Genomic DNA, 54,862 nt, shown 5'->3' with positions numbered 1-54,862 from the left:
AACGCTGCTTGTAATATAATTAAGTACAGGTTATAAAAATATGGGAAAAACCATTTCTGAAATTAATTAGTTGATCTAATGAATGATATATCGTATTAAAAGAAAGATCAAACCTATTTTCTTGAGTCTTGGCTCATTAACCAATAGCTGGAATATAGCCAAAAAAATTAGTTTTGGTTATATTGTAACACTTAGCCTAGTTGCTACAGGAACGATAAGCGGTTTACTGATTGCCAACCACTATGAAGAAACAGCCCAAAAGCAATTGTTCTTATCTTATCAGCAACAGTTACTGGTAAAAGATTTAAAAAATTCCATTAGCACGGTAAGGATGTATCCACAAAGATTAGTGAATGTAGTAGAGAATTATGTTTTGTTAGAGTATGAAAAAAATAGATTTACAAATGATATTAATCAAGTAAATAAACATTTATCTCAGCTAGAAAAATTTATCAAAGATAATCCTGATGCTTTAGTAGTAGATGATAAAGATTTTCTTCATTTGGTACAAAAATATAAAAATACTACACAATCATATACTGAAATAATCAAAACTTTTTGGCGTTCCATAGAAGTAAATAGTTTACAATATCAAACAAATAATGCTACTCAGTCACTGCTGATCATTTTGCTGAATGAACAAGAATATCTCAAGCTCAATATAAAATTTGAGGAACTGGCAAATGAGCTAAATATTATTATCAAAAGTGCTGATATTCAAAGATACGAGGCAAATGTTGGCTTTGATAAAGCAAGAAGGTTACGAGTGAAAATTATTACTATTAGTATATTAATTTCGTCTGTAATAGCAGCTATTCTTGCATTTTTGACTACTAAATTAATTACTCGTCCCCTACAAGCAGTGACTAATACTGCAAGAAAAATTACTCAAGAATCAGATTTTCAACTGAGAACTAATGTTAATAGTAATGACGAAGTAGGGACATTAGCAACATCTCTAAATTGCTTGGTGGAATGGGTGGGAGATTATACCCAAGAACTAGAATTAGCTCGCAAAAATTTAGAACAACGAGTAGAAGAAAGAACTCAAGAACTGCGACAAGCACAACGATCTTTAGAAAAAAGAGTAAAAGCAAGAACTCAAGAACTACAACAAGCATTGCAAGATTTAAAAAATACCCAAGCGCAATTAATTCAAACGGAAAAAATGTCTTCTCTGGGTGAAATGGTAGCTGGGATAGCTCATGAAATTAACAATCCTGTAAATTTTATTTATGGCAATGTTCAATACGCAGAAAAATATTTACAAGATTTGGTTGATTTATTAAAGTTGTATCAAGAACAATACACTGACCAAAATGAAATAATTGAAGAGAAAATTACAGAAATTGACTTACCATTTCTGACTGAAGATTTGGCAAAAATGTTGTTATCTATGAAAGTAGGCGCTCAACGGATCAGGGAAATTGTGTTGTCTTTGCGTAACTTCTCCCGGTTAGATGAAGCGGAAATGAAGGATGTAGATATTCATGAAGGAATTGATAACACCTTATTGATTTTAAATCATCGACTCACTCCAGAAATTAAAGTTACGAAAAAATATGGATATTTGCCTTTAATTGATTGTTATCCAGCCCAACTGAATCAAGTGTTTATGAATATAATTAGTAATGCGATAGATGCTTTACTAGAATGCAAAGATAAAGCTAATCAAGAAATAGTTATAGAGACATCAAAAGTTGATGATCACTGTATTAAAGTAGGAATTAAAGATAATGGTTTAGGAATTATACCCGAAATTATCAATAAGTTGTTTGATCCTTTTTTCACAACTAAGCCTGTAGGTCAAGGTACTGGTTTAGGGTTGAGTATTTGTTATCAAATAATTGAAAAACATGAGGGGAAAATAGAGGTAAATTCGGAAGTTGGGCAGGGAACAGAGTTTACAATTAAGCTACCCATAAAACAGCAAAGTATTAGCAGTCAGGATTTGGTGGTTAGCAGTCAGCAGTCAGTGATATAGCAGGTGATAGATGAAAGTATGGAAAGTATTTTGGTGTATGTGTTTTAGTCTGCAAAAAGCTGCTGCTGAATGCTGAATGCTAATAATTGAATGGTTAGAAACTACCTACTATCATTCCGGCTAAAATTAAAAATCCAATCCAGACATTTTTACGAAACATTTCACCATAAGCAGGGTTAGGTAGTTCTGGGTTTCTTAAGCGGATAAATTGCCAAATCCATCCACAAGCAGAAATGATTAAGGCAATCCAAAAAAATCCATTAAGATTAACTAAGACACCTTCTCCAACTAAGAGAATGATAGTTCCAGCGAAGAAAATACCAATGGCTGTAGGAGCATATTTACCAAAGAAGAGGGCGCTAGAATTCACACCGATGCGTTGGTCATCTTGGCGATCGCTCATGGCATAAATTGTATCAAATCCCAATGTCCAGAGAACAGTTGCACCCCAAAGTAACCAAGTAGGTGCAGAAATGTTTTGAGTCACAGCACTCCAGCTAATCAAAACCGCAAACCCCCAAGCGATGGAAAGCACCAATTGAGGTATAGGAAATACCCGTTTTGCCCCTGGATACAGTAAAATTACGGGTACTGCGGCTACGGATAACCAGAAGCTCAAGGGGTTAAGATAGAAGGCAAGAACTGCTGCACAGGCTAAGGCAACTATACCAACCACAATACCAACTTTCAGGGAAAGGGCGCGGGAAGCAAGGGGACGATCGCGTGTTCTCTCTACTTGTGGATCTATGTCCCGATCCCATAAATCATTAACTACACAACCTGCGGCACTGGTGGCCAGAGTACCTAAGATAATGACTCCCACTAGGGGTAAAGGTGGTTTACCAGCAGCTGCCAAAAATACAGCCCATAGTGCAGGAATCATCAAAATTAATCTACCTTCTGGTTTATGCCAGCGTAAAAGGCGGATAATTACCAGCCATAATGGTTCTTGCTTGCTTTCTGGTGTATTGAGCATTTTTAAGGAATTCACATATCTTCACATATATAGAATATCGTTATTTGCTAACTGTACATACAGGGAGCAACCAAATTTTGTAAACACACTCAGTAATGAAGCAAAAACTCTTTTTAACTATTGTTTAGTTGATGCTGCTTACACATCGACGAAGGTGATAGTTTTGGATACAAATCATTGACTTTAATAGTTAATGGTTAATTAACCTGAGAACTCCATAGATTGCAAGTAACAGGTATTAAGTGCCGATCAAACCGACACACCAGCTTTGACCATCCATTGTTAAGAGAGAGAAACGTAAATGCTTAATTTAGTTTCAGCTGACTGGGAGAAGATACCAACTCAACCAGTTCAGCAAAATCGGATTATTGCTTCCATTGATATCGGTACTAATTCTTTGCACATGGTAGTAGTCAAAATTGAAGCGACCCTACCAGCATTTACAATGATCGCTAGAGAAAAAGAAACGGTAAGATTAGGCGATCGCAATGTGGAAACAGGGGAATTAAAACCAGAAATCATCAAAAAAGCGATCGCTTGTTTGGGACGTTTTCAAGAACTTGCTAAAAGCCTAGAAGCAGAAAGCATTATCGCCGTAGCAACTAGCGCCGTCCGCGAAGCCCCTAATGGTCTGGAATTTCTACACAGAGTTGAAACAGAAATTGGCTTAAGCGTAGACTTAATTTCTGGTCAAGAAGAAGCGCGACGCATTTATTTGGGTGTGTTATCGGGGATGGAATTTCATAACCAACCCCACATCATTATTGACATTGGTGGTGGTTCTACCGAATTAATTTTAGGTGACTCTCAAGAACCCCGCAGTCTTACTAGTACGAAGGTAGGTGCAGTGCGACTGACTGGAGAATTTATTACCACTGATCCTATCAGTAATACTGAATTTCAATACTTGCAAGCTTATGCACGGGGGATGTTAGAACGTTCTGTAGAAGATGTGCTTTCTAAACTCCAAACCAGTGAATCTCCCAAGTTAGTAGGAACATCTGGAACTATTGAAACCATCGCCACTATTCATGCTAAGGAAAAAATGGGTTTTGTTCCTTCTACCCTCAATGGTTATCAATTTACTCTTCAAGACCTGCGGACATGGGTAACTCGGTTGCGACGCATGAACAATATAGAACGGGCGGCCATTTCCGGAATGCCAGAGAAGCGGTCAGAAGTAATACTATCGGGGGCAGTGATATTACAGGAAGCTATGACCCTGTTGGGTGTGGAGACAATTACGCTTTGTGAACGGTCTTTGCGGGAAGGTGTAATTGTAGATTGGATGCTGACACATGGTTTAATTGACAACAGACTGCGCTACCAAAGTTCAATTAGAGAACGTAATGTTCTTAAAATTGCCAAGAAATACCACATTAACTTAGAACATAGTGATCGCGTGGCAGCATTTGCACTGAGTTTATTTGATCAAACCCAAGGAAAACTACATCATTGGGGTCAACAGGAAAGACAATTACTGTGGGCTGCTGCCATTTTACACAACTGTGGTCACTACGTCAGTCATTCTGCACACCACAAGCATTCATACTATTTAATTAGAAATGGGGAATTACTTGGTTATAACGAAACCGAGATTGAAATCATTGCGAATTTAGCCCGTTATCACCGCAAATCACCACCTAAGAAAAAACACGAAAACTATCGCAATTTATTGCATAAAGAACATCGACAAATGGTATGTCAACTGAGTGCAATTTTAAGATTAGCAGTAGCTTTAGATAGAAGGCAAATCGGGGCAGTATCTTGTGTACAGTGTGAATATCTTCCCCAGGTGCGTGAATTTAAGATGTTAATTTTTGCTGCTAATCTAGGTGATGATTGTGCTTTAGAATTGTGGAATTTAGATTATAAAAAAGGAGTGTTTGAAGAAGAATTGGGAGTGAAAGTGATAGTAAAGTTAGTCAATACTGGCAGCGTAGATTTTTCTTAGTTGTTAGGGTGCGTTAAATCAGTTAGCGCACCTTGCTTTTACCTTATTTAATCAAATATTGTTAATTATCATGTTATAATTAGTATAGAATTAAAAGAGTAAAAATATCATGATTTTAGATGTAAAAAATGCTCTTTCCAGAATTGCACCCAAATTAACTTATGATGTCCTGATTGAAAATCAAGAAGATGGCACGATTAAAGCTACATTATTAAGTTTACCAGAATGTCAAGGTTTAGGTGCTACTAAAGAAGAAGCCTTAAATAATCTGATTCAACTTTTCCAAGCGAGAAAACCAGAAATAGTAACTTTAGAAATCGAACCACCTCAAACAGAACATCCTTGGATGAGATTTGCAGGAATGCACAAGAATAATCCTCTTGTTGATGAAGTAATTGCTTCTATGGAAGAAGAACGCAATGCACTTGATTTGCAAATTCAGGAAAGTCATACAAAACTTATTAATGAAATAGAGGAAGAACTTGGAGAACTAAGTACCGAGCCACTAATGTGTTTGATTCATTTAAGACATCGTAATCAATCCATTAAATCAAATGATGCGGAGAATAATTTATAGTGGCGAAATTATATATTCTAGATACAGATCATGTCTCACTTTTCCAAAATGGCAACCCAAGAGTAGCACAGCGTATAAGCCAAAAGAAACCGGAAAATTTAGCCGTAACTGTGATTACATTCGAGGAGAAAATAAAAGGATGGCTGAATGAAATCAATAAGAGCAATAATGAACCTTTTAAACCTAACAGCAAATTGATATGGGGCTATAAAGGTTTGATAGATGAAATAGAGTTTTTTAAGAATATTCAATTATTAGCTTTTGATAATGATGCCTATGAAACGTATCAATTGTTAGTTTTTCAAAAACTTAAACGTATAGGTGCGCGGGATTTACGTATTGCAGCTATTACAAAATCTGTTAAGGGAATTTTAGTAACTCGTAACTGGAAAGATTTTGAAAATGTTCCAGGGTTATTGCTAGAAGATTGGACTATATGATACTTTGTGCAAAGTCTAAATAGGCTTATTGGTTTATAGTTAAAAACTTGAAAGAAATATTATTACCTTCCCAGTATTCCTTTGCTGAATTTAAAATATCTAATGCTATTTGGTATTGCGTCGGTTCTGCTTGAGCAAAGATATCAGCATGATCATATAATATCACATATCTTTGAGCCGGACACCATGTTAAATCGGTGATACATTCATCAAAAGCATCCCAGTTATTGCCGAAGTATGCAGGAAATTCCATTGCTTCAGCAGCTTGTGTTAAAAATGTTTGTTTGTTGTTGATTTTTTTACCATTCAGATAGAAAACTTTTGTTCTTGGTTCTGCGGCTATTTGGTCCACTGTTTGATGGTTGTTTTGTTTATTGTCTGTTGATAAAACATTAAAAAAATTATTCATAATATTCCTCTATTGATTTTTTCTGAGTATTTCCTTAGCTTTTTCGTTTCCTAACCTAGCAGATTCTCGTAAATCTTCCATTCCTTGATTCCTGTTTCCCAATTTAAAATGAACTCTACTCCTTGTAAAATAGGCTGTGTTATTACTTGAATTTATTTCAATTGCCTGATTACAGTCACCTAATGCCTGACTATAAAATTTTAGTTTTAAATTTGCATAACAACGAATTCTGTACTCTTGATCAATCTTGAGATTGATAAAAGTTTGCCTAATTAACATTTTACTTATACTTCCATAGCCTGATCTACGAATAGCCAAAAATACAATAGTATCTGCATTTCCACGTATTAAGTTAGACACTTCTGTAGAAGTCATCCTTGATGTTGATTTACCATCCACTTCCAATATTTGATCACCGATTTGAAGATTTTCTGATGCTGCTGGAGAGTTATCAACTATATCAGTAATTGTTGGTATTTTAGTTTTTTCATTAATTTCAAATGAAATACCAATACCTGTTATATATTTCTCAATTTGACTATTTGCTATCTCTCTTAATTCAGATTGAGTCAATTCCTGGGAATCATTTTGAGTTAATTTTGTCATTTCGTGTGGTACAGAATTAAAATTGTTAGAGTTATAAAATAGATAGACTACAAACAGAATTAGTAAAAGAACTAATATCATAGTTTCTCTATAGCGAAGAATAGCTCTATTTATGTAAGCTTCCCTATATTTAGGATTAATCTTGAGAGCTTGGTTGTAATCATCTATTGCCCCTTGTCTATCTCGTAATACAGAACGTGCAATCGCTCGGTTGTGATAGGCAAAAGCAAGATTCGGATCAATATGTAAAGCTTGGTTGTAATCATCTACTGCCCCTCGCTTATCTCCCAAATGATAACGGGCAAGCCCACGGTTATTGTATGCAGCAACATTGTTGGGATCAATACGCAAAGCTTGGGTATAATCATCTATCGCGCCTTGGTTGTCATCCAAATCATAACGGGCAAGCCCTCGATTTATGTAAGCAAGAACATACTTGGGATCAATATTGATGGCTTGGTTGTAATCATTTATTGCCTTTCGCTTATCTCCCAAGTCATAATAGGCAAGTCCCCTTCCGTTGTAAGCATGGACATGGTGAGGATCAATTTTGAGAGCTTTATTATAATCATCTATTGCCCCTTTTTTGTCTCCTAAATCATGGCGAACACGCCCCCTTCCGTAGTAAGCATAGATATAATTAGGATCAATTTTGAGAGCTTGGTTGTAATCATCTATTGCCCCTTTTTTGTCTCCTAAATCATAACGAGCATTTCCCCTGTTGTGGTAAGCATGGACAAAGTTAGGATTAATCTTGAGAGCTTGGTTATAGTAATCTATAGCTCCTTGCTTATCTACCGAATTATAACGGGCTACTCCTGAATTGATATAGTAATCAGCATCTTTATTTTTGTAAGAGGTCTGGTTTCCAGGAAAAATATCAACACCCAACTTTGTAAAGCGATCGCACCAATAACAACTACCATAAGTTCTACTATAAAAATGACCATCTACCCTATCACATACAGTTAAGCTATCATTTCCTATTCTTAAAGCCTCCAACCACTCCTTAGCAGTCGGGCGTAAATAAGGATTTTTATGTCCATCATTAAAACATCTGAGAAAACATTTCTGAATTTCTGGATGAACAATAGCCAGAGGAATTGTTGTATTTTCTACTGGTTGAATTAGATTATTTGGTGAATACAACCATATACCGCGCTGAATAAGTTCATTAACTTCTGGAGTTTCCCCCGCACCATTCCATTTTCCCTGAAAAGGACTATTACCACTAAACAATAATTGATAAATAATTACTGCTAACCGAAATCTATCATGTACTTCTGTTTGATCAATTTTCTTAAAATCTTTACCAATTAATTCTGGTGGTGTATATCCTGTAAAACCAACTAAACAACGATAAACTTTACTATTTTTCGGATTTTTAACCTGAAAAGAATCTGTATCAATAATAGAAGGTAACGCCCGATTATTAACTAAAATATTTTTCGGGTTAATATCACCCAATACATAACCAGTTTCATGTAATGCAGCAATAATTGAGGCAATATTTAAAGCGGTTGTATGCAGAAAACGCCAATCAATCTCAAGTTTTGATTTCTTGCGACGTTGGGGATTATAAACATCAATAAGTTCTTTTCCACCTTTAACTTCTGGCATTAAAAAACCCACATAATCACCTTGAGCATTTCTTAATGATGAATTAGGCCAAGCAAAAGAAATATGATTAAGATGGGAATTTGGCTCTTTTGGTGGGTGCGCTATCATCACCGCTAATTTTTCCATCCGTTCAGGTGTTGGTTCATGGTAAATTTTAGCCAAATAACCATGATGATTAGTTCGCCAAACTTTAGCTTCCCCACTATCAGCTATTTCACTTAATAGAGTAATTCTTTCACTTGTACTACCACAAATTAGAAACGTCATATAATTTGAAAATGTCTTGTTTGTTTCTGCACCCGCCATGAAATGAATTTCATGGCTAATAGTCAAAGTTTACTAAAGTAAACTACAGATTTATGGGTATTTTTAGTCATCTTCAGATGACTTTTGCTATGAGACTGGGAATGAATTCCCAGTCGGGTTATGGATTTTACTGCTAAAACATCCTTGAACAGATAATTTATTTGAATTTCATAAATATTTTATGCTATTCAAACAAACACAAAACCAAAGTTTTATCATCATCAGTACGCGCATTTAACCTATCAGAATCAAGAAATTCCATAATATAATTATCCCCATCACATCCAGGCTTTTCTGTTTCTCGCAAATATTCCTCTAAAGGTTTAAAAAATGGCGGGAAAGGTTGCCAGTCACTAAATCTAATCGCTACTTTTTCTAATCCATCAGTAGCAGCACAAATAAATTCTTGCTTTCCTGAAAATACCTCTACCTGCATTTCCTCCAGTGCATTAACTGAAGTCACAAAAGTTGTTTCATTAAAAAATTCTCCCTTATCAGGTTTAAACAACATTTGATATTCTGTATCTTGAGAACCCATGACAATAAACCCATCACCAATTTGCATAGCTGCAACCCATTCAGGAGTTGCTATAAAAACCAATAATGTACAAGCTAAATCATTAACAGAATAATCTTTATTTTCAGCTTGTTTTTTTAACTCTGCAATTACATGATTAACAATTTCCGTAAAAACTTTTTTGGCTTCTTCTTTATCAAGTGGTTGAGATAAACCTTGCTTGTCAGGATATTGATTAATTTCAGTGAAACATTGAATAACAGTTTCTACCGCAACTTTAGAACCAATATGAGAATATTTAGCACTTCCAGCACCATCAGCAACCGCGCCCACAATCACATCATTAAAAATGCGATAATTTCCGTAGTCTTGACAAGGAATTTTTTGATCTTTATGACTCGTTCCTGTTGCAGAACGCGCTATAGCTTTCCAACCCACAATAAATAAATCCTCTGTAATCTTTAAATTTAAGAACTTGTTTGAACAATTCTTGCTTGTAGTATCACACTGATTGATCCCCCCAACCCCCCTTAAAAAGGGGGGCTAAATTCTTCAAAGTCCCCCTTTTTAAGGGGGATTTAGGGGGATCTAAAAGTCTTGGATACATCATGATAGACTTTTGAAACACCCTCTAAGTAATAATTTGCCCCCATCCCACCGGAGGTAATGCTACAGCTTCCCCAACTTTGCCACTAGAAACCCGTTTCATAGAAGTGGAAAGCCAAACAAATAAAGCACGAAAATCTAAACCATTTAACATTACTGGAGGCCGTCCAGGTGGTGCAATTTCTCTGAGTTTATTCATATCCGCATTTTGGACAGCGACAGTAAAAAACAACATTCGCCGCTGTTCTTCTTCTTCCCTCACCCTTTGCGCTGCATTTTGCCAATAGTCTGTAGGCGCACCGTCAGTAATTAAAAACACCCAAGGACGATAATAGAGAATACCGTTATCTTTATAAGTCTGTTTACGTTTTTCTACTAAATCTAAAGAGTATTCTATCGCTTCACCCATTGGCGTTACACCATCTGCTTCTAATTTGGGCGGTGTAAAATGGTCTATGGTGACAAAATCTTGTATCAGTCGCACAGGTCCAAAGGTAACTATAGCCACTTCCACACTTAAAGAAGCCTGAGCATCTCTTAATACATCTTCCTTAAAAGCTGCTAAACCTCTATTTAACTCCTGGATAGGTTGCCCCGACATCGAACCAGAAGTATCTAACAAAAGAATTACCGGACAACGATTTTCAGGGTTTTCCACAAACTCAGGCAAACCTACAGCCATTATTGATACTCCTGGTTAATCAAAATTAGATGCTAACTATTTAATTTAAATATTACTTATTAATACCTATCATAACATGAGTGTTTTTACGGTATCAATACCCATAACAGCTTGATCAATGGGGTTTGATCACTTAAAGTCTGGAAAATCCTCAAATCCTGTATATCCTGATATGGCTTGCGCCACGCTACGCTATCAGATTTTTACTCTTCCACAACCAAAAGTTCGTTTTCTCTAAATCGCAATTTTGAACTTTTGATATAATCCTCATCAATCTCAAAAGCTAACCAATGCCTTTGCAAAGTTTCGGCAACTCTACCTGTCATATTAGAACCAGCAAAAGGATCGAGGACAATATCTCCTGGTTCTGTACAAAGGTTAATCACAAATTCTGGTAATGCCTGGGGAAATCTGGCTGGATGTGGTTTAAGTCCTTCTTGCTGACAACGCTGTTGATAATAATCATTAGAGGCAGTATTAGAGGCAGAAATTACATTAACAGATTGCATTAAATCTTCTGAACATATTTCTTCTATAATAATTGGTTTTCCTATTTCTTCCTGATTTGGATTTTCTCTGCCATCAATCATATTAGGAGGAATAGCGCCTCCTCTGTCGTTACCAAATTTATTGGAAATATCATGGCCTGATGGTCTAAGTTTGGGTTGATAACCATTTTTGAGCAAATTTTTCATGGACTTGCTATAGGGTTTTAAAACTCTACGATTATTAGCTTGAGGATGAGGTTGTTTAGATAACCACCAAACTGTATTTATGGCATCCTTAACTCTTTCTCTGCGAATTGTCACCCATTCAGCAGGAGTAGGAAGTTTAGCAGGATTATACCAATATAATTCTTGTGCTAAATAAAATCCTAATCCACCTTTTTCTTTGGCTTTACACAAAGCTACAACTAATTCAAAATGATAAAGAGAACGAACTGGCATTCCCTTAATCCAACTGCCACCAATATCAATTACTAATGAACCTGTGGGTTTGAGAATCCGGTAAAATTGTACTGCAAAATCTTGAAACCACTCAATATATTTGTCTGCATCAACATTGCCATATTCTTTTTTACGCACCAGTGCAAAAGGTGGAGAAGTGCAAATTAAATTAATGCTTTCATCAGGAATGCTTGCCATTAATTCCAAGCTGTTACCCAAATAAGCTGCACCTAATTTTGTTGTATAGTAAGGATTACAATTCAGTCTCATATCAGATTTTTATTACTATTTTATTTACTGATCAAAAACAATTCAGTTTTTAGTCATTCAAAAGAATTATTGTATTTTTAGCTACCTTTAAGTATTTATGCTTTTTTTTCTGGATGCTAAGTGAACATAAAAGTAAATGTTTCTGTAAAATTAGGTAAAGTAATGTTTCCACCTAATTTACTAAAGATAAAAGCTAACTCATGCAACTGCAACTCAGAGGATCGAAATCTACCGTAGCTTCCCTATTGTTAATTGCCCCCTTTTTCCTCTGGGGTACAGCAATGGTGGCGATGAAAGGTGTAATACCCCATACAACACCTCTATTTATGGCAGGAGTACGTTTGCTACCTGCGGGGGTGTTAATTCTCATCGCTGCGGCATTTATGGGTAGACCCCAACCCAAAGGATGGTTAGCATGGCTATGGATTACTATATTTGCCTTGGTGGATGGTACGCTGTTTCAAGGTTTTTTAGCAGAGGGCTTGGTGAGAACCAGTGCGGGTTTAGGTTCTGTCATGATTGACTCCCAACCTTTAGCCGTAGCTTTACTTTCCTTATGGCTATTTCAAGAACATATTGGCCTGTGGGGATGGTTAGGGTTAGGATTAGGAGTCACAGGTATTAGTTTAATTGGCTTGCCGAAAGAATGGATTTTTCATCTTCTTGACTCAGGAGTAAATATTACCACAGATAACTGGCAACAATTGTTTGCAAATGGTGAATGGTTGATGTTACTAGCAGCTTTATCAATGGCTGTGGGAACTGTACTCATTCGCTATGTATGTAGATATGCTGACCCGGTCGTAGCTACAGGATGGCATACGATTTTAGGAGGTTTGCCGTTGTGGGGAGTTTCTTACGTTGTGGAATCCCAACAGTGGGAAAATCTGGTAATCTCTGATTGGTTAGCTTTAAGTTATGCAACTATATTTGGTAGTGCGATCGCTTATGGTTTATTCTTCTATTTTGCCTCTAGTGGTAATCTGACTAGCTTAAGTTCTCTCACCTTTCTCACACCTGTTTTTGCATTGATATTCGGTCATCTTTTTCTCTCAGAAGTTCTCAGTCCCATTCAATGGGCGGGAGTTTGCTTAACTTTAATTAGTATTTATTTAATCAATCAACGGGAGAATTTAGCAGGTAAAAATCAGCAAATTACCATCAATGAAAAAGCTAATCAGCCGCTACCAGTTTTAGAAACATCTCTTCCCAAGCAACTCAACACTGTCACCTTACCTGTAAGAAAATCTGAACCAGAAATTTTACCTTAAGCTAATCAATTGGAGATGAGGAAAATGAGGGTTAATAAGCAATTATCAATTAGAAATTACCACTTAAGAATTACCAATTCCCTCCTGATCTTATCCTCTTGTTTGTGCCTTGGTGTATATCCAAGTCGTTCTATAGGTGCTACACCTCAATCAACACCTAGCCAACCGACGGTTCTCAGTCCAGGTGTTCAAGGTGCAGAAGTCCAAGTGATTCAAGTCCAACTGAAAGCGTTAGGTTATTACAATGATTTGATTGATGGGCAGTATGGTCCGAGTACCCAAAAATCCGTAGCTCAATTTCAGCAAGAACAAGGTTTAAAAAAAGTTGATGGCATTGCTGATGAGTCTACAATACAGCATCTCCAAGACGTTTTAGAAGGGAAAGTTAAATGTAATAATTCTCCTAATTCTGCTTTGACTGTCACCGATAAACCAAAGACTCAAATACAAGTTCAACCAAAAAATGATAATTTGTGGAAATTAATCAGTTTTGGGGTTTTAGGAGTTGTGAGCCTATTTTTTTATACTGCCCAAAGGTTAGCTGATAGTAAAGAAGATGTAGAGTCTGGAAATTCAGAACAACCACTTTTAAATCCATCTCCTCAAAAAAGACCAAGATTTTTTCTCAAATCGGCTCCTTCAGTTCCATCACCAATTTCGACAACAGAAGTATTACCATTGGAACACACTTCTGTTGTTTCCACACTCAATTTGTTTGACAGATTAATAGCAGACTTACAAAGTGGTGATTTAACACAGCAAAAAAAAGCAATTTGGAATATAGCCCAACAAGGTGATTCCCGTGCAGTTCAACCTTTAGTAGATTTGCTGACTAATGCAGATTCTCAACAACAAGGTTTAATTTTGTCAGCATTGGCAGAAATTGGTACTCGTACCCTCAAACCCATGAACCGTGCATTGGCAATATCTATGCAAAATGATAATCCCCAAGTACGGCAAAATGCTATTCGTGATTTGGTGCGGATTTATGACATGATGGCACAAATGAGTAAGATATTGCTTCATGCGCTAGATGATCCAGATCCAGAAGTCCAAGCAACAGCCAAATATGCTTTAAATCAAATTAATCGTATGCGTAATTTTACCGGACAAATAACAGATATGCCTAACAACTAAAAATTTAACAGTAAGAGGATGTTTGAAAAGTCCTTAGTAATGTATCAAAAACTTTTAGATCCCCCCTAAATCCACGCCAGTTGCTCATGAGGGAAACCCCCAAGACCGCACTGGCTCCCCTTGCAAAGGGGGACTTTGATTCTAATTCCCCCCTTTTTAAGGGGGGTTAGGGGGGATCAATAAGTGCCTAAAGTCACAGCCAGAAACTTTTAAAACAACCTCTAAGAATTCAGGACACACTGCCCATAACTTCAGTTCAGGAATCCGGATGGTTGATAAAGATAAAGATGAGAATCTTATCACCAATTATCAATTATCAATTATCAATTATCAATTATCAAAATGTCCACTCTCAAATCTGCCTTACCACCACCTTTAAAACCAGGTGATTTATTGCGTGTTATTGCTCCCAGTGGTGCGTTGCGGGAATTTGCGGCATTTAATCAAAGTGTGGAAATATGGAAGTCGCACGGCTACCGCATCGAAATCAGCAATAACATAGATAATAGACATGGTTATCTTGCAGGTACAGATGCCCACCGTCGTCACCAACTTGCAACCGCATGGCAAGATCCAGAATGTCGAGGTATTATTTGCACTAGGGGTGGTTTTGGTAGTACCCGCATTTTAGAAGATTGGAACTGGCAACAAAACACAACAGATCCCAAATGGTTGATAGGCTTTTCTGATATCACAGCTTTGCTTTGGAGTCTCTATAATGCCGGAATTGTCAGTGTACATGGACCCGTACTTACTACCCTAAACAATGAGCCAGAATGGTCAATACAGAGGCTATTTGACATTCTAGAAGGTCGTCCCCTCGCACCTTTAAAGGGTCAAGGTTGGGGTGGTGGTACAGTGACAGGTGTGCTACTTCCTGGTAATCTGACAGTAGCAACTCATCTTTTAGGTACACCGCTTTTACCTAACCTTGATGGTGTGATTTTGGCTTTTGAAGATGTGACAGAAGCACCCTATCGTATTGATAGGATGTTAACTCAGTGGCGGTTAAGTGGGCTTTTATCGAAAGTTCGTGGTATTGCATTAGGAAGTTTTACCAAGTGTGAAGCACCACCTAACATACCTAGTTTGAGTATAGAGGAAGTTTTACAAGATAGATTATCTGATTTAAACATTCCTATTGTCTCAGATTTACCCTTTGGTCATGATAGCCCTAATGCAGCTTTACCTGTTGGTGTAAAAGTAACATTAGATGCAACAGCAGGGATATTAGAAATCAAAAAATAAATTTATATAGAAAAATTGGCATGACTGTTAGAAATCACAAATACCAAAATACTAGCGATAATGGTTTCTAAATCATGCAATAATAATTCCAGAGGTAATTTTTGTTTATGCTTGTAAAAACTCATGATCTATGGATAAAAATCTCATAATTGATGTTGGTGTTCATCAGGGTGAAGACACGGAATACTATTTAAAAAAAGGTTTTCGAGTAGTTGGCATAGAGGCAGATCCTCAGCTTTATGAAACTACAAAAAACAGACTGCAATCATACATAGATGATGGTCAACTGCAACTTCTTAATCTGGCCATAGCCCCACAGAATGGCGAAATCACTTTCTACGCTAACCTCAACCATAGTGTTTGGGGTACAATTTCTCCAGATTGGGTGAAAAGAAACGAGGTATATGGGACAAAATCCCTAGGAATCACTGTAAAAAGTTCTAAATTTGAAAACATTTTGCAAGAATTTGGCATTCCCTACTATCTGAAAATTGATATTGAAGGTGCAGACCTGTTGTGCGTAAAAGCATTACGGCACTTTGACAGTAAACCCCAGTTTATATCCATAGAATCAGATAAAACTTCTTGGAGTAGCTTATTGGAAGAATTTAACCTATTAAAAGAACTGGGTTATCAGAAATTTAAAGTTATTAACCAAGAGAAAATATCACAACAAATGTGTCCTTTTCCAGCACGAGAAGGCCAATACAGTGAACATAAATTTCAATTTGGTTCTAGCGGACTCTTTGGAGAAGAAACACCAGGAAATTGGCTCTCAGAAAGTCAAGCAATCAATTGCTATAAACGCATTTTCTTGTACTATAAAATATTTAGATTGAATGGATTTATTTATGATCTTCCTCTAGGAAAAAAGTTCTTAGAAGCACTCAAAGTAATAGAACCGTGGTATGATACCCATGCCAGTCTGTGAAGATAGTACAGGTAAAAGAATGGTTTTAAATAATTAAATCAATGGAAAAAGTATGACACACTTCGGTACTATCTGCCCAGCTGCTACTGGACATTTAAACACAATGACTGCTTTAGGACGTGAACTCCAAAGGCGAGGTCATCGTGTCACAGTATTGGGTATGTCTGATGCAGAAGCAAATGCTAAAGTTGCTGGCTTAGAATTTCGAGCTATTTCACCAATTGATTTTCCCGTAGGAACAACAGCAAAATTTTATGAAGAACTAGGCAAACTAACTGGTTTAGCAGCATTGCGTTACACCATTTCTTTATCTGAAAAAACAACAAATTTATTTTTGCGTGATGCCCCAAAAGTGATTAAAGATGCGGGAATAGAAGCACTAATAATTGATGAATGTATATTCGGAGGAAGCACAGTTGCCGACTTACTAAATATTCCCTTTGTTACGGCTTCTTCCGCTTTAGTTAACGGTTTTGATGATACTATTCCGCCAGCTTTTACCACTTGGAAATATAACCCAGTTTGGTGGGCAAGATTACGTAATCTTGTTGGTTATGGGGTAATTCGTAGTTTTGCTCAACCTATTTACAAAGTGATTTCAGCATATCGCCAAAAGTGTAATCTGCCGCCTTGTGTGAATATCAACGATTTCTATTCTGTTTCTAAATTAGCAATAATTAGTCAACAACCAGCAGAGTTTGAGTACCCAAGAACTAATTTAGACGGGATACTCCATTTTACTGGGCCTCACTTTGATGCAACAGTGAGGAAACCAATTGATTTTCCCTGGGAAAAATTGAATGGACAACCCTTAATTTATGCTTCAATGGGGACATTACAAAATCGTCTCACCCATATTTTCTATAAAATTGCTGAAGCTTGCGTAGGTTTAGATGCACAATTAGTAATTGCCTTGGGAGGTGGATTAGAAACTCAAGCATTGCCAAATTTACCGGGAAATCCTATTGTTGTCAAATATGCACCACAATTAGAATTATTGCAAAAGGCCAGTCTGACGATTTGCCATGCTGGGACAAATACGGTGTTAGAATCTCTTTTTTATGGTGTACCTATGGTGACTATTCCTATCACTAATGACCACCCAGGAGTTGCTTCTCGTATTGCTTGGAGTGGTGTAGGGCAATTTATTACTACTTCCCGGTTGACAACTGAGAGATTAAGTCAAGCTATTCAAGAAGTTTTAACGCAACCATCTTATCAAGAAAATGCACTCAGACTAAAAACCGCTATTCAAAAAGCGGGGGGTGTTCCTCGTGCTGTGGATATTATTGAGGAGGTAATCTCAAATAATTTAAAATCCAAAAATTGATAAGTTATCAAAATTAATATTTCCTAAAACTAACAAACCAATCGCACAAACAAAATGACTAAACAATATATACCCAACGCCTTCTTGAAAATTGAAAATTCCCAAGTAAACGCTATCTTTGCTTGGAGTCAACGCTCACCAGAAATTATCTTTTATCAATCTTGGTTAACCATTTTAGAAATATTTGTGCATGAGCATGACATTGAATCAGCTTATCAAATATTTCAACAAGTTAAATCAGCTGCAATTAACGAGCAAGTTACTACAGAAATAGAAAAATATCAACATTTAAGCAACAACGCCATCATCTTTTTATCCGACAAAAGCCTCACTCTTTTTGGTAAAGGCTTTCGCAGCTTTATTGAAAAAGAAGACGAATATGAACTGGCACCATTAAGCCAAAATAATTACCAAGTATTGACACAATTTTTTGCAGAAAACAACCTCAAAAACGACTTAGAACAAATTAACAGTATTGACAGTTTTTGCCAATTAGTTATCTATCTAGAAAAAATTGGTTTATTGTCAGTTGCTACCCATTCTCTCAATTGGGGAGATTTGAAAAAAACTGTTCCCATTTGTCAAGCATTTGGTTTAACTAGGGGAAAACCAGTTGATAGATATTATTTAAACAAATTTATAGCAGAAATTTATCCACAAATTACTGGTAATATCTTAGAAATTGGGGGTATACCAAAAGATAAAGATTTCTATCAAGTTAACCCTGGTTCATCATATCAAATTATGAATCTAGAACCAGGTCTAGGAATAGATATAGTCGGTGATGCTCACGATGTATCTATGATTCAACCAGAATCATTTGATTCTATTATTACTTTTAATGTCCTAGAACATTGTTATGCACCTTGGCAAGTAGTAGAAAATATTTACACTTGGTTAAAACCAGGGGGAAAATGTTTTGCAATGGTTCCTAGTGCGGTCAGACTCCATGCTACACCAATGGACTATTGGCGGCCTTTACCTGATGCTTTTGCTTGGATGTTTAGAAATTTCTCCCAGAAAAAATTATATGTTTATGGTAATCCTATTAGTGTGATTGCTAGTTATCATGGCATAGCGACTGAAGAATTAACTACTGAAGAATTAGATGCTTTTCATCCAGATTATCCAGTAGCTACCTGTATTGTCGCTCAAAAATAATCACTTAAATAAGTTACAATTACGGAATGCCTTCTGAGTACTATCGCTTTGGATATCAGCCCAGCAATTAGCATTATTGTCTGTACCTATAACCGCGCTCATTACTTAAATAAAGGCATTGATAGTGTCCTCAATCAAACTTTTACAAATTGGGAACTTTTAATAGTAGATGATGGTAGTAATGATAATACTTTTGAAATTGTCAATTCCTATCTAGGTAAATACAATAATATCCGTTATTTAAAGCATCAGAATAAAAAACAATGTTATGCCAAAAATGCAGGAATCCAGGCATCATTTGGTAAATACATCACATTGCTTGATAGCGACGATTCATATAAACCAAATCATTTAGAGTCACGATTAGAATATATGAAAGCTAATCCCGAAATTGACTTGATTCAAGGGGGATTTTTCAGCGAAGAAGAAATTTTAGTTGCAGATTATTATCAACCTGGTAAATTAATTAATTTAAAAGAATGTGTTTTAGGTCCAACATTTTTTGGCAAAAGAAAGGTATTTTTTGAGTTGCAAGGATTTAAACACATGACTTATGGAGAAGATACAGATTTATGGGAAAGAGCAGAAAAAATCTTTAAAACACACACAATCAAAGAGCCTGAGACTTATGTTTATACTAGGGCTGAAACTAGTGTAAGTAAGAATTTTACTAATAATGTTTCTGCATCTAGATAAATTTTTGACATGAATAATATCCTGTTGTTTTTATTACAAATCAGAAATTATTTGCGTCAGTTAGTTCATTCCGCTGGGACACTGGCAATTTTAGGAATTGTCTTGAGTTTTTGCATTGTATTTTTATCTAGTTGTCAAGAAGCTACACATAAAAATAATGGAATAATTCATTTAGCACTTTGGCAAGCAATTAACCCCCCTAATAATCGAGATGTTTTTAATAAATTAGTAGACAAATTTAATCAGACTCATCCTGATATTCAAGTAGAGTCTATTTATGCAGAAGGATTGCCTAAAATATTAACAGCAGTAGTGGGTAATGCACCTCCCGATATTCTTGCATTTGACCCACAATTTACTGGTCAGTTTGCAGAACTAGGGGCAATTGTACCTTTAGAAAATTGGTTAGCTCAATCACCTGTAAAATCAGAAGTTAGTCCCAATTTATTTGAGCAATTAACATTAGATAATCACATTTGGTCAATCCCATATTACACCAGCAATCTTGCCATTTTTTACCGTTCTGATTTGTTTAAAAAAGCGGGAATTACTCAAACTCCTAGAACCTGGAAAGAATTTAGAGAAGTTGCTAAAAAATTAACTATCGACAAAAATGGTGATAAGCGACCAGAACAGTATGGCATCTTATTACCTTTAGGTAAGGGAGAATGGACTGTTTTTAGTTGGTTTCCCTTTTTGTTGAGTGCTGGAGGTGAAATAGTAACTAATGATAGTCCAAATTTAATGAATGAAGGAACTATTACTGCTTTAAAATTTTGGCAAGACTTAATTAAAGATGGTTTAGCAACTCTTTCTCCTCCAGAAAGAGGTTATGAAGAAGATGCGTTTTTTCAAGGTCGTGCAGCTATGCAAATTACTGGACCTTGGACTTATATCACTAAATCTCAAGTTGATTATCAGGTATTTTCAATCCCGGCTAATGCTACTCAATCTACAGTCACAGGTACTGGTAGTTTGTTTGTGATGAAAACAACTCCAGCAAGAGAAAAAGCTGCATTCAAGTTTTTAGAATTTGTGTTAAGTGAAGAATTTCAGACAGAATGGGCTATAGGTAGTGGTTTTTTACCAGTTAATCTCAAATCTGCTACAAGTGAAGAATACAAAAAATATCTGAGTGACAAACCTTGGTTAAAAGTATTTGTAGAGCAAATGCCTGTAGCTCGTTCTCGACCAATTATCGCTGGATATAGTCGGATTTCTGATAGTTTGGGTAGAGCAATTGAAGCTACATTATTAGGTAAATCTTCGGCTGAAGCTGCTTTAAAAGAAGCTCAGGAACGGTTAGAAGTGATTTGGGGTGAAAAATGAACTTAAGTCAGATCCCCAACTGCTTCGAGAACTCAGAGGAAGAAATTATGACGTTTTATGAAGTAAAGTAAAGCAACCTTAAAAGCTGACCTGATGTGCAGATCAACCGTAATCCGGTGATGATAAGCTAAACAGTGAAATATTAAAGTGACTTAGGATGAAGTGTTAAATGGGTGTTTCCTCAACGGCTCCTCTCCTCCTTCGGGCTGCACGCGGTGAACAAGTAGATCGTCCCCCTGTGTGGATGATGCGACAAGCGGGACGCTATATGAAAGCGTATCGGGACTTACGGGAGAAGTATCCTTCTTTTCGGGAACGCTCAGAAATTCCAGAAGTAGCGATTGAAGTTTCCCTCCAACCCTGGAGAGCTTTCCAACCCGACGGAGTGATTTTGTTTTCCGATATTGTTACTCCCTTACCTGGTATGGGGATTGACATGGATATTGCGGAAGGGAAGGGACCGATTATTTTTTCGCCCATACGCACTCAAGCACAAGTTGAAGAACTGCGTCCCCTAGATCCTGAAGCTTCTTTACCGTTTATCAAAACGATTTTGGCATCGTTACGGCAGGAAGTAGACAATAAATCAACGGTGTTAGGCTTTGTTGGCGCACCTTGGACATTAGCGGCTTATGCAGTGGAAGGGAAGGGTTCTAAAACCTATTCTGTGATTAAAAACATGGCCTTCTCAGACCCAGCCATTCTGCATCAGCTACTAACTAAGTTGGCTGAGTCCATTGCTGATTATGTGCGTTATCAAATTGATTGTGGCGCTCAAGTGGTGCAAATGTTTGACTCTTGGGCGGGACAATTAAGCCCTCAAGATTATGATACCTTTGCTTTACCTTATCAAAAAATGGTGTTTGAGAAAGTCAAAGAAACTCATCCCGACACACCATTAATTTTGTTGGTGACAGGTAGTGCTGGACTTTTAGAAAGAATGGCTACCTCTGGTGCAGATATTCTGACCATAGACTGGACAGTAGATATGGCAGATGCAAGAGCCAGATTAGGTAAGCACGTGAAGGTACAGGGTAATCTTGATCCAGGTGTGTTATTTGGTTCTAAGGAATTTATCCGCGATCGCGTTTTGGACACCGTTCGCAAAGCCGGCAACTGGGGACATATCCTCAACCTGGGACATGGTGTACTCCCAGAAACACCAGAAGAAAACGTTGCTTTCTTCTTTGAAACTGCGAAAAGTCTCAACGCTTTGGTTTAATTTGTTGGGTGGGTAAAAAACCCACCTGATTTTTATTAACCGCAGATAAACGCAGATAAACGCAGATGAGGAAATACAACAAAAATTGAAGGAAAAATTATGCAAGTTACTTTAGATATTCCTGAAGAAATGATTTGGGAACAATACCAATATTTAGAGCATTTGGTCAGGATAGCAAAAGCCAAAGCCTTGTTATAAAAATTTTTCATCAACAAACAATCAAAACTTCCAAGTTCATGACCAAAAAACGAATTTTAATTACGGGTGCAAGTGGCTGTATCGGTCACTATATCAGTGAAACATTAATAAAAAACACTGAACATGAACTATATTTATTAGTCAGAAACCCCAACAAACTGCAAGTTGATACTCAAGCGCGTCCAGGTATCACTATTTTACAAGGTGATATGCAGGAAATTAGTAATTTTTCTAACTTACTCAAAACTATTGATACGGCAGTTTTAACAGCTACTTCCTGGGGTGGAGATAATATTTTTGATATTAACGTCAACAAAACCATAGAATTAATGAACCTGTTAAACCCAGAAAGATGTCAACAGGTAATTTATTTTTCTACAGCAAGTGTTTTAAATCACGAAAATCAACCATTAAAAGAAGCGGGAGAAATTGGCACAGACTATATTCGTTCTAAATATGATTGTTTACATAAAATTGAGCAATTAGCTATTTTTCCTAAAATTACCACAGTGTTTCCTACCTTGGTTTTAGGTGGTGATGATAAAAAACCCTATTCTCATTTAACGTCTGGTATTCCTGAAGTTACTAAATATATTAATATCATTCGTTTTTTACAAGCTGATGGCAGTTTTCATTTTATTCATGGTCAGGATATTGCCACAGTAGTCCAATATTTAATTGATTATCCACCAGAAAAAGGAGATCCCAGAAGATTTGTTTTAGGTCAATCTGGTTTAACAGTTAATCAAGCAATAGAACAAGTTTGTGCCTACTTGAATAAAAAGATTTACTTCCGTATTCCTCTATCTTTAGGTTTAGCAAATGTGATTATTGCTTTATTTAGAATTCAAATGGCTGCATGGGATAGATTTTGTATGAATTATCGGCATTTTACCTATTCTAATGCTATTAATCCCGCCAGTTTTGATTTACCAAATTACTGTGCAACGATGAGTGATGTGTTGGAAATTAGCAGAGTAGAACGTAGGGGGTAGGGGTGTAAGGGAGAAAAAAATAAAAATTCACAAACTTCTGGCTTATTCCCCATTCACAACCCAAACAGATATGATAAATATCCACCCCGAAATAATATTAGGTGAGTATAGTATGAGCGTAGATAGCAGCACTTTGGATTTAATAACTGGAGGATTAGCGATCGCAATCCTGGTAGGTGGTATGATGATGATGTTTACCACTATCTTTAGCACTAAGAGATAATTGAGGACACCCAGAAAAACTGGGTGATATTTCACCTTTGATCAAGCAATATTAAGCACGCCACCGTAATAATATACTCTTGACAGGATTGACAAATTCTCGTTTTTCAGATGTTGATCGGGCATACTCCCGTTTTAATTGATAATACCATTGTGCTTGCATATCGGAATCTTTAATTAACCGCAACACAGGATCATATTTAAGTCCAATCTGTTGTTTTTCTACAACTGTTCGGTCTTGATCTAAAAATTTTCGCGCCAATATATGAATCAAAGGCAGAAAAATTCTTAACCAAGCAGGTATGCCATAAAGAACAAAATTTACCTCGGTTTCTGTCTCAGAAATTGGTGTCACTGCGGTCAAATTACAAACGCGATGTTTACCAAAAGTAATTTCTTCTATTCTCACACCAGGTAAACGAAAAGAAATCTCCACTTCGGGAATACCACCACCAACTAACCAATATAGTCGGCTCATATTCTCCATATTGTCTGACAATTTATGCCGTCGCACCGTAAACCCGTAAGGAGAGGGATCAAATTGCTTCACTTCTTCATGCAGTTCCCCACTTCTCCACCACCACACCCGATGCACATAGGGAGAATGAGCAGGATCCATTAAACCCGTCACTGCGTGATCTACAAAACAAGGAAACCGCATCACTTCTACTAAATGGGGTTGTTGTTCAGGAAAACCAGGTACGATGGGAACTTCTGTTTCCGCAGCATTGGCTTGAGATTTCTCACTATCTGCCATGTATATCCAAATATTGCCTTGAGTCTCATGAACTGGATATGATTGCACATCAAAGCGGTTTAAATCTGTGTTTTGCTCTGGTAATAAAGAAGGAATTGCTACACAACGTCCAGCCGGATCAAAGCGCCAACCGTGATAACAACACTCCACCTCTTGTCCATCGAACCGACCACAACTTAAAGGTACTGCTCGATGAGGACAAATATCCCGCACCGCAGAAACCTGGCCAGTCTTGCTTCTCATCAGCAACACGGGTTCTCCCAAAAAAATTTTGGCAACCATCTTCCCTGGTTTGAGGAGATGGCTAGGTAGTGCATAATACCAAAGATTACGTAATAAAATTTTGCTGTTATCGATCATATATATACTTAAGGTATGGCTAAAAGTAATATATAGTATTATGGTTCGATGATTTACATGATTTTTGAATCAGTTGAACTTTTAATACACCCCGTGATTTTATGACCAATTACTACAAAGAAGATTTGGCTTTTATTCACGATGTTGGTTATAGAGACTTTGTACTTAAATCTGCACCAGGAATATTAAAAATTATCCAGCAAAACAATATTAATTCAGGTTTAGTTGTAGATTTAGGCTGTGGTAGCGGTTTATGGGCAGAAGTGTTAGTTAAAACTAATTATCAGGTATTGGGAATTGATATTTCCGAAGGAATGATAAATATTGCTAAAGTCAGAGTTCCCACAGCTAAGTTTATGGTTGAATCACTGTTTAAGGCTGAATTTCCTACTTGTAATACTGTGACTTCGATTAGTGAATGTATTAATTATTTGTTTGATGCAGATAATAATAGTCAAACTTTAAGCAATTTATTTCAACGGATATATCATGCTTTAAATCCTGGCGGTGTATTTGTTTTTGATATAGCAGAACCTGGGCAAGTTCCACCAGGAAAACCAATTAAGAGTTTTAATGAAGGTGAAGATTGGATAGTTTTAGTAGAAAAGGAGGAAAATCGAGAACAAGCTATTTTAAATCGTCGGATTATTACTTTAAGAAAGGTGGGAGAATATTACCGACGGGATGATGAGATTCATGTGCAGAAATTGTATAAATCAAATGATATTGCTGAACTATTGCGGGAAGTGGGTTTTATGGTAGAGGTAATGAGTAGTTATGGTGATTATCCTCTACCACCAAATCATGCAGCTTTTGTTGCTAGGAAAGTGGGTTAATACAATTAATTTATAAATTATAGGTTTTCTCTCTCAATATGATTTGAATGCAAATTATTTTTTAGTAAAGAATTACTATTATAATTAACTCAAGCTATAATAGTATATGTAATTAAGCCTTAAAATTTTTTAAGGTCTTCATTCTATTTTGATTTGCGAGTCTAAATATGATGGATTGTCTCAATGCGGCTCGCTACTTTATTGCGAGAGCCTACGAAGACAGTATGGAAGCAGAAATGACTAATATGAAAGTTCAGAAGCTTCTATATTACTCACAAAGTTTACACTTAGCAATGTACGATGAACCATTATTTGCAGAAGAAATTCAAGCATGGCGATACGGGCCGGTTTGTCCTCCTGCTTACAGATTTTACAGCGAATTTGAAGCTAATCAATTACCGATTCCTAGTCAAGAATCATTTTTACAAATTCCTGATGATAAGAAACAACTTCTTGAAGAAGTTTGGCAATATTTTGGAGGTTATCACGCCTATAGACTTAGTGATATGACTCATTTAGAGTTTCCTTGGAAAAAAGCTCGCAAGGGTTTACCACCTCAAGCAAGCTCAACTGAACCAATTTTGCTGGAGGATTTGAAAGCATTAGGTCATCAAAAATTAGACTTAATAGAACGTGATCATCCTGCATATCAAAGTGTAATGAATGAAGTTTTGAAAGAAGCTTGTACTTCACAATCATCAACTACAATTAAGAAAGGAGAAGTGCGTGACTGGCTTAACTCCCTTCTCGATTGAAGAAGCCGATAATTTCAAGCGTTCTTTCAAAAAACTAAGAAAAGTTTACGGGGATGCTTTTATTGAGTTTATTGTAGAAGTCTTGGAAGATTTAATTATTGATCAGTATCCTCCAAATTCACGCCAAGAACCTTTACCTGGTAAAATTGATTTACCGGAAGGATGGACGTTTCATAAACTGGAGTTGAGGTTTGCTAAAGGTGCCTCTGGACAAATTAGACTGATGTATTTAGTCAATTCAGAACTTTGTGTAATCAAGCCTGTGTGGATTTATAGTCATGAGCAGTTTACAAAACGTCCTGCTGATGCAGATTTAAAGAGCGTGATTAGGGAAATATTAGACTATTAATTATGGTTTCTTGTTGGTAAATATCGGCTGTTCTACTTATCCATTAACAACTTCATTTAATGCTTCATGAATGACATCATCACTTACACCATGTCTTTTTAAACTAGCAATTAAAGCATTAACTGTATTATTCTCTAATTTTTCTAAATCTGCTCTCATTCCTTGCCCAATGTATGCACGAATTAAGGGTTGATACCCTGAAAATCCGAGTATGGGTGCGAGTTTTTTCAAGTCTTCTACTACATCTTCTGGCATTCTGAGAGTTACGGTTGTCATGGGGCGATTTTTGTCTAAGCGTTGTTTTAATGTTTCAATCTTCATAATATTCTCGCTCTTTGCGTGTGGCTTTACGGGCTGAAATAATTCTGATTACACATTAGTTCAGCAACTTGTTAAATGTAGAAATTCCAACTCTTTAGCTGTGCATATATTATATATTGGTAATTTCTTACTCTCTTGAATGTACATCAGTAGACATTTAGCCACATATTCTGCTAATTTAACAGGGACAGCGTTACCAATCATCTGTTCCAAATCTGTTTTTGAACCTGCAAAAATAAAATTTTCAGGGAAAGTTTGAATATAACTTCTTTCAATAGTAGTTAAGGAACGCAAATCGGGTTTTACTGGTGCAACATCTCCCGGATGTAGTTTATAATTTGTGGGGATAGGTCTATTCACACCTCTGATAGTAGGACTAGGTTCATCAATACTAAAAATAGCCCTTCTTTGATAACTGCGAGGATGTCTATAATAATATTCAATGCCTAAACTATTTCCTAAATAATCTCTAATAGTTGTAGGTTTTCTAGATAAATTAGCTTCTAAGTAAGTTTGCAATTTATCATCTTCACCACCTTTTTCTCCTATACAAAAAAATCTCTTTCTCTTTTGGGGTACACCGCATAAACTAGCATCTAATACCTTTTCTGTTAAACCATAACCAGCAGATTTGAGAATTTGTCGAAATTCTTGATATTTATGGGATTTTCTAAACAAATCTACATTTTCTATAACAAACCATTGACTACCACTATGAGCTACTATTTCAGCAAATGTAATACTTAAATCTCCTCTACCTAAATCTTCATTGCGCTTACCAGCACTAGAAAAATCTTGGCATGGTGGACCGCCAATAATCACATCGGGTAAGAATTTTTTAAATATTGAATAATCATTATTTACCTGACCTAAATCATATTCAATAATTGGATGATTAAAGTTTTGCTGATAAACATTTATTGCTGGTTTCCAGTTTTCAAAAGCGGCAATTATTTCAAATCCACAATTTTTAAACCCTAATGATAAACCACCACATCCAGAAAATAAATCTATGACTTTTAACGAAGAGTATTTTTGTTGTATATTCATTAAATTTCCTTGAATCTCTCATCAAAAATTTCAGGATTACTCAAGATGATACCATCAAATCTTCTTTCAGGGCTTAAAAAATTTTGAGCTCGTCCTAAAATTATAATATTAATTGCTGCGTTGGTAACTCTGGGATGAATCAAAGTATCACAAGTCATGTAAGGTCGAGTATTAGAACCACTTAAAGCAAAAGCTTTATCATTTTTAGTGTTATAGGTTAATGTATCAATAATCAGCTTATGATTTATTTTACCAACAAGAGCAAATTCATATAACATTTTTGCTAACCATATCACAGAACGCATAGGTCTTTGTATAGTTTCTTCTGATTTAACTAATCTTTTCGTAATATCAAAGAAAAGCCTAGTAAAGCCGAAGTTGCTCCAAACAAAAATATCTAAGCAATTTTGATAAAGTTTGGAAGTCTTACCTACTGTTTTCCATATCGGTTGCATGACTAATGGAGATTGAATTTCAAGATTATCGCTGAGTAAATTATCTAAACAATCTACAATTTGAGCGATAAAAGGTAATACCTGACGTATACTTAACCAATCTTCTATTTGACTACATACAGGTTGAAGATAATTTAGTAATTTCTCTCTCGAATTTTCAAACTTATGAGCAATACTCAGAGCAAGATAGACAATAGTATCTGGTCTTGTCACAATTTCACAACCGTATTGATTATCTGGTAAACGATAAGTTGAGTTGTCAGGTAATGCTGTTAACTTAATTTCTATACTTCGTAAACAAGCATTATCTTTATTAAGATCATGGGTCACTAAATCAACTCTTGGTAGTTTACCTATCACTATTTTTCTATAAGGTACATAATCACTTTCAAAGGAGAAAAATAAATTAGAGGAAAGAGGAGGAATACCTAAGATTTCAGAAACATCTATTTCTTGATGCTGAATTTTCAAATCTTTATCCAGCGTTAAATAATTTAGTTTCATTCCTTGGTGGTACATATAACAAGCTAATGATGCTGGAAAAGAATTATTAAATTGATTTTTACCCCAGCTTTCTCTTTGAGAAAAATCTCTATTAGAATGAAGTAGTCCGAATAGTCCAACCTGTAATTGATCAGAATTCATAATATTACAATATACGAAATTATGTATAGTTAGCCCAATATGATATATTATACATATACTATTGAGTAGTATTTTTTGGATTTAAACAATACTTAATTTTACACCCTCTCCCGCGCAGGTGGCACAATACCAAACCTATTCAACCCCTGATCAATATCTCTTAAAACCTGAAAATCATCCTCCGGTAAAGGATAACTATTACTATTAACTAAACCCCCACTGGGATATTTTTCCAAAAAAGAAAACGCCTTTCTAAATTGCTGCGGTTCGGCTTTAATTGGTGCATCAAAATGACAGGGAATTATCCATTGAAAATCCCATTGTGCAACTTTATTAGCCCAATTTATTGTTTCCTGCGGTGCGCGATTTAATATTAAACTCTGTAAAACCGGCGCTACAAATATCCGTCCATTTCCTTGTAACGCCTCATAAGACCTTTCCCAGCCTTGTCGCCATTGGAAGGGGAAAAAGCCGAAATATGTTTTTAGGCTGCGTTCTGGCGCTTTCCAGGCATCGGTAAATACATCTTTCCACGGGGGTACGTCTACCACACTGGGCTGAAAGTAAAAAGCAAATAAAGTTATACGTTGCCATCCTTTGCGACGGGTTTCTGCTGTATCGGCTACGATATCATAAGCCTTATCTTTGGCGTGGTACAGCAAGGGGAAAGGATCAAGTTGGACGATCGCTGGTGGTTCTGAAGGTACTGAAACTATGGTATCTGTAAGTAAGAGAGTGTGCGATCGCTTGTGGAAAAATGCCACCTCTGCAAACTTACCAGGTCCTAAATCAATCGGACCAAGAATAGCATAATCAAACTCATCTGCAAAAGGCGTTTTTTGACTGTCTTGCGGTAATACCTGCGTGCGGTTTCCTGGTAAACCCAACCAACTCAAAGGTAAATTTACGGGAAAACTCCATTGTCCAGGTGTAACAAATACCTGTGCATTAGGGAAGCATCGCGCAAAGGGTCCAACAAAAACCTTATGTTCTATTCCTGAGATAGTTGGCAAAATAATATACTTAACTTCACCGTGTTTTGCTACCAATTCATTTACTAACCGGATACATTCTTTAGTTGGTGCGACAGGTGCATAAACCAGCAAACCGCCATTTTCTAACTTTACCACCGTCATGCGAATCGGCACAACCACAGAGAAAACTCCCTGCATCTGGTCAAAAGTCCAGATAGTATCTTTAACTACTTCTTTACGGATAGTGCGACGTTTACCGTAGGGATAAAGGGGGACAACAGGCCAGAACTTCCATGTATAGTCCTGGGGATTGACGTTTTCTACATTGATTGTACCTTCACCTTGAGTCACAGTGCGATCGCTCCTAATAACCAATACTCTAATCTTTCCCGATTTTGGAGTTTAGCAAATTATGGAGGTGTTCAACTATATTCTCTGAATAATACAAAATTCCTTACCAAATCCATACTTCCCAATACCATGAATCACCCAACGATTTAAAATCTACATAAGTAGCATGATAAGTAGTAGCATTAACTTGCTTGTAATCCAAAGGTTTGCTTCGATATACAAAGGATGTATAACCATCACCAAACCCAATAGTGAAAATACGAAACTGAACAGTTAAGCCATCTTTTCTATCTACTCTTACAGATGAAAATCTATTTAAGTAATTATATTGGCATGGAATTTTAAACTGTGTATCACTCAAAACTTCTAACTGATTGTTTTTCACCATTTCTACCACATCATTAAAGGCATTTTTATATATACTAAAATTTTCTATTCGTGGCACAATTAAATAAGCATGGGTGAAAAACGCCACCCCAGCCAAGAAACTAATTACTATTAAGCTTAGTGCCTTATTTCTATATTCAGCAGAAATTAACTGCCATGTAAAAGGATTATAATTATTAATTAAATCTAAAAAAAATATTTTATTTTTAGGTACAAAAGAGAGGAAGTAACTTAACCAAATCAGGATAGCAAATATCAATTGAATAATACTTGATTTGAAAAAAAGTGACAAGAAAGGAATAAAGAAAAATATGATAATTATAGGTATAATCCCGATCCCAATGCCAATTATATGAGGATAATTATGTTTATATGCCAAATGACTGTGAATGTGTAAAGGTAGCAGCAGAAAAAATGAACTGAATACAAATAAACGATATGTATCATAGATTTCAGGCGCAAGACCTGACATCATAAATATGAATGGGAATAGAAGTACCATGATAGCTACAAATATATCAAGTACTTCTTTTTGATATTTTGATAATATAGGCACGTTGATAATCGGTTTATTTTTAAATTTCTTCCCAATGTCAATAGGCCATCTATACAGTAATAACAGTAAAATAAGTAAAGAGGGAAAAGAGATAAAATTCCCTAACATATCTTCTTTACATACAGGAATTGGGATAAAACGTCTGGCAATATTTAATCCTGATTGAATAATTAATAAAATTATCATACTGGGATACAGCCAGCTAGTAAGTTTAGATCGAAAACCTAATAATGTTTGCATGATGTTTGTCTTCCTCAATAATATCTATCCGGTTTTTAAACTAGCATAAATTTTCAATAGACTTCACTAATAAACTTCCCAATACCATGAATCAGCTAAAGGTTGAAAACCTTCACATTTATTTTCTCTTTTTTCGTGTTCACAATCTACTTTATTACTGCGATAAACTATAACTACTAAACCATCCCCAAATCCAATATTAAAAATTGGAAACCTAACAACTAAATCACTATTTTTGCGACTTATGTTCACATTATTATTTTCATGATTACTGAAATATCCATATTCACAAGGAAGACTTCTATCTATTTTATTATCCTTAATTAAATTAATCACTCGCTCAAAATTCGGTTTAAATAATGCAAAAGTCTCTACACGAGGATTAATTAAATAAGCATGAACTAAAAATAATAAATTAGCTAAACCACTTAATACTATGAGTTGTACAAAATTTCGCTGATATGTAGCAGGAAATTTTTGTTTTGCCAAGGTATGATAATAATTAATATTTTTCAGCAACTTGATGGGAGGCTTAGAGCATAAACCTATTATATATAAACCCCAAATAATTGCTATGCCGAATAACGATGTTAATAGAACCTGAAATTTGACAAGATCAGAATTTAATGATAAGTCAATAATTATTGGCAATATTGCAACTACTGTACAGATTAATAAAGGATGGTTACACCTTTGAATGAGATTACTGTATACATGAAATGGGTAAATAGCTGCAAATAAAATTATTGTGATAAATCTATATGAATCAAATATTGCTGGTCCTACTATAGCCATCATTCCTTGCATGATAATTATAGCAGGAACGAGTAATAATGCCAGTAATAAGCCTAGTAGTTTTAAGATATCAGAAAAATATATAATAAGGGAAAATTTAGAAAAATATCAACACCAGGTATTCTACAAACAGGAATTGGTACAAATCGCATCAATACATTTAACCCGAATTGGATTATGAGGATAATAATTATGCTTTTGTATCCTAGTGATGTAGCTTTATACTTTGATTCATGATGTAGATGCCTAAAAAAGCTCTCATCATGAATCTTCACTGCTTGAGTAAGGAATTACGGGTTAGAATTGTAATGTTTTGTAAATTTATTTGTATATCATGCTCACCTTGTCTGAAAAATATTCTGCACCATTTTCTTCTCAGACTTAGCAGCAGCACTATCCAACTCTGCAACTTCTGAATCACTCAAAAACCAACCCAAAGCACCAAGATTCTGTTGTGCTTGTTCCAGATTTTTAGCACCAGGAATAGGAATTGCACCTTTACAAATACACCAATTAATAGCAACTTGAGACATGGTTTTATTTCGCGTATTTGCTATTTCTCGCAAAGTTCCTAAAACACCTTGAATGCCTGGTAATATTTGTCTAAATAAAATTCCTCTCACACCTTTGGGAAACTTGCCATTTTCGGCAAACTTCCCTGTTAATAAACCCAATGCTAAGGGACTATAGGCAATTAATTTAATTCCCAAATCATCACATACATCTTTTAAACCTAATTCCGTCACTGGATAGGTAGATAATAAAGAATATTGCACCTGCAAAGTTTTAATCGGTATTCCCCTTTCCTGAAATCTTTTATGCACCCATAAAAGTCGTTTTGTCCCGTAATTAGATAATCCTACACCTTTAACTAAACCTTGTTCATATAAATCAGCTAAACCATCTAATAAACCTACTTCTTGCCAAGGTGCATAATTCGCAGTTGACCAGTGCATCTGCACCAAATCAACGTTTTTACCTAATCTTTTTGCGGAAGCATTACAAGCAGAAATAATTGATTTTCTTGTCCATCTCCAAGGATAAGCTGCTAATTTTGTCGCAATACAAATATTTTCTTGATTTAACCCTTGATATTCTTTAGCGAACTTGCCTAAAAGTGACTCACTGCGTCCATTTAATCTTCCTGTACCATAGGAATCTCCTGTATCAAACAAGGTGACACCGTTATTTACACAGAGGTTAAACACCTGTTGTAATTGGTCATCCATGCTTTCATTGTATCCCCACAGGAGTTGATTTCCCCAAGCCCAAGTTCCACATCCCATAGTGGGTAGAGAGAGTAATTGACTAGTTTGCATAAGCTGTTCCGCATTTAAACTGTATAACTTAAATAAGTCTAACTCTTGTGGGGTGGGCATCCTCTTCGGACTGGGGTGTGGAGTGTAGGGAAGAAAAAGCCGTTGACGAATTAATTCAATCGCTCAATGATGGCTATTAAACCCCTGCTATTAAAGATTTGCACCATTTCGCGGGCGTTTTCTTGAGTGCTAAAAGCTCCTACTTGCATGACAGTGCGACCTTGTGAAACTTTGGGAAAAGCATCAGGAACTACAGAAAGAACTATTTCCCGTTGTTGGTTATTGGTGACTGGTACAACTACACGGTAACGTGAACTTTGAGGAGTGGTTGCATAGGGTGTGGATGCCAGAACTACACCTGAATTACCTGCATTTCTGGGTGAAGAAATAGATGCTTGAGGGGCAACAAATTCAATTACTCCTGATTCGGCTACTTCTGATTCAAACGCTGTTGGTTGAATTACTGCTGGTTCAATTCGCACATAATTTAATTGTGGTGTATTGCTTTGAAAATTAGTTATGGGCAAAGAATTTTGCAGATTAGTTGGGGTTATTTTAGGTATGGGATTGTTTTCCGGAGGATTGCTACGCTTGGATAAAATTACAGTAGACTGGTTGAAAGTTTTGGGGATGCTGGGAGCAGCAAAAACCATTTCTCTTCCTGTGGGTATTTCCTGTGCATAGACAGAATTAGGTGCAGAATTGCTAACAATTGTGGCTCTTGTGGCGTTAATATCTACATTACCGATAATGCGATTTTTAGATAGATTATTACCACCTGCAAAAATCACCTGCTTGGCAGCTTTGGCGTTAATATCATAACGACCGTTATTCCAAAATTTGTTGCCTCCTGGTTCGCTGATTGTGCCTAAATCTGGTGTGGCTTGGGCAATGACAACTAAACCATCTTCTTTGCTGCTTTGAATGACATTATTTCGCAAAATTGGGCTGGTATTTGCTTGGACTACAATTCCTGATCTGTTGTTAGTAATTTGATTACCGACAATTACGGGGGCAGCATTTTGGGCAACATTAATAGCAAAACCTGTGTTTTGAAAGACATTTTCCCGAATATCGGGACGGGATTCACCCGAAACAGTTATGCCATTCGCACCATTTTGATGAAAATAATTTTTGCTAATTGTGGGAGTAGCATTACCAGTGGTAGCAATGCCATCTTGGGTATTGCCAGTAAATGTATTTTCCTGAACTATGGGATTTGTAGATTCAATCCATAAACCATAACCACGGTTGTTAGTGTTGGTGACTGTAACTCCGCTTAAACTGGCTTGGTTTGCACCGACAATAGCCACATTTTGACGACCAAAGCTGCGACTAAGATATTCACCACCACCAATAATTTTAACGCTTCTGCCTTGGTTGCGATGGTCTCCTTGAATAGCTATGCTCGGTTTGAGGATGATGGGGAATGCTTCACCTGTTTGCAGACTGTATGTACCGGGAGCAAGAACAATTAAAGTATTTGCTTGTGCTAGTTGTAAGGCTTTGGTAATTGTCTTGACGGGAGCGATTTCACTACCGTTACCGCCTTGGTCATTGCCGATACTTGGGTTGACAAAGAGGATGTTTGCCTGAGAAATTATTCTCTCACTCTGGACTATTTTTGCAGGAGTTATGGGAATTTGAGCAATGGCACCACTAATATTGGTATTTAGTAAGGCAGAAATCACTACCCCCAAACCCAAGGTCAATCTTAAAATTGGGGCTGGTGTCACCGACAGTCTGTTAAATTCTGAGAAAATGAGTTTTTGCGATCGCATCTCTGCTTTACGGTTAGAAATAAAACTAAGAAGAGGCATAAACTATATACAACTCCAGTACCATACCAATCAGTAATTTTCTCGGACTTTCAGACTGAATATGTCAATCATATTATCCGTAAAGTTGACCAATTGGCTATGTTTCCTACAAATAAGTTAGTAAATTTTAACTATAGCCATCCTCAATTAAACGTGAACAAATTCAACGCCTAATGCCCAAATCCCAGCCTCCATCAGTAAGTTCATAACTTAAATAAGACCGGATTGCTATATGTCAATTTTAATTAAACTCATAATGGGGTTGTTTTAATGGTTACAGCCCATCATCAAGGACAAGAAATACAACAAGTGGTGTACCGCATTTTAGATGCTAATTTAGACCGCGCTCGTGAAGGGTTACGAGTGATTGAAGAATGGTGTCGGTTTGGGTTGAATGATGCCGCCTTGGCGGAAACTTGTAAGCACCTGCGTCAAGAGGTAGGTAGGTGGCACACGCCACAAATGAGGGCAGCAAGGGATACTCCAGGTGATACTGGTACGGATTTAACTCATCCCCAAGAGGAAAAACGGGCTGATATCACATCTTTGTTACAAGCTAATTTTTGCCGTGTCCAAGAAGCATTTAGGGTCTTGGAAGAATATGGCAAACTGTATGACCCAAATATGGGAAGTGCTTTTAAGCAAATGCGCTATCAGATTTATACTCTGGAAAGCACTTTGATGGGTTATCAACGCCATCAATTACTGGGGCGATCGCGTTTATATTTGGTAACATCGCCAGTGGAAGATTTGTTTGCAACTGTGGAAGCTGCTCTCAAAGGTGGATTAACCCTGGTACAGTATCGGGAGAAAACGGCTGATGATTTGATCCGTCTGGAAAGAGCCAAGCAACTCTGTCAGCTATGCCACGATTACGGTGCTTTATTTATCATCAATGACAGGGTAGATTTGGCTTTGGCTGTTAATGCCGATGGTGTGCATTTAGGACAACAGGATATACCAATTGCTGTTGCTAGACAGTTACTAGGTTCACAACGGATAATCGGGCGCTCTACCACAAATCCCCAAGAAATGCAAGGGGCAATTACAGAAGGTGCAGATTATATTGGTGTTGGTCCAGTCTATGAAACACCAACTAAAGCAGGTAAAGCCGCAGCAGGTTTGGAATATGTCAGCTATGCAGTGAAAAATTGTCCCATTCCTTGGTTTGCGATTGGGGGAATTGATGCCAGTAATATTAATGATGTAATTGATGCTGGAGGACAAAGAGTGGCGGTCGTGCGATCGCTCATGCAAGCTGAACAACCTACTTTAGTTGCACAATATTTTATTGCTCAACTGCATCGGAAGTAGGAAGAAGGTGACAGGTGACAGAAAGCAGAAGTTTTGAATTTTGGATTTTGGATTTTTGAATTGATTTATTTATGAATTATCAAATTACTTTACAAGTCAACGGGGAAACACAAAGTTGTGTACCTGAAACGTCTTTACCTGAATTACTGCAACAGTTGGGTTTTAATCCTCGGTTGGTAGCGGTGGAATATAATGGTGAAATTTTGCACCGTCAATTTTGGTCAGAAACTAAAATTGCAGATGGCGATCGCTTGGAAGTTGTCACCATCGTCGGTGGAGGATAATCAGGGAATGGGGTGTAGGGTTTAGGGTGTAGGGTGTAGGGTGCAAGAAAAGAATTTTCTCACCAATTACCAATCACTAATTACCAATCACCAATTACCTAATTTAATAAACAAGAATAACGAGATTCTGGATTATATAGCCAGCGATGATAGGTTTTGCGTTTGGCAAATTCTTGTCCTTGACGGCCGAGTTTTTCTCGTAGTTGTTTGTCTTGGCACAAACGTTTGAAAGCTTGCAAAACTGCATATCCAGAATCCGGATTTACCAACAGGCCATTTTCTTCATGGTGAACTACATCTAAAATACTCCCTAAGCCAGAGGCAATTATGGGTTTACCAAAGTATTCTGCTTCTAAGTAAACCATGCCAAAGTTGTCTATGCTTTTATCTTTGTCTTCCCACAAAGTCAGCATGGCGAAAATGTCACAGGCGACATAATAACTGACTAATTCTCGTTCTGGTACATGGCCTGCAAAGTGTACCCGTTGGTCTACCCGCAAGCGTTTGGCTTGGGATTGAAGTTGCTGTTCACAAAGCCCAACACCGCAAATTATGTAATGAACATCTACACCAATTGTTAATAGTAAAGGGATGTTATCTATAATGCGGTCAAAGCTTTTATGTGGAACTAATCTACCCACGGAAAGAATGACAATTGCTGTTTCAGGAATGTTGTAAGCCTGACGTAAGCGGCTGCGTAAATCATCAAGATGACTGGGACTAGTGGGAGTACCAAATTTTTCTGGTCTGACTACTGGGTTAATTACATGAGTTGGAGTATCTAAGCGAAAGTTTTTTCTTAAAGTTTCTCGAATATAGGAACTGTTACAAACAATTCCTTCGGCACGTTTCAGGGTAATTTTAAATAGCGATCGCCATAAAGGATTACGTACATTATTAACTAAGTCATTACCGTGGAGGTAGATAAAAAAGCGAATTGGTAAGATATAACTGAGTAGCAGTAGGGCGGGAAAATCGTAACCATGACACCATTCAATATAACGGTAGTGATAGCGGAAATAGAGTTTTATTGCCAATAATAAGGAGCAAATAAGATTGAATAGAGGCTGTAAAATTCTGGTTAATAATGTAGTACCCAGAAAACTAATATTCAGCCAACGATAAACAGGAAATTGTTGAGATTTATCAAATATTTTATCTCCTAAACAACCAGCAGCCAACACAATTATCCTTTCTGGATCTTGTAAACAGCGATTATACACATATTCTCCAATGGTGGCATCTTGTGGTTGAAATATGCGAGAGATAACTAGGATATCTGGATTAGCAGTTTTCTCCCTAATATGTGTCCCTAGTTGTGAAATATGTTCCATAATTCAGGTTGATAAATAAACTTCAAAGTCTCGAATTTATGGTTGATAACATAATACCAATTCGTAACTTGTAATGCGTAATTAGGAAAGTTTGACAGCCTCTAGGTTGATATTGCCGAATCTTAGAGAATTGGTATAAGTTGCTGGTTATAAGTAAAAAGGTGGAAAAAAAACAGAAGTATGTAACAAAAAGTCAAGTTGCCTAAAAACCTCTTCCCTGCTCCCCAATCACCTATCTATTGACATTGTTAGGAGTTAGACAAGCAGAATTTTGTAAATCTAAATTGGAAATTTTGCATTTTGAATTGGTATTAGCATGGGTTATCATTTTTCTCAAGGATTGGTATTATTAGGTTTGATTTGCACAAGAAATTTACATCAGTTTGAATGTGAAATTCACTGAGGCTAATAAATCACATTGAAACTGAAGGCAGAAGTATTGATTTTTTCTAGTGGTTGATTGGCTAAGATGGTTCACCAGCGATTTATCAGAATAGTGCTGGTGAAATTACTAAATTTATTTCCTCCAATACTTTAACTTGAAAATTGTTAATATTCATGCCAAAATGCCAAAAAATCTTGGCAAGTAGCTACATTATTTAATCAAATTTCTAACTAAATGGTGATGACTATTTACTCATTTTTTACATTTTTCAATCCCTGTAATACAGAAAATATAGATAGTATCATTAATGTTATTAATCCGTAAAATGCTATCTTTAACCCCCTGCCCAACTTTGCTACATATTCTTTTCTGATCCGGAAAAAAATAATTGCTATTAGAAAAAATTTGCTGTCTCTATTTTTCGTAATAGTTAAGTCAACATTATAGCTTTATAGTATTTATGTACTAAAATTGGTAATCATTAATTGATTCCAAAGTTTTGCAATTGCAAAGATATTTTGCGGTACGGTTATCAACTCCAGAAATCCTCCATCTGTTGACGGTCAACCCAAGATAATACGCGGTAAATTGAATATATAGTCTCCTGCGTTGTCAAATTCCCAGCAGTGGGGGAAAAATCTTAAAAATACTGTTTTTAGGCGATGATTATGCGTAAAAAATTACAACAAACCCTCAAGCCTCTGTTAAAAATTTTCGTTGTTCTTGGTCTAGTGTTAGCCTTAGCTTTGGGTAACGCTGATGGTGCATTAGCAGCGCGTACTGGTGGTAGAATTGGTGGCGGTTCTTTTAGAATGCCATCTAGTCGCACTTACACACCTCGCACCTACGCACCTGGTGGTGGTGGGGGATATTATCCTGGTGGTGGTTTTGGCTTTCCGTTCCTAATTCCTTTTTGGGGTATTGGTGGTGGTTTTGGTGGTTTGTTCACAATTCTGATATTTTTGGCGATCGCTAACTTTTTAGTCCAAAGTTTTCGCCGTGTCAGCAGTGGAGATACTGAAGAAGTAACTTATAATAGTAACCCCACTGTTTCTGTATCTCGTTTGCAGGTTGGTTTATTAGCACAAGCGAGAGGTTTACAAGGGGAATTGAACAAAATTGCAGAGAAAGCTGATACAAATACTCCAGAAGGAAGAGCAGAAATTTTACAAGAAGCGAGTTTAGCTTTACTGCGTCATCCTGAATATTGGGTATATGCGGGTGGTGGTACACAACAAGCTAAGTTAAATTCTGCTGAATCTCAATTTAACCGCTTGTCATTGGCTGAACGCAGCAAATTTAGCGAAGAAACTCTTTCTAATGTTAATAATCAGCTAAAATCTGTTTTGGCGAAAGAGTTACCAGGTGATGTAGATAATCCTACTCGTCTGATTAGTGAAGGGCCAGGAGAGTATATTATTGTCACCTTGTTAGCTGCAACCTTGGGTAAATGGGAATTTCCGCAAATTAATAGCGCGGATGATTTACGTCAAGCTTTGCGACAAATTGGAAGTCTTCCTGGTGAACAAGTTTTAGCGATTGAAGTTTTGTGGACTCCTCAAGCTGAAGGCGATACTTTGACTAGTGATGATTTGTTAGCTGAATATCCTGATTTGAGGTTGGTGTAATTCACCCATAACAACAAATAAAACAAATAAAACAAATAAAAATTTAGGGGTTTAGCATTGTGCTTTACCCCTTTTTGATTCTGAATATTCTGAATATCTTGTTGGCAATTTTAATTTTGTTGTGAAAATCTCGCTAGTAACTCCTCACGAGATAATTGCAGCAGTAAGGGAGTAAATTCTTCTCTAGTCATGGTCATCAGAGAATTGATAATTTTAGCTAATTCCGAATCTACTGCACCAAAACGTACTTGGAGAATGCTTTCAATCATAGCTCGTCTTTCTCTGTCTATTCCTTCTTGTCGTCCTTCTTGTCGTCCTTCTTGTCTTTCTTGTTTTTTAATCTCTTCTAATTGTTGTTGATATATTTGGGATAATTTCATAATCAACTCCTGATCATATTGATCTATATCTTGTTCTTGTCGTTGACGTGCGGATAATACAGCAATTAGGTCATGTACTAATTTTATGATATCCTCCAGCAACGGATTGTTATGAGCTAGTGTTTCTAATTCCTCAACTGCTTGTCTTTGTACTTTTCCTCTCCCTAATATCCGCAAAAACAGAGTTTCTGGTGTGCTGGGTAGTTGATGAATGACAATGATTGCGGTTTTAAATCCTGTTCCCAACAAATAAATTCCTTGTCCCCAGTTTTCTTCTTCTACAGTTGCTTTAAAACTTTCTAGGATTTCTGTTGAAGCTGTAGGAGTAAAAATCCATAATTGGGGTAATTCTGTTTCCTTTATTCGCGTATCATTGCGTTTAGCTTCCCGTTCTATATCAGCATGAACGTCAAATAATTTACCCATACAACTGCGAATTTCACTTTTGCTGACAGGATTACGGAATGGTTCAAATATGGCATAGTTTGTGGCCATTCTTCCCAGTAATCCTAGTGTTTCTAGGCTTTGTGTTGGTTGAGGTGAAGGAATAAATAAAACGTCAATTTGTCTGACTTCTGCGGTGATATCTTTGCTAGTTTCTACTTGTCCATAGGGTGTTAATAATTCAGTGAAATATTGTTTGGCAAATTGATCATGTATAAACCGGGTCATTGAATTTGATTTTAAGACGCAAATATAACAATAATAATACTCTTTGAATGATAGGGATCTAAATGTTCCAACAAATATAATCTATAAAATTTCTGTAGCTAGTGGTGAATCGCTGTTTGATGAAGGAGTAGAGTTAAAACCGCAGTAGACATAATTTTTTTGAGAACCTCTATTTCTAGGGTATTGTTCACCTAGGCAAATTTTAAGGGTCTAGCAATGCTAAACCCCTACCTGTTTATAATTAACATATTTATTTTTAGATAGTTCTTCCTTATCGACTTTAGCATAACAAATTTCAAGTCGCTTGTCAACACCCAATACTCTATCTTTGCGTTTATTCCCACCAAAACAACGCAAGACCTAGGTGGAGTGTAGTGTTAATAGCTTGATATGAATGGTTGTTTGCCCGAATCAGGATATCCTGATTCTGACATCTAAACTTCAGCAGAAAACACCACCCGCAAACCCGACATCCGTAAACCACCTTCCGCTTCATTCCAAGTGCGACTCGCACTGCGACAAAGTTCTGCACTAAAATTCCACGCACCACCACGCAAAACCCGACGATGGATATCACCATCCACATCCCACACACTACCATCAGTCGGTGCGCCTTCATAATTTTTATGCCAAGGATCAGCACACCATTCCCAAACTAAGCCGTGCATATCATATAATCCAAAGGCATTAGCTAGATCAAAACTACCGACATTTGAAATTTGTTTACGAAAATTATTTGTTGGTGGTACAAAATAAAAATCACCACCACTACAATTAATTAAATCAGCAGTAATTCTTTCCCCAAAATGAAAAGCAGTGGTAGTTCCTGCACGACAAGCATATTCCCATTCTGCTTCACTGGGTAAACGATAATTCCGTCCTGTTTTCATTGACAACCGCAAACAAAATTCTACCGCTTCATACCAAGAAATGTTTTCTATGGGTAAATTTGCACCTTTAAATTTTGCTGGGTTGGGGTTTAAAGGTTGGACAATTTGTGGTAAATCTGCTACTGCTTTCCACTGTGCTTGAGTAATGGGATATTTTCCCATAAAAAAAGGTGCAACGGTGACTAAATGTTGAGGATATTCTTCCACATCACCTTCATATTTTGTTGAACCCATTAAAAAATTACCACCAGGAATGGATACCATTTCTAAAGCGATATTTTTATTTAATTCTTCTAGAAAGAATTTGCTGCTTAGTCTGTCATAGCTAACTTTTTCTCCAGCAGTGTTTACCGTCACCACATCAAAATCAAAGGTTTCTAAAGGTGGTAAGGGGACAATAATTTTGGGAGGTGGTGGTAATGGTGTTTCCATAACAGGAGGAATTTCCACAACTTCTAGCGGTGATATTTCTGCTTTTAAAGCATCTAAAACTTCCGATGCTGACTGATATCGATCATTAGGAAAATGTTGCAGTAGCTGATCTAAAATAGAAGTTAATTCTTCACTAATAGAAATACCTTTTTCCTGTAAACGTTCTTTCCATAACCATTTAGCAGTCATCGGATCATAAAGAGGATCTTTAAGTTGATATGTATCTTGTATGGGTAAATCTTGAGTTAATAACCGCACACAAGTTACACCTAAAGCATATAAGTCACTCGCATGACAAGCAAAACCAGCCATTTGTTCGGTTGGTGCATAACCTAAAGTATAAATTGCTGTAGCTTGTCTGGCTATGCTGGTATGGGTGACTTGTTTTGCACCACCAAAGTCAATTAATACAGGTTTTTGATCTGTATCTCGACGAATAATATTTTCGGGTTTGATATCCCGATGGATCACGTTTTTTTGGTGAACAAAATCTAAAACTGGTAATAAATCTAATAAAAGTTGCCGAACTTCTGCTTCGTTATAAGCCTGTTCTTTAACTTCTTCTAGGAGTGTTTTACCAATAATAAATTCCTGGACTAAATACAAACTAACACCTTGTTCAAAGTAAGCTAATAAACGGGGAATTTGGGGATGATTTTCTCCCAGTTCATATAACCTAAAAGCCTCTTCTTTGAAAAATTCTGCGGCTTTTGCACGTTGTCCTGTTCCCTGAACTTGGGGGAAAAATTGCTTAATAACGCAAGGTGCGTTGAGTCTGTCTACATCTTCTGCGGCGTAAGTTTTGCTAAACCCACCTTCTCCTATTAACCGCAAAACACGGTAACGGTTTCTGAGGAGTTCACCAAATGTATCATGTCCACAAACAATGCAAAATTTACTATAGTCAGGGTTGAATGGGTTTGAGCAATTGGGATTTTGGCAAATTTGCATGGTTGAAGGGAAGATAGCATTTTGTCCAAAGTCAGCCCCAATTATTAATTCAGTTTTCAGTTATAGCAGAAGGCAAGAGGCAAAAGTCAAACCCTTTTCATCACTAAGTTTAAGCTAGAAAGAATTTCTTAACAGCCTTGTCCATTGCTATATCAGTTATCAGTTTTCAGTTATCTAGTAGTAATTAAGGGTATATATATGGGCGCACAGATTTCCATTATACTATTAATAGTAGAAGATTTCTGAAAATTTGTCAAGTAGTTGGTTAATCTTTTTCTAGGGGATAAATCTCAGATTTGTGGGTTGAAAATAATCAACTAGATTCCCGGTTTTTAAAGAAATTGGGAATCTAATCTGAGTAATTTTCAGTTTTTTTCTGGTAGGTTACGGAGTGGGATAGATCGCCCTTGATAAAATTGCTTTTCTAGCTTGTTCAGTTTCCACCATGCTAACCCTAATGCTAAAGGTGTAACTGTCTCAATGATGACTATTAAAAGAGATGGTGAATGTAGGGAAAATGCCAAAATAGGACTACTTGCTAAAGCTAATAATGTTATGATTGCACACCATAATTTTAATAGTCGAATATTAGCTAAAGCTTTTCTACAACTGGAACAGTTTTCTGTATGGGAGTGATACCTTTCTAGTAATGCATCTTTTGGCAATGCTGGGGGAAATGGTTCACCGGGAAATGGTTCAGCGTTGTATTGGTTTACCCACTGACGTAGTTCAAAAACAAAACTATCGGCTTTGGTTGCTAGATAAAAAGCTTTGGTGAATTGAGGACTACCACCTTTTGCTGCTAAATAACGTTCTTGATGATGTAGAAAAATTTGGTCGTCTTCTAAAACACCATTTTGTCCAATGTGATAATACCAACGTGGTCGCAGTTTAATAAATATCCCCGGCAGTTTGGAAGCAAATTTAAAGGGAAACCGGGCAATAATTCGACATTCACCTTTGCGAATTGGTGTAGCATAAACAACAGTTAAAATTCTCCCTTTGGGTGAGTTAATATCATGCCATATCAAACCAGGGGCGATAAATGTTGTTGATAATTCTCCTGTTTGTTCGGTTTTTAACCCTTGTTTCCAAATCCCTTTAAACCCGTGTTTGTCTGAATTAATTACTTCTAATTCTAACGGTGCGGCATTGGCGCGATTTCCCACTGTGCGATGATGGGTAAAGGCGACATGACTGGGATCGAGAATGTTTTCTAATAGTGTAAGAGCATCATAGGGAACATCTCGAAATGTGTTGATAATTACCCATCCTTCTGGTGATTCTTCAATGGGTTCAACCAGAGGAATTTTAGTTTTAGCGGCGTTTTCTGGGTTGCCTGGGTAAACAAATAATAGTCCTTGTTTTGCGGTTGTAGGTAAAGATGATACACAGGCACGTTGAGAAGTTTCCGCTTTACCTCCTGGTACTTGCTGAGGAATTATTTGACAAGCGCCATCTCCTGAAAAAGCCCAACCGTGATAGGGACATTCTAAGAGTCCATTTTCGTTAATTCTCCCTTCGGAAAGTTTGGCTAAACGATGGGGACATTGGTCTATAAATGTTTGCCAAGATTGGCTTTGTTTATCCCACCAAATTACTATATCTTTGCCTAAAAGGGTAAAGGAAGTGGGTTTGGTTTTATCTAAGTCTTCTAGGTAGTGAATTGGATACCAGGCTTCTTGCCATTGAAAATTGTCAGGGTTGTCTTTGCCTGGTAATATTTTTGTGGTCAAATTATCACTTATATTTGGGGTTGTTTCTAGCATTTTTTTATGGCAATAAATAATCAAATACTATTATTAACTATGGCAGAGAGGATGGATAAATCACAAGTGGATGTTCACGGGTGAGGATATCCAATTTCTGTCAATACATTGTTGGTTGTGTTGCTTCACCCAACCTAAATTTTGCTAGTCATTGGTCATTGGCTAGTAATTAAGAATTACGAATTACGAATTACGAATTCTTCTGCTTGTCCCCAGAAGCAAGAATTAATTCAGCTATGATAGCAACGGTAGCAGTGATAGAAATTAACATAACGCTAAGGGCATTAATATCAGGTTTGACTCCAGTTCTAATACGGCTAAATATTTCCATTGGTAGGGTGTTAACACCGCTACCGGCTGTAAAACTGGAGATGAGAAAGTCATCTAAACTAAGAACAAAGGCAAGTAAACAACCAGATAAAATACCAGGCATTAATTGGGGTAAAACTACTTTAATAAAGGCTTGAATAGGTGTTGCACCTAAGTCTAGTGCGGCTTCTTCCAGGTGGGGGTCGAGATTATTGAGTCTAGCAGATACGACTAGTCCAATGTAGGAGAGACAAAAAACTATATGGGCTGCTACGACTGTCCAAATGCTTAAGGGAATGGCAAAGGCAGCTAAACAAACTAGTGTGGCAACTGCGATCGCAATATCTGGAATTAATAATGGTAAATATGATATTCCACGATACAATTTTTTACCGGGAAAGTGATAACGCGCTAAACCAACCGCCATTAAAGTTCCCAATACAGCGGAAACTGTCACCGCACTAAAGGCAACTAATAAACTATTATTCACAGCCGATAAAATGCGAGTATCACTAAACAGTTTTTGATACCATTCTAGGGTGAATCCTTGCCAAGTGGCACTGTAGGGTGATTTGTTAAAGCTATAAAAGCTTAGTACCAGGATAGGCAAGTACATGAACACAAATACCACTAGTGAGAACACCGCTTGCCATGAAATAGGAGCTTTTTTCGTTGGTTGAGAGATATTCATGTTTATACTTAATTGTATATTTATTGTATTATAATATACGATTTTCATCAAAGCAGTCAAGGTATTTATAGGTAAATTAGCAGAAAATCAATTACTGTTTGTTGCATAAATTTGCAAAATGTGAAGACTAAACAACCAAAATAATAATCCCTAAATATCAGCAGATAATAAATTGTTTATTTTGAGATAATTAGACTATTTTTGTGTATTAATTCACGATTATCATGATTATACTTCTGTGAATATTTGGCTAATTTATGTCTGAAGCAGAAGATAATTTCCCTACTAAGATAGACAAAAAATATCCAAGTTACGTCATAAGATTTTGAAGCAATTATCCATATAGTTGGTGTTTCAAGTGCTTTACTGCTATAGTAAATCGCTGGCCATTAATTTACATCAAAAAAATAAACACCACTAATTTACCGTCTTACCTTTTAGGAGGTTGATCATGAGAATTGCTCAGATTGCTCCATTGTGGGAAAGAGTACCACCACCAGCTTATGGTGGAATAGAATTAGTAGTGGGGCTGTTAACGGATGAATTAGTTAAACGAGGACATGAAGTTACGTTATTTGCATCCGGAGATTCCCTAACTTTGGCGAATTTAATATCAGTGCATCCCCGCGCTTTAAGACTTGATTCTACTGTTAAAGATTACAGTATTTATGAATTGCTAAATCTGGCTTTAGTTTATGAACGATGTGAAGAGTTTGATATAATTCATTCTCATACTGGACATACCCCTTTAGCTTACACAAAGTTGGTCAAAACTCCCACCGTTCACACCTTGCATGGAATTTTTACACCAGATAACGAGAAAATCTTTAAATACGCCAAAAAACAACCTTACATCAGTATTTCTGATGCTCAAAGAGAACCCAGATTAGGATTAAATTATGTAGCCACAGTTTACAATGGCATTGATGTTAGTAGTTATGAATTTTATCCCCAACCAATAAATGAGCCTTACTTAGCATTTCTGGGAAGAATGTCTCCAGAAAAAGGAGCGCATTTGGCAATTGAAATTGCTAAACAATCTGGTTGGCAGTTGAAAATGGCAGGTAAAGTAGATGTGGTAGATGTAGAATATTTTGAAAAAGAAATTAAACCACATATTGACGGTAAACAAATCCAATATTTAGGTGAAGCTAATCATGCTGAAAAAAATGTCCTGATGGGAGGTGCTGTAGCAACGTTATTTCCCATTACTTGGAGAGAACCATTTGGGTTAGTGATGGTAGAATCAATGGCTTCAGGTACACCAGTAATAGCAATGCGAATGGGTTCAACTCCTGAAGTAATTGCTGATGGTGAAACAGGTTTCCTTTGCAATCATACTCAAGAATTTATTCAGGCTATTGATAGAGTAGAGAGATTAAACCGCTATGCTTGTCGGCGATATGTAGAAACCCATTTTAGTGTGCAACAGATGACAGATGGTTATGAAGCAGTTTATCAACAAATTCTCCAGGATAAATTCGCTCAACAAAATGGATATTTACGACCTGCTGTAGTTAATTAGATTGATTAAATAGAGTGCGAATTGTCTCTATGCGTTGGCGATTTACTCCTAAGTCGCCATACCCTAATCGGGAAGCTGAACGTACATGAATTACTTGCTCGTTAGAGTCTAGATAAAATTCCACATCATCAACAAATCCCATCAAAGCAGTTTTGAATTCTGCATATAGATAATTTTCTGTTTCACTAATTATCTTGGTTCTAGGTAAAGATTGAATAATACCTTGAAGTTGAGATAATGCTTGTGCTGGTGTAGATGTAAAACTCAGCGGTGCAATTTGATGGAGTGAATCTGAACTCTGACTGCAAACACAGTTAGGACTAGCCGGACAGGGTGCTAATCTACCATCTTTAACGCCTAAATTATTGGGTCTTGTACCTGAGAATATCATAGGATTAATAATGAAACAATTATCAATTATCAATTATCAATTGTCAATTATCAATGTCACCTGCGTAATGTGCCAACAACCACAAAGCATAACGTTCTAATCCTACCAAAATAGCTGTAATTCCCAATGCCCAGGCAAATAATACTAGGTTACTAACATTATTAGCTTTGAGGGCAAAACTGACAGAGGTGGCAACGGCTGGGGGGTGCATAGCATCTAGTATAATCATCAGGAAAATGGCTGATACCATTGCCAGTCCACCGGAAATATACCCCCCACCAAACATTAAATAAGTGGTAAAACCAATACTCGCAGCCATCATTTGAGCAAGTATTAAAGTACGGATAGCATTAGTTCCATGTTGGGGGTCAAGATAAATTAAAAAAGCACTGGAAGCAAGAGAAGCAAATAATAGACGTTGTTGAGTCAGTGCTTCTACAAAACCCATAACTAATAGTACTGTTACGGTTGGGGCTATAGCCAATGCTATTTCTCCTTTCCAGTCTAACCTGCGCCTGAGTGTGCGATTTGCCCCTTGTAATGGTTTTAAACTAGAACGTTTTTGACTCATGCGGCCATAGCCTTTACAGCTTGTTACATCTACTTTAAGACTTTGGGGGTATGGCTTCTTCCTGCGAATGATAGACAATCTTGAAGCTGATGAAAACATCGGTAATCTAATCGTTCTATGATGCCATTAATTACCATTTAGCCTCACATCAATTTATGACATCCACAATTGCCATCAACAATAATCAAAAGTTACAACTCTCACCCTTAGAAGTTCCCAACCGTTTATTACTTGGCCCTGGTCCATCTAACGCCCATCCTGCGGTATTGCAGGCCATGAACACCACACCATTAGGGCATCTTGACCCCGCATTTTTAGCCCTGATGGATGAAATTCAGTCTTTATTACGCTACGTATGGCAAACGGAAAACCCCCACACCATCGCCGTTAGCGGTACAGGTACAGCTGCAATGGAAGCGACTTTAGCTAACACCGTAGAACCAGGAGATGTGGTATTAATTGGTGTAGCTGGTTATTTCGGTAATCGCTTAGTAGATATGGCGGGAAGATATGGCGCAGATGTGCGAACCATTACCAAACCTTGGGGACAGGTATTTTCCTTAGATGAAATTAGCACAGCTTTAGAAACTCATAAACCAGCAATTTTAGCTTTAGTTCATGCGGAAACCTCCACCGGCGCACGTCAACCATTGGAAGAAGTGGGTGAGTTGTGCCGTAAATATGGCACATTGCTATTAGTGGATACCGTAACTAGTTTAGGTGGTGTTCCCATTTTCTTAGATGAGTGGGGTGTGGACTTAGCTTATAGTTGCAGTCAAAAAGGGTTGGGTTGTTCTCCTGGTGCTTCTCCCTTTACCATGAGTCCCCGGGCAATGGAAAAGTTGCAAAAGCGGGAGAGTAAGGTTGCAAATTGGTATTTAGATATGTTGTTGTTAGGAAAATATTGGGGTGCTGAACGCACATATCACCACACAGCCCCGATTAATTTATATTATGGCTTACGGGAAGCATTGCGTTTAGTTGCAGAAGAAGGTTTAGCAAATTGCTGGCAACGTCATCAACAAAATGTCGAATATCTTTGGGAACAGTTGGAAAGTATTGGTTTAAAAATGCACGTTGCCAAGGAATACCGACTACCAACTTTAACAACTGTTTGCATTCCTGAAGGGGTGGATGGAAAGGCTGTAGCACGGCAGTTATTACTTGAGCATAACATTGAAGTTGGTGGCGGTTTGGGAGAACTTGCGGGTAAGGTTTGGCGTGTGGGTTTGATGGGTTTTAATAGTCGTTCTGAAAGCGTGGATAGGTTAGTTGAGGCTTTGAAGAAAGTTTTATAGCATATTGCAGATCAATAAGGTAGAAATTTTTATGACAAAGCCTTGCAGCAAAAGGGTTTTACTGCTGAAAACTGCTGTAGTTAAGTAGGGTTGTTGTATTTGGGTGCGTTAATTGAGAGTTAGCGCACCTGATGGCAAGAAATAAAGCAACAGCCAAGGTGGTTAGGACATCAACAGATGATAAAACCTATACTGTAAAAGCTTTTTCACTGGAGTCACCTGCTATAAAGATTAAAGCTGTGTTGGGTTATCTGCTGCTTTCTTTAGTAGTAATAACACGAAATAACTTAGGATTTTACTTAAGTATAGCAGGAGGCAGGAGGAAAAGCCTTGTTATATCTACGTTTCAAGGATTAATCATGTCCTAATTATCCTGGCTACAGCTATAGACAACGCTAGGAATACAGTATTGGTAATACTATCAGCCTTAGAATTTCGTTTAGTTGGCTTAATTATCTGTATTTTCAGCAAACAATGAACAAGATAAAAAAATATATAAGAGTTGTCAGTGATTATAGTTAGTTATTTGAGATTTATTTAAGTGAATCTACTAAAAAAAAATTGTTGTGAAATTACTGTAACGCCAACAAAACAATAATGTTATGTTTTAGAAAGTTGATTGATTGCTTTTGTAAGTCTTTAATTCTTCCTGAAGAAGAATAGAAGACCAAGAAAATAGAAACTACTATTCACAACAAGGGAATTATATTATGCAAGGCTACCAAATCAATATCGTCAATAACAACAGAACCTACTGCTTTAAGTGGCTGATGATGCTACCTCAAGTAATAGAAACACTAAGACAAAATTTTACACAATCAGAAATTGAACAAGCGGAAATATCTCCTTTAACTGTTGAAGAAGTTATTAAAATGCAAGCTGAATATGCGGCAGCAATAGAGGTTTGGTAAATTTACACCAAGAGAGAGAGACCAGAAAATAGGTAACTCTTAAAAGACAACAGAGTTGAAACTTGCTTGGCATCTGGCTTTGTTATTAAATTTTGTATATCATTTGCAATCTACTATATATCTCATGCCATGTCTGTTTGAATATTTATCATTTCTGTTTGGGCTGGAAACAGGTAAGAAAAAAACAGTTATGAACACTAATTAGGCAGATATTATATAACAATAATCCCTTCTAGTTTACAGGGATTATTGTTATTTATGCTGATGTAAAGTTTTGGACACAATCTTCAAGTCAGGAGAATAGGGCGATCAAGTAAGTTGGAAACAGACAGCCCATCTTGACCACATTCAATTTATCCAGAAATATGAACTACCAACTCTCTAGCATGGCTATGCTGCCGATGTTCCCAAATATAAATACCTTGCCATGTTCCTAAAACTAAATGCCCATTATTAATAGGAATAGTTTCGGAAGTATGAGTTAAAACTGTACGTATGTGTCCTGGCATATCATCAGCACCTTCGGCATCATGAATATAATAGTTGCCTTCTGGTACTAATTTCGCCATAAAATTCGCTAAGTCTCTTAACACATCAGGATCAGCATTTTCTTGAATGACTAAACTGGCTGAAGTGTGACGCAAGAATAAAGTACAAAGTCCAGTTTTTACCCCAGATTCTGTAACGATGGCAGCAATTGGCGCGGTAATATTTTGAAATGATTTACCCGTTGTGGTAACTCTGAGTAATTTTTGGTAGTGTGTCATACCAATTTGGGATTTTAGATTTTAGATTTTGGATTGGGAGTATTTTACCAACCTTAATTTACAGTGACTGAAAATAATTTATCACGGTCTTGGCTATAGTTTCATTCCCATCTTTCGCTATTGGTTGCGTTTGCTTTGGTGGTTGGGGTGAGTCATGGAGAAAATCCCAATTTCCTTGAAAAAATTCTGTTGGTGTGATAATTTGATGGTAATTGTAGTTCTTGATTCCTTCTAACAGCAAATTAGCTTCTGCAAAGTCATCACGGGGTATGGTGATAATAGGTAATTCTAAACGGGTAGCTTCTGCAAAAGTGCTGTATCCAGGTTTAGAAATCACTCGTCCACAAATTGACATAAAATCTACAGGCCGATATTGACGATTTGTGATTTTAATTAAGTTGGGTAACTCTGGTGCGGAAACATCAAAAGTGATAAATTGCCAATCAGGAAATTGACTAAGATGATGATACGGAATTGCTTGTAAACCTAAACCACCAAAGCTGAGTAAGATGGTTTTTTCTCGTGGTGCAGTTATTCCCCAAGTTGTGCGTATTTCATCGGTAGGAAAGTGGGGAGAACCACCTGTTAAACCTACATCTATAATATTGGGAAAAGCTGACATCTTTTCGTGGAAAGGAAGACGGAACAAGCGATCGCTCTTAGTATACCAATCACTAATCCAATCAGCAATTTCTATAAATTCTCCTCCCCAGTCTCGATAAATAAAGTCCCAGCTAAAGTTACTTGTCATCCAGCAGGGAATATTTGCCGCTTTGGCAAAGCCAGCAGCGAGAAAAGGAATATCCGCCAAGATGAGGTTAACACGATTTTGACGAATAAAATTAACTTCTGAGGCAATTAAAGAATTTTGCTTTTTCTGAATTTCCTGTAATTTCGTTAAAGTAGCGGCTTTATCCATTGTCAAACTATCTGTTTGCACCACACCTAAATCAAAAGCACGTTGACGGTGAATAAAATCACCTTTAATATAGGATTCTAACAACCATCTAGGTGCAGTTGTAACGATAATTAACAACACTTCTGGACAAAATTTTTGGATGGTTGCAGCTACGGCAGCAGTGCGGGTAGTATGACCAAAGCCGTGATTAGTAATGGCTATATATAAAATAGGTCTATTCATGATTTTTACGTGCGATAGCAAGGATGCAAAAGTTTTAATTTCAGGACAGTCAGGACTTACGCAAAATATCTCTCAAACCCTCATTCCTACCTATCCTTCGTGTTCTATCCTATGCCTTTGGCACGCTAGGCGAAAGGGAACACCTGCGGTGAACGTGGTTGATTTTTTCGTGACTTGTGCGTAAGTCCTAAAATTTATCTGCATCTGTTTCTTTTCATCCTTAAAAAGGGAGAGTTTCAACCTTGAATGAAACAATTGTCAATTGTCAATTGTCAATTATCAATTGATAAACACAGATTAATTATCCGCGTTTATCTGCGTGCATCTGCGGTTATTTTATATGACAAAAATCTTCAATTGCTGCTATTAATTGGTCAATTTCTGATTCTAAGGTTAAGTAATGAACACTGACGCGAATGCAGTTAGGATTGGCAATTATGCGGGTAAGAATTTTTTGTGATTCTAGAAATTGCACTAATTTGGTATTAGGCTGATTATTGGTCAGTTGAAATGATACTAAACCGCTTTGGGGTGGGGAATTTTTTAAACATTTGACATTTGGTAAATTCGTTAGTTGATGCCAAAGATATGCACTATTTTGGCAAATTTGCTGATAGCGTTCCTCTGGTGTTCCCCATTGGTTATGAGTGGCGATCGCTTCTCTTAAACTGATATATAATGGAGTTGCTAAGGTAGACACTTCATACCTCCTACTATCTGGTTGCCAATTGATTGGTTGTGCTTGGTCATTGGTAATAACTCCATTCAAACCAATAAATGTGGGTTGTAATTTTTCCCTGGCTTCCCTTCGCACATACAACCCACCCACACCAGCAGGACCGCATAACCATTTATGTCCAGTAAAAGCATAGAAATCTACCCCCAATTCTGCTAAATTCAAAGGTAGAACACCAACTGATTGTGCAGCATCTACTAACAATAAAGAATTGTTATTCCTGCATATATCTGCGATTTTGTCAATAGGTAAGACTTGACCCGTGTTCCATAAAACATGACTTAAAACTACCAACCGTGTATTGGGGCGTAAGTTTTCGGCAATAATACTTGCAGGGTCGCCTTCATTTAAAGTTGCTATCAAGGGACAAGTAGAAACCTCGACTCCAAACCTACGGCTAATTTCCCCAGCAGTGGCAATAACACCGGGATGTTCACAGTCTGAGAGTAGCATAGCGTCGCCAGGTTGCCAATCAATCCCCCACATTCCGATATTACAGCCAATGGTGACGTTACCTGTGAGAGTGATGGTGTCTGGTGTTACATTCAATTCTGAGGCGATCGCTTGTTTGGTAGCTTGCATTTGCGGAGATATCCAGCCATAAGCCTCCGTACCAAAGGGTCCTATTTCTTGAATATGGGCTTGACTTTGGGTAATAGCATCCATAGCCCCTTGAGGCATTGGTCCTTGTCCCCCATAATTAAAATAAATCTTATTTGCTAAAGCTGGAAATTGGGCGCGATGGTGATGCAACATAATCAATTTTGGATTTTGGATTTTAGATTTTGGATTTTGGATTTTGGATGTTAAAACTGTCATTTAGCTTAAAAACCCATATTAATAATTCTATTCCTCCTACACACCACACCCTACACCCTA

Annotated in this window: 51 protein-coding genes; 25 read left to right on the top strand and 26 right to left on the bottom strand. The window is 36.9% G+C overall.

The window, feature by feature from the left end:
- The first annotated feature begins 82 nt into the window (after nt 1-82).
- Nucleotides 83-1,984 (top strand): sensor histidine kinase, encoded by a 1,902-nt coding sequence (locus A0J48_RS08545; RefSeq protein ID WP_200322176.1) that lies wholly within the window; start codon nt 83-85, stop codon nt 1,982-1,984.
- A gap of 94 nt (nt 1,985-2,078) precedes the next feature.
- On the opposite strand, the gene A0J48_RS08540 is transcribed toward A0J48_RS08545, so the two are convergent.
- Nucleotides 2,079-2,960: a 4-hydroxybenzoate solanesyltransferase gene (locus A0J48_RS08540; protein WP_200322182.1), complete on the bottom strand. Its 882-nt coding sequence runs from the start codon at nt 2,958-2,960 to the stop codon at nt 2,079-2,081.
- 301 nt (nt 2,961-3,261) lie between these two features.
- On the opposite strand from A0J48_RS08540, the gene A0J48_RS08535 reads away from it, so the two are divergent.
- The 3 genes from A0J48_RS08535 (at nt 3,262) to A0J48_RS08525 (ending at nt 5,931) form a co-directional block, all read left to right on the top strand.
- Entirely contained in the window at nt 3,262-4,914 is a 1,653-nt protein-coding gene (locus A0J48_RS08535; RefSeq protein ID WP_200322174.1) for a Ppx/GppA phosphatase family protein, read from the top strand.
- Nucleotides 4,915-5,023: 109 nt separating this feature from the next.
- The gene (locus tag A0J48_RS08530; protein ID WP_200322172.1) at nt 5,024-5,491 is read left to right on the top strand and encodes a type II toxin-antitoxin system HicB family antitoxin; all 468 of its coding nucleotides are present in this window, start codon (nt 5,024-5,026) and stop codon (nt 5,489-5,491) included.
- Nucleotides 5,491-5,931 (top strand): type II toxin-antitoxin system VapC family toxin, encoded by a 441-nt coding sequence (locus tag A0J48_RS08525; RefSeq protein WP_200322170.1) that lies wholly within the window; start codon nt 5,491-5,493, stop codon nt 5,929-5,931. The genes A0J48_RS08530 and A0J48_RS08525 overlap by 1 nt, the downstream gene beginning before the upstream one ends.
- Nucleotides 5,932-5,956: 25 nt before the next feature.
- Here A0J48_RS08525 and A0J48_RS08520 read toward each other — a convergent pair whose 3' ends face one another.
- The 5 genes from A0J48_RS08520 to A0J48_RS08500 form a co-directional block, all read right to left on the bottom strand.
- Nucleotides 5,957-6,340 carry a barstar family protein gene (locus A0J48_RS08520; RefSeq protein WP_200322168.1) on the bottom strand — a complete coding sequence of 128 codons (384 nt, stop codon included), beginning with the start codon at nt 6,338-6,340 and terminating at the stop codon, nt 5,957-5,959.
- A gap of 9 nt (nt 6,341-6,349) precedes the next feature.
- Nucleotides 6,350-8,833, bottom strand: coding sequence for a tetratricopeptide repeat protein (locus tag A0J48_RS08515; protein WP_200322166.1), 2,484 nt, complete (start codon nt 8,831-8,833; stop codon nt 6,350-6,352).
- A 223-nt stretch (nt 8,834-9,056) separates the two neighbouring features.
- Complete coding sequence (locus tag A0J48_RS08510) at nt 9,057-9,827, bottom strand: PP2C family serine/threonine-protein phosphatase (protein WP_200322164.1); 771 nt, start codon at nt 9,825-9,827, stop codon at nt 9,057-9,059.
- Between the two features lie 193 nt (nt 9,828-10,020).
- A complete protein-coding gene (locus tag A0J48_RS08505; RefSeq protein WP_200322162.1) occupies nt 10,021-10,677 on the bottom strand; it encodes a vWA domain-containing protein in 657 nt (218 codons plus the stop codon).
- 203 nt (nt 10,678-10,880) lie between these two features.
- Nucleotides 10,881-11,894 (bottom strand): DNA-methyltransferase, encoded by a 1,014-nt coding sequence (locus A0J48_RS08500; protein WP_200322160.1) that lies wholly within the window; start codon nt 11,892-11,894, stop codon nt 10,881-10,883.
- 200 nt (nt 11,895-12,094) lie between these two features.
- Here A0J48_RS08500 and A0J48_RS08495 point away from each other — a divergent pair, with 200 nt between their 5' ends.
- The 3 genes from A0J48_RS08495 to A0J48_RS08485 all read left to right on the top strand — a co-directional run bounded on the left by A0J48_RS08495 (nt 12,095) and on the right by A0J48_RS08485 (nt 15,550).
- Entirely contained in the window at nt 12,095-13,165 is a 1,071-nt protein-coding gene (locus A0J48_RS08495) for a DMT family transporter (protein WP_200322157.1), read from the top strand.
- 24 nt (nt 13,166-13,189) lie between these two features.
- Complete coding sequence (locus A0J48_RS08490) at nt 13,190-14,302, top strand: peptidoglycan-binding protein (RefSeq protein ID WP_200322155.1); 1,113 nt, start codon at nt 13,190-13,192, stop codon at nt 14,300-14,302.
- 342 nt (nt 14,303-14,644) lie between these two features.
- Entirely contained in the window at nt 14,645-15,550 is a 906-nt protein-coding gene (locus A0J48_RS08485) for a S66 peptidase family protein (RefSeq protein ID WP_200322147.1), read from the top strand.
- A gap of 2 nt (nt 15,551-15,552) precedes the next feature.
- Here the strand turns inward: A0J48_RS08485 and A0J48_RS27405 are convergent, their stop codons facing one another.
- On the bottom strand, nt 15,553-15,675 hold the full coding sequence (locus A0J48_RS27405) for a hypothetical protein (protein ID WP_267910293.1): 123 nt from the start codon (nt 15,673-15,675) through the stop codon (nt 15,553-15,555).
- A gap of 5 nt (nt 15,676-15,680) precedes the next feature.
- Here A0J48_RS27405 and A0J48_RS08480 point away from each other — a divergent pair, with 5 nt between their 5' ends.
- The 8 genes from A0J48_RS08480 to A0J48_RS08445 all read left to right on the top strand — a co-directional run bounded on the left by A0J48_RS08480 (nt 15,681) and on the right by A0J48_RS08445 (nt 23,635).
- Entirely contained in the window at nt 15,681-16,481 is an 801-nt protein-coding gene (locus A0J48_RS08480) for an FkbM family methyltransferase (protein WP_200322145.1), read from the top strand.
- Nucleotides 16,482-16,533: 52 nt separating this feature from the next.
- Nucleotides 16,534-17,811, top strand: a complete 1,278-nt coding sequence (locus A0J48_RS08475; RefSeq protein ID WP_200322143.1) for a glycosyltransferase — start codon at nt 16,534-16,536, stop codon at nt 17,809-17,811.
- Nucleotides 17,812-17,865: 54 nt separating this feature from the next.
- Nucleotides 17,866-18,972 carry a methyltransferase domain-containing protein gene (locus A0J48_RS08470; protein WP_200322141.1) on the top strand — a complete coding sequence of 369 codons (1,107 nt, stop codon included), beginning with the start codon at nt 17,866-17,868 and terminating at the stop codon, nt 18,970-18,972.
- Nucleotides 18,973-19,005: 33 nt separating this feature from the next.
- Nucleotides 19,006-19,668, top strand: a complete 663-nt coding sequence (locus tag A0J48_RS08465; protein WP_200322180.1) for a glycosyltransferase family 2 protein — start codon at nt 19,006-19,008, stop codon at nt 19,666-19,668.
- 9 nt (nt 19,669-19,677) lie between these two features.
- Nucleotides 19,678-20,997, top strand: a complete 1,320-nt coding sequence (locus tag A0J48_RS08460) for an ABC transporter substrate-binding protein (RefSeq protein WP_200322139.1) — start codon at nt 19,678-19,680, stop codon at nt 20,995-20,997.
- A 169-nt stretch (nt 20,998-21,166) separates the two neighbouring features.
- Nucleotides 21,167-22,219 (top strand): uroporphyrinogen decarboxylase, encoded by a 1,053-nt coding sequence (gene hemE / locus A0J48_RS08455; RefSeq protein WP_200322137.1) that lies wholly within the window; start codon nt 21,167-21,169, stop codon nt 22,217-22,219.
- A 236-nt stretch (nt 22,220-22,455) separates the two neighbouring features.
- Nucleotides 22,456-23,412: an NAD-dependent epimerase/dehydratase family protein gene (locus tag A0J48_RS08450; protein ID WP_200322135.1), complete on the top strand. Its 957-nt coding sequence runs from the start codon at nt 22,456-22,458 to the stop codon at nt 23,410-23,412.
- Between the two features lie 70 nt (nt 23,413-23,482).
- Nucleotides 23,483-23,635, top strand: a complete 153-nt coding sequence (locus A0J48_RS08445; RefSeq protein WP_200322184.1) for a hypothetical protein — start codon at nt 23,483-23,485, stop codon at nt 23,633-23,635.
- Nucleotides 23,636-23,686: 51 nt separating this feature from the next.
- On the opposite strand, the gene A0J48_RS08440 is transcribed toward A0J48_RS08445, so the two are convergent.
- A complete protein-coding gene (locus A0J48_RS08440) occupies nt 23,687-24,751 on the bottom strand; it encodes an aromatic ring-hydroxylating oxygenase subunit alpha (RefSeq protein ID WP_200322133.1) in 1,065 nt (354 codons plus the stop codon).
- A gap of 101 nt (nt 24,752-24,852) precedes the next feature.
- On the opposite strand from A0J48_RS08440, the gene A0J48_RS08435 reads away from it, so the two are divergent.
- The 3 genes from A0J48_RS08435 (at nt 24,853) to A0J48_RS08425 (ending at nt 26,691) form a co-directional block, all read left to right on the top strand.
- Nucleotides 24,853-25,587 (top strand): class I SAM-dependent DNA methyltransferase, encoded by a 735-nt coding sequence (locus A0J48_RS08435; protein WP_200322131.1) that lies wholly within the window; start codon nt 24,853-24,855, stop codon nt 25,585-25,587.
- 167 nt (nt 25,588-25,754) lie between these two features.
- Nucleotides 25,755-26,342 (top strand): Panacea domain-containing protein, encoded by a 588-nt coding sequence (locus A0J48_RS08430; protein ID WP_200322129.1) that lies wholly within the window; start codon nt 25,755-25,757, stop codon nt 26,340-26,342.
- Entirely contained in the window at nt 26,314-26,691 is a 378-nt protein-coding gene (locus A0J48_RS08425) for a hypothetical protein (RefSeq protein ID WP_200322127.1), read from the top strand. Before A0J48_RS08430 ends, A0J48_RS08425 begins: the two co-directional genes overlap by 29 nt.
- Nucleotides 26,692-26,727: 36 nt before the next feature.
- Here A0J48_RS08425 and A0J48_RS08420 read toward each other — a convergent pair whose 3' ends face one another.
- The 8 genes from A0J48_RS08420 to A0J48_RS08385 form a co-directional block, all read right to left on the bottom strand.
- The gene (locus A0J48_RS08420) at nt 26,728-27,012 is read right to left on the bottom strand and encodes a hypothetical protein (RefSeq protein WP_200322125.1); all 285 of its coding nucleotides are present in this window, start codon (nt 27,010-27,012) and stop codon (nt 26,728-26,730) included.
- A 60-nt stretch (nt 27,013-27,072) separates the two neighbouring features.
- A complete protein-coding gene (locus A0J48_RS08415; RefSeq protein ID WP_200322124.1) occupies nt 27,073-28,062 on the bottom strand; it encodes a DNA cytosine methyltransferase in 990 nt (329 codons plus the stop codon).
- Nucleotides 28,062-29,162: a HindVP family restriction endonuclease gene (locus tag A0J48_RS08410; protein WP_200322122.1), complete on the bottom strand. Its 1,101-nt coding sequence runs from the start codon at nt 29,160-29,162 to the stop codon at nt 28,062-28,064. The genes A0J48_RS08415 and A0J48_RS08410 overlap by 1 nt, the downstream gene beginning before the upstream one ends.
- Nucleotides 29,163-29,260: 98 nt before the next feature.
- The gene (locus A0J48_RS08405) at nt 29,261-30,487 is read right to left on the bottom strand and encodes a DUF4336 domain-containing protein (RefSeq protein WP_200322120.1); all 1,227 of its coding nucleotides are present in this window, start codon (nt 30,485-30,487) and stop codon (nt 29,261-29,263) included.
- Between the two features lie 103 nt (nt 30,488-30,590).
- Nucleotides 30,591-31,670, bottom strand: coding sequence for a hypothetical protein (locus A0J48_RS08400; protein WP_200322118.1), 1,080 nt, complete (start codon nt 31,668-31,670; stop codon nt 30,591-30,593).
- Between the two features lie 66 nt (nt 31,671-31,736).
- Nucleotides 31,737-32,477, bottom strand: a complete 741-nt coding sequence (locus A0J48_RS08395) for a hypothetical protein (RefSeq protein WP_200322116.1) — start codon at nt 32,475-32,477, stop codon at nt 31,737-31,739.
- Nucleotides 32,478-32,803: 326 nt separating this feature from the next.
- A complete protein-coding gene (locus A0J48_RS08390; RefSeq protein ID WP_200322114.1) occupies nt 32,804-33,784 on the bottom strand; it encodes an aldo/keto reductase in 981 nt (326 codons plus the stop codon).
- Nucleotides 33,785-33,894: 110 nt separating this feature from the next.
- Nucleotides 33,895-35,604: a DUF1565 domain-containing protein gene (locus A0J48_RS08385; protein ID WP_200322112.1), complete on the bottom strand. Its 1,710-nt coding sequence runs from the start codon at nt 35,602-35,604 to the stop codon at nt 33,895-33,897.
- A gap of 270 nt (nt 35,605-35,874) precedes the next feature.
- Here A0J48_RS08385 and A0J48_RS08380 point away from each other — a divergent pair, with 270 nt between their 5' ends.
- Nucleotides 35,875-36,918 carry a thiamine phosphate synthase gene (locus A0J48_RS08380; RefSeq protein WP_200322110.1) on the top strand — a complete coding sequence of 348 codons (1,044 nt, stop codon included), beginning with the start codon at nt 35,875-35,877 and terminating at the stop codon, nt 36,916-36,918.
- 71 nt (nt 36,919-36,989) lie between these two features.
- Nucleotides 36,990-37,202 carry a sulfur carrier protein ThiS gene (gene thiS / locus A0J48_RS08375; protein WP_200322108.1) on the top strand — a complete coding sequence of 71 codons (213 nt, stop codon included), beginning with the start codon at nt 36,990-36,992 and terminating at the stop codon, nt 37,200-37,202.
- 98 nt (nt 37,203-37,300) lie between these two features.
- Here thiS and A0J48_RS08370 read toward each other — a convergent pair whose 3' ends face one another.
- Nucleotides 37,301-38,536, bottom strand: coding sequence for a glycosyltransferase family 4 protein (locus A0J48_RS08370; protein ID WP_200322106.1), 1,236 nt, complete (start codon nt 38,534-38,536; stop codon nt 37,301-37,303).
- A gap of 1,053 nt (nt 38,537-39,589) precedes the next feature.
- Here A0J48_RS08370 and A0J48_RS08365 point away from each other — a divergent pair.
- A complete protein-coding gene (locus A0J48_RS08365; RefSeq protein WP_200322104.1) occupies nt 39,590-40,549 on the top strand; it encodes a DUF1517 domain-containing protein in 960 nt (319 codons plus the stop codon).
- A 110-nt stretch (nt 40,550-40,659) separates the two neighbouring features.
- On the opposite strand, the gene A0J48_RS08360 is transcribed toward A0J48_RS08365, so the two are convergent.
- The 4 genes from A0J48_RS08360 to A0J48_RS08345 all read right to left on the bottom strand — a co-directional run bounded on the left by A0J48_RS08360 (nt 40,660) and on the right by A0J48_RS08345 (nt 46,643).
- On the bottom strand, nt 40,660-41,601 hold the full coding sequence (locus tag A0J48_RS08360; protein WP_200322102.1) for an RpnC/YadD family protein: 942 nt from the start codon (nt 41,599-41,601) through the stop codon (nt 40,660-40,662).
- Between the two features lie 434 nt (nt 41,602-42,035).
- A complete protein-coding gene (locus tag A0J48_RS08355) occupies nt 42,036-43,874 on the bottom strand; it encodes a bifunctional serine/threonine-protein kinase/formylglycine-generating enzyme family protein (RefSeq protein WP_200322100.1) in 1,839 nt (612 codons plus the stop codon).
- A 365-nt stretch (nt 43,875-44,239) separates the two neighbouring features.
- Nucleotides 44,240-45,643, bottom strand: a complete 1,404-nt coding sequence (locus A0J48_RS08350) for an aromatic ring-hydroxylating dioxygenase subunit alpha (RefSeq protein ID WP_200322092.1) — start codon at nt 45,641-45,643, stop codon at nt 44,240-44,242.
- Between the two features lie 190 nt (nt 45,644-45,833).
- Complete coding sequence (locus A0J48_RS08345; protein ID WP_200322090.1) at nt 45,834-46,643, bottom strand: ABC transporter permease; 810 nt, start codon at nt 46,641-46,643, stop codon at nt 45,834-45,836.
- Nucleotides 46,644-47,094: 451 nt separating this feature from the next.
- Between A0J48_RS08345 and A0J48_RS08340 the strand changes: the two genes are divergently transcribed.
- Nucleotides 47,095-48,168 carry a glycosyltransferase family 4 protein gene (locus tag A0J48_RS08340; RefSeq protein ID WP_200322088.1) on the top strand — a complete coding sequence of 358 codons (1,074 nt, stop codon included), beginning with the start codon at nt 47,095-47,097 and terminating at the stop codon, nt 48,166-48,168.
- Here the strand turns inward: A0J48_RS08340 and A0J48_RS08335 are convergent.
- Both A0J48_RS08335 and A0J48_RS08330 read right to left on the bottom strand, forming a co-directional pair.
- Nucleotides 48,161-48,559: a DUF1499 domain-containing protein gene (locus tag A0J48_RS08335; RefSeq protein WP_200322086.1), complete on the bottom strand. Its 399-nt coding sequence runs from the start codon at nt 48,557-48,559 to the stop codon at nt 48,161-48,163. The two genes, A0J48_RS08340 and A0J48_RS08335, sit on opposite strands and share 8 nt — an antisense overlap.
- A 43-nt stretch (nt 48,560-48,602) precedes the next feature.
- Nucleotides 48,603-49,229: an HPP family protein gene (locus A0J48_RS08330; protein WP_325078596.1), complete on the bottom strand. Its 627-nt coding sequence runs from the start codon at nt 49,227-49,229 to the stop codon at nt 48,603-48,605.
- 56 nt (nt 49,230-49,285) lie between these two features.
- Here A0J48_RS08330 and A0J48_RS08325 point away from each other — a divergent pair, with 56 nt between their 5' ends.
- From A0J48_RS08325 to A0J48_RS08315, 3 genes are all read left to right on the top strand, one after another.
- Nucleotides 49,286-50,428: an alanine--glyoxylate aminotransferase family protein gene (locus A0J48_RS08325; protein WP_200322084.1), complete on the top strand. Its 1,143-nt coding sequence runs from the start codon at nt 49,286-49,288 to the stop codon at nt 50,426-50,428.
- 131 nt (nt 50,429-50,559) lie between these two features.
- Nucleotides 50,560-50,796, top strand: a complete 237-nt coding sequence (locus A0J48_RS08320) for a hypothetical protein (protein ID WP_200322082.1) — start codon at nt 50,560-50,562, stop codon at nt 50,794-50,796.
- A gap of 342 nt (nt 50,797-51,138) precedes the next feature.
- Complete coding sequence (locus A0J48_RS08315; protein ID WP_200322080.1) at nt 51,139-51,339, top strand: hypothetical protein; 201 nt, start codon at nt 51,139-51,141, stop codon at nt 51,337-51,339.
- Between the two features lie 353 nt (nt 51,340-51,692).
- Here A0J48_RS08315 and A0J48_RS08310 read toward each other — a convergent pair whose 3' ends face one another.
- From A0J48_RS08310 to A0J48_RS08300, 3 genes are all read right to left on the bottom strand, one after another.
- Complete coding sequence (locus A0J48_RS08310) at nt 51,693-52,106, bottom strand: secondary thiamine-phosphate synthase enzyme YjbQ (protein WP_200322078.1); 414 nt, start codon at nt 52,104-52,106, stop codon at nt 51,693-51,695.
- 58 nt (nt 52,107-52,164) lie between these two features.
- A complete protein-coding gene (locus A0J48_RS08305) occupies nt 52,165-53,247 on the bottom strand; it encodes a glycosyl transferase (RefSeq protein ID WP_200322077.1) in 1,083 nt (360 codons plus the stop codon).
- Between the two features lie 331 nt (nt 53,248-53,578).
- Nucleotides 53,579-54,739 carry an aminotransferase class V-fold PLP-dependent enzyme gene (locus tag A0J48_RS08300; RefSeq protein ID WP_200322076.1) on the bottom strand — a complete coding sequence of 387 codons (1,161 nt, stop codon included), beginning with the start codon at nt 54,737-54,739 and terminating at the stop codon, nt 53,579-53,581.
- Between the last annotated feature and the right edge of the window lie 123 nt (nt 54,740-54,862).

The organism is Sphaerospermopsis aphanizomenoides BCCUSP55 (genome assembly GCF_001586785.1).
Classification (GTDB): domain Bacteria; phylum Cyanobacteriota; class Cyanobacteriia; order Cyanobacteriales; family Nostocaceae; genus Sphaerospermopsis_A; species Sphaerospermopsis_A aphanizomenoides_A.
This window is presented reverse-complemented; position numbering and strand designations above follow the sequence as displayed.

Excerpts from the sequence above, each read along its gene's own strand:
- A0J48_RS08545 (WP_200322176.1), top strand. The coding sequence starts at position 83 with ATGATATATCGTATTAAAAGAAAGATCAAACCTATTTTCTTGAGTCTT.
- A0J48_RS08540 (WP_200322182.1), bottom strand. The coding sequence starts at position 2,960 with ATGCTCAATACACCAGAAAGCAAGCAAGAACCATTATGGCTGGTAATT.
- A0J48_RS08535 (WP_200322174.1), top strand. The coding sequence starts at position 3,262 with ATGCTTAATTTAGTTTCAGCTGACTGGGAGAAGATACCAACTCAACCA.
- A0J48_RS08530 (WP_200322172.1), top strand. The coding sequence starts at position 5,024 with ATGATTTTAGATGTAAAAAATGCTCTTTCCAGAATTGCACCCAAATTA.
- A0J48_RS08520 (WP_200322168.1), bottom strand. The coding sequence starts at position 6,340 with ATGAATAATTTTTTTAATGTTTTATCAACAGACAATAAACAAAACAAC.
- A0J48_RS08515 (WP_200322166.1), bottom strand. The coding sequence starts at position 8,833 with ATGACGTTTCTAATTTGTGGTAGTACAAGTGAAAGAATTACTCTATTA.
- A0J48_RS08505 (WP_200322162.1), bottom strand. The coding sequence starts at position 10,677 with ATGGCTGTAGGTTTGCCTGAGTTTGTGGAAAACCCTGAAAATCGTTGT.
- A0J48_RS08500 (WP_200322160.1), bottom strand. The coding sequence starts at position 11,894 with ATGAGACTGAATTGTAATCCTTACTATACAACAAAATTAGGTGCAGCT.
- A0J48_RS08495 (WP_200322157.1), top strand. The coding sequence starts at position 12,095 with ATGCAACTGCAACTCAGAGGATCGAAATCTACCGTAGCTTCCCTATTG.
- A0J48_RS08490 (WP_200322155.1), top strand. The coding sequence starts at position 13,190 with ATGAGGGTTAATAAGCAATTATCAATTAGAAATTACCACTTAAGAATT.
- A0J48_RS08485 (WP_200322147.1), top strand. The coding sequence starts at position 14,645 with ATGTCCACTCTCAAATCTGCCTTACCACCACCTTTAAAACCAGGTGAT.
- A0J48_RS27405 (WP_267910293.1), bottom strand. The coding sequence starts at position 15,675 with ATGAGTTTTTACAAGCATAAACAAAAATTACCTCTGGAATTATTATTG.
- A0J48_RS08480 (WP_200322145.1), top strand. The coding sequence starts at position 15,681 with ATGGATAAAAATCTCATAATTGATGTTGGTGTTCATCAGGGTGAAGAC.
- A0J48_RS08475 (WP_200322143.1), top strand. The coding sequence starts at position 16,534 with ATGACACACTTCGGTACTATCTGCCCAGCTGCTACTGGACATTTAAAC.
- A0J48_RS08470 (WP_200322141.1), top strand. The coding sequence starts at position 17,866 with ATGACTAAACAATATATACCCAACGCCTTCTTGAAAATTGAAAATTCC.
- A0J48_RS08460 (WP_200322139.1), top strand. The coding sequence starts at position 19,678 with ATGAATAATATCCTGTTGTTTTTATTACAAATCAGAAATTATTTGCGT.
- hemE (WP_200322137.1), top strand. The coding sequence starts at position 21,167 with ATGGGTGTTTCCTCAACGGCTCCTCTCCTCCTTCGGGCTGCACGCGGT.
- A0J48_RS08450 (WP_200322135.1), top strand. The coding sequence starts at position 22,456 with ATGACCAAAAAACGAATTTTAATTACGGGTGCAAGTGGCTGTATCGGT.
- A0J48_RS08445 (WP_200322184.1), top strand. The coding sequence starts at position 23,483 with ATGATAAATATCCACCCCGAAATAATATTAGGTGAGTATAGTATGAGC.
- A0J48_RS08440 (WP_200322133.1), bottom strand. The coding sequence starts at position 24,751 with ATGATCGATAACAGCAAAATTTTATTACGTAATCTTTGGTATTATGCA.
- A0J48_RS08435 (WP_200322131.1), top strand. The coding sequence starts at position 24,853 with ATGACCAATTACTACAAAGAAGATTTGGCTTTTATTCACGATGTTGGT.
- A0J48_RS08430 (WP_200322129.1), top strand. The coding sequence starts at position 25,755 with ATGATGGATTGTCTCAATGCGGCTCGCTACTTTATTGCGAGAGCCTAC.
- A0J48_RS08420 (WP_200322125.1), bottom strand. The coding sequence starts at position 27,012 with ATGAAGATTGAAACATTAAAACAACGCTTAGACAAAAATCGCCCCATG.
- A0J48_RS08415 (WP_200322124.1), bottom strand. The coding sequence starts at position 28,062 with ATGAATATACAACAAAAATACTCTTCGTTAAAAGTCATAGATTTATTT.
- A0J48_RS08410 (WP_200322122.1), bottom strand. The coding sequence starts at position 29,162 with ATGAATTCTGATCAATTACAGGTTGGACTATTCGGACTACTTCATTCT.
- A0J48_RS08400 (WP_200322118.1), bottom strand. The coding sequence starts at position 31,670 with ATGCAAACATTATTAGGTTTTCGATCTAAACTTACTAGCTGGCTGTAT.
- A0J48_RS08395 (WP_200322116.1), bottom strand. The coding sequence starts at position 32,477 with ATGCAAGGAATGATGGCTATAGTAGGACCAGCAATATTTGATTCATAT.
- A0J48_RS08390 (WP_200322114.1), bottom strand. The coding sequence starts at position 33,784 with ATGCAAACTAGTCAATTACTCTCTCTACCCACTATGGGATGTGGAACT.
- A0J48_RS08385 (WP_200322112.1), bottom strand. The coding sequence starts at position 35,604 with ATGCCTCTTCTTAGTTTTATTTCTAACCGTAAAGCAGAGATGCGATCG.
- A0J48_RS08380 (WP_200322110.1), top strand. The coding sequence starts at position 35,875 with ATGGTTACAGCCCATCATCAAGGACAAGAAATACAACAAGTGGTGTAC.
- thiS (WP_200322108.1), top strand. The coding sequence starts at position 36,990 with ATGAATTATCAAATTACTTTACAAGTCAACGGGGAAACACAAAGTTGT.
- A0J48_RS08370 (WP_200322106.1), bottom strand. The coding sequence starts at position 38,536 with ATGGAACATATTTCACAACTAGGGACACATATTAGGGAGAAAACTGCT.
- A0J48_RS08365 (WP_200322104.1), top strand. The coding sequence starts at position 39,590 with ATGCGTAAAAAATTACAACAAACCCTCAAGCCTCTGTTAAAAATTTTC.
- A0J48_RS08360 (WP_200322102.1), bottom strand. The coding sequence starts at position 41,601 with ATGACCCGGTTTATACATGATCAATTTGCCAAACAATATTTCACTGAA.
- A0J48_RS08355 (WP_200322100.1), bottom strand. The coding sequence starts at position 43,874 with ATGCAAATTTGCCAAAATCCCAATTGCTCAAACCCATTCAACCCTGAC.
- A0J48_RS08350 (WP_200322092.1), bottom strand. The coding sequence starts at position 45,643 with ATGCTAGAAACAACCCCAAATATAAGTGATAATTTGACCACAAAAATA.
- A0J48_RS08345 (WP_200322090.1), bottom strand. The coding sequence starts at position 46,643 with ATGAATATCTCTCAACCAACGAAAAAAGCTCCTATTTCATGGCAAGCG.
- A0J48_RS08340 (WP_200322088.1), top strand. The coding sequence starts at position 47,095 with ATGAGAATTGCTCAGATTGCTCCATTGTGGGAAAGAGTACCACCACCA.
- A0J48_RS08335 (WP_200322086.1), bottom strand. The coding sequence starts at position 48,559 with ATGATATTCTCAGGTACAAGACCCAATAATTTAGGCGTTAAAGATGGT.
- A0J48_RS08330 (WP_325078596.1), bottom strand. The coding sequence starts at position 49,229 with ATGTTTTCATCAGCTTCAAGATTGTCTATCATTCGCAGGAAGAAGCCA.
- A0J48_RS08325 (WP_200322084.1), top strand. The coding sequence starts at position 49,286 with ATGACATCCACAATTGCCATCAACAATAATCAAAAGTTACAACTCTCA.
- A0J48_RS08320 (WP_200322082.1), top strand. The coding sequence starts at position 50,560 with ATGGCAAGAAATAAAGCAACAGCCAAGGTGGTTAGGACATCAACAGAT.
- A0J48_RS08315 (WP_200322080.1), top strand. The coding sequence starts at position 51,139 with ATGCAAGGCTACCAAATCAATATCGTCAATAACAACAGAACCTACTGC.
- A0J48_RS08310 (WP_200322078.1), bottom strand. The coding sequence starts at position 52,106 with ATGACACACTACCAAAAATTACTCAGAGTTACCACAACGGGTAAATCA.
- A0J48_RS08305 (WP_200322077.1), bottom strand. The coding sequence starts at position 53,247 with ATGAATAGACCTATTTTATATATAGCCATTACTAATCACGGCTTTGGT.
- A0J48_RS08300 (WP_200322076.1), bottom strand. The coding sequence starts at position 54,739 with ATGTTGCATCACCATCGCGCCCAATTTCCAGCTTTAGCAAATAAGATT.